Below are 55741 nucleotides of genomic sequence, written 5' to 3' on the forward strand. Positions count from 1 at the left end.
TATATCTGTCAACTGGCAAATGAAAACGGAATACTGAACATGTTCTCCGTATGCTTTCATAATTTTAAACACTTGTCTCCAGCGCTTTGGCTCCGTTATATCATAGCTCACCAATACGTACTGTCGCACAACATATCCCCCCCCCGCGGTTCGGCGTGCTTGGTTTGGCAGGCGGTCCTTAGCCCTTACCGATTGGCTCCGGCCAGGGATTCCCCTACCGGGTTGTCAGCGGTCGGTACTCCGGCAATTCTCCTTCCAAATGTCTGGCCAACAATCGCACTTCCAGATCCAATGTCCGACGGTAGCTGATTTGGTACCCAAAACTCGGGTGTGTGTGCAAATCGTGCATCCGTCTTTCATAAGCTGCAAAAAACGTATTCCGCGCGTATTTCTTCAACTGGCAACTGTCCTGACCCCAATAAAAATCGTCGATTGTGATCTCTCCCGTGTTCAATACTTTCAAAACGACGCTGTCTGCAATCAACGGACGAAACGGCTCCATCAGATCCAGAACCAGAGAAGGACGGCCAGGTACAATCGTGTGAAAGAAACCGAACAAAGGGTCGAGTCCCACTCCCACAGAAGCAGCCTGTACATCACGCTCCAGGAGCGTATAGCCGAGTGATAATAGAGCATTCACCGGATCTTTCGGTGGTCGCCGGTTCCGACCCCGCATCATTGTCTCCGCATCAATTTTGCAATTCTTCAATTTCAGCATAGATGGAAACGACTCGAAATAAAGGCGGCCCGCACGCCCTTCGATTCCCCGCAAACGATCCAGGTTGTCAGCTTCCAATGCTTTGTCCCTGAGATCTTTCAGTTCCTGCAACACCTGCTTGGATACAGCACCGTTTCTGCGAAGCAATGTGCGCTGGTTTGAAATTTTCGCATGGACAATCCACCGCGACAATCTCAGTGCCACATCCGGATGCTGAAACTTGACAAATTGTTTTTGTCGCAGCAGCACGTTTTTGGTGATTTGCGGGATTGTCATTCCAACCAGTTTGCCGTGAGAAGACAGGTAGCTAATACCAACACCACACATCAACAGGGTATGAATCAACTGGGTGGAGCATTGAACGTTTCCCATCAGAGTAAGATGCACCAAATCCTTGATCGGCAGTTCGTCTCTACGCCCGTCTGGATACAGAATGGTCAAGCTTTCATTGTTTCGCCCCAGTTTGGCTCCCGGCTCCGAAACATAAAGCACGCCTCCGTCCGCGCGACTGGGGACAATTCTTCGAATGTTTGTACTGATCCCAAGCAGAAAATTGGTTTCATCCGGCAAGCATACATAATTCAGCGAACATCTGAAACACTTATTGGAGTCTTTGAGGGGAGGGGGCATCTCCGAACTTTCCAACTCCTGCGCTCGCTTGACACACGCCAGAGTTGCATTGACCAAATCTTCCGTAAAATCAACCCGAACTCGTTTCTTATTGCCCCTGTAAAAAAGATACCCAAAGTCGGACGGATATCCGTTTGCCCGTAACAGCAACCCCTGTGCACAGAGTTGAATTTGGTCGTTGGGCCAAGCATCGCCCGCCAGCTCATGCTCCCCGAGCCGGAACGGTTGGGAACCGTCGGGCGCCGATGAGTGCTTGCCTTCGACCGGGGCCCATTTTCCTGCTTCCAGTACGACAGTGTCCATTTTTCCTACAAGATTTAAAGCGTCATCCCCAAGATGCAAACTCAGTGGGGCAGACTCCCACATTTCTTCCGGGGCGATCTCCCCTTTTCTCCGGCGTTGCTCCGCTTTCCGGTGTTGCATACTGCCTTCGATCGTATCTGCATTATCCTCAAACAGTTTTTGCACATGCATAATGTGGAACAACCGTTCACAATATTGGACTTCGTTGAGCATCCGAATCGGGATGGGTGGCATCGCGGGAAACCTCCAGATTTGCCTCCACCTGCCGTGACAAGATTTTCTTACGTAACTTGGACTCAATCACCTTGCTCACCTGTCCGAAGAATTCCTTCTGGGGAACCCACAAGTCTGGTTTAAAAAAGCAACCGCTGGGGTCCCGAAACAAGGTCTTGAAGTTACCTCGAATTTCCTCCGCTTCTTCGACCGTTTGTTCGAATTCCTCCAAATCTTCCAGATCGGACTCTTCGGTGGAGGCAGTTTTTATTTTCAGTTTGGTAGATTTTTCCCACCGATATTCATCCCGCTCACCAACTTTTACAAATCTTCCTTTTTCCAGGTATTTTTCCAGGTGCTTCGACTGGCTTTTCGGCACAAAACAGTCGCCGTCATCCGCGCGGACCAGTCGGCAAGGAACGCGAAACAGTTCCGAATTTTGTTGCCAAAACCGCTTTTGCAGATTTTGAGCCGCATTGATATCGGCGTGAATCGCAAGCAACTGGTCGCTATGAGGCGCCGCCAGTGTGACAAACAGTTCGCCGCCCCGGTCGGGTACAAGATCTCCCGGACACAGATAACGCACTTGATCCTCGGTTAAAAATTTTTTATCAATCAATGATTGAACGACGATCGACCCTGGCCTCAAATCGTCTTGTGTCAACGCATGACAACGGATCCCCGGCGCCCCTGTCTTTGCATGGAAACGGGAGGAATAGGCGGAGTATACATCCCCTACCTGCAGCCCATACAATTCGCCCTGCATATGGACCAGTTTGGGAATACTGCGATGCGCCCATTTCATTAACCTCGAATTCTCGCGACGGGGACGATCCAAATGAAACCGGTAGCGGCTGAGATCTTCAAACAAAATGACCTGGCATGCCGGATAAGCTTTTTCCCATCGCCCTTTGACTTCGTTATATTTGTATCCGAGCGCTGTCATCACAATCAGATTGGCCATCTGTTTGAGACGATCATCCTTCACGTTTTGTAGATGAGTTAATAGTTGAATCCCGAACCGCTCATCCTGATCAATTCGATTCGGTTCACCGGGCGTTCGTGAACGTTTGCTCCACGCCACCAAAATTTTACGGGTGTCTTCCAACTCTTCAATATTCCACATGGACAATCCTGCGATCCCTCGCCGCTTTTCACTTACCGATTTGCGCCACCGGCTGACCGTTTCTGCCACACAAGGTTCCAATCGGCGATGCACTGCAATGACAGCCTGCTTCCATTGCTCCTCATCCGCTTGCACATGGCATTTTAAGCTGACAAGCGATTCAATCCACTCGTGGGTTTCCGATTCGTTCCAGGCTTGAACCGTTTCCAGCAACTCATCCAATGCAGCTTGCCGTTCTTCGCCAGTTTGACGAGTGTGCAAGCGAAGGATTCTTGCAAGAGTTCTCACCTGGGCCCTGACAGCCGTCCGCACCGCCCTTCTTTCTTCCCGTGTCCTCTTGATCTCCCGATCCGTTTTTTCGCCTGGTAAATGCAACAAAAGGCTGCGGCGATGCACCGCATACAACCCGGTTTCACCAATTGAGTAACACAGTTTGTCTTCATCAGGTGCAGGCTGTTCACTAACCACTTCAAAAATGGAGACCGCGGCAGCCGTTCTCTGTCCCATATCCACGCTCATGATCCGCATGCCGGTTGTGATTGACTCAATTCCCAAGAATGCCGTTTCATCAGTCGAATTCATCCATTCGACCAGTTCTTGCGGCTTATAGTCGGTTACTTTCGGCCAATCAGAAGGTTTCACGGCGAGCTTCACTTTGAGCGCTCGGCCAATCGGGGTTTGCAACCGGCCATTTTTGATCTCTTGCAGCGGAACCAGATCAACAGACACATTCAGAAACACCGGTCCGATATCGCCTGCGCCAACGGTGTGTTTTCTCGCTTCCAAATGCCTGCGGTCAAACTGGATCTTGGCGCCTCCCAAAACTCCTTTGAGCGGGATGCCTGAACTGTAGTCACGGAAGGATACTTCCTGTTTGCCTTCTTCATTATCTTGGACTTCAACCTGACAATAAAATTGCTTGGACGGAGCCAACTCCACCTCTACACCTTTCCGTTCCGTCCACCCTTCATCCGTAGGCCAAAGCAGGCTGTCGAATGTGACAAACAGCCTTCTCCTTCCCTCTTGGCGCAGGATATAGGAATGCAGATTTCCGTCCCGCCCGTCATAACGAACCCATAATGGGTGCCTCACTGGATCGGGAAGCGTAAACCCTGCCTGTTTTTTTGCACGTAGCAACCGTTTCACCAATCCATTGTAGGCAGCAAACTGGATCAGCCGCTCAGGGTGGCCCCACCATATGTGATGATTTTCCGGTTCTGCCAAAAATTCAAACACCTTCGGGTCGCCAAATCCACCAGGCATCTCAGATTGCACTTTGGCCACCACCGCCCAGAATTGCTCTTTCGAGGAGTCGGCTGGAAGTTTGATCCACTTCTCGTACACTTGCTTCCAACCGCGAATCTGACGGGAAGTGATCCGATACCCCTCGTTGGAGGCGAACGCAGCTTCCGCCAGTTGCTTGTCCCGCAACGTTTCAAAAGTTCGCAAATCGTGATACCAGCCACTGGCGTCTGCAAGATGCGTCTGATAAAAACTGTCCGCCTTTTCCTGAAGTTTGTTTCTTTCATCGGCGATCCGCCGGTTCCACGATTCCCACGACAACAGACGCTCAATCGCCTGCTGGAACATGTCGCGATCCCATGTTCTTACAAACTGGTTTTTTTTCTTCGGTATCCACTCGATATCCCGCTGTTCATCGGTAAACAGAGGAAAAAGCGGCTTCAGCCCGTACGATTCAAGTTGCCCCAACAATGCGGCCGTCGGATCGGCTGCTTTTTTCTCTAGATCTTTTTTCATCTCCTCTTCCCACTTCGGATTTCCTTCCTCCCGCATTTTTATCCATCGCGGCTTCCGGCCTGTCTTTGCGGTACCTTTTCCCCCTTCACTGTTTGGATCGACCAGCGGGCTGAGAAACTTGCGGCTTAACATTTGAGCATCTCCCGAACCGCCGGCTGACGACGGGACGATCAATTCGTACAACTGGCGCAAAAGTGACAAAATTTCCAGATCGCTCCCAGGGTTCCCTGTCCATTGATTTCGTTTCTGCCGTTCCCGGATTTTGATCAGCAACTCTGCGGTCACTTCCGCTTGGCTTCGGTTGCCAATCGACTCTTGCCGCATCAAGACCAGCCAGTTCATGTAATACGCAATTCCGTGGTTGATTAATTGGTGCGTACGCCAAAGACCGCGCCGGAGTTTGTCGGAGTCCGGATATGAGTTAGTTTTCAGTTTTAGTTTGAAACTGCGGATTGGCATTTCCCCTACCCCTCCTGTATTTATATAGCGGAGTACACGAATTGCTTTTGCTACAAATGGGTATCCTACAGCCAACAAATTTAGAAAAGGCTGATTAAGCTGTTTCGAAAGGAGGAAAAATAATGAAGGACAATCTGGCAGTATTGCTGTTTCTCTTGATCGTGCTTGTTGTCGTGTTAAAACTTTTCTAATGCTTGCTATAGGCAAGCAATTGGCCCATTGCGTGTGTCGCGAATGAGAGTAAATCATTCAACCAATGGAGCTCGACAAGAGTTGGCACATATAGCGAGAAGTGCATTTTTTTAAAAAGCCGAAGACAGCAAGTCTCTCTTCCAATATTACCAAAAATGGAAGAAAAATCACACGCGATGCTCCTTGAAAGTCCCTTGTAAAAAATAGCCTAGCCTCCCGCCGAGGCCCACTAATGCATCAACTTAAATCAAGTTATAAGCAAGCTCAGTTACATCATGAAATGTTCCTTCATCCTCCTGCAAACCTTAGGGGCCGGCCCTTATTCCCGCCCGGAATCCGCTTCGCCGGTGCCCTGCCTGCCGAACCCTTCGCCGAATTTGTCGCTGTGCAGTTCGCCGCCGGTCGCCCAATTCTGCCTGTCGTATTCTTCAAACAAAACGGTGATCCATTCGCGCTTCACGTCCAATTTTTCCGCGACGGCGTCCGTCACCGCTTGCGCCAGTTCGCGTTTTTGTTCAATAGAGCGGCCTTTCGCCAGTTTTATCGAAATAATCGGCATCAACGATCCTCCTGCCAACGATATATGTGTGGTCTCGCCTTGTCACTCGTTTACCAACAGATTCACAAACGCGGTGATGGCCGGATTCTGTTGTTTGGAAGACAGGTAGGTCAGATAAAAGCCACGCTCCACCGGCAGTTCCGCCAAAACTTTGATGCGGCCGTACCTGGTGGCCGGCTTTGCAGCAAGATCGGACACAATTGAATACCCTAGACCCGCTTCCACCATGGAGATGATCGTTTCCGTATTGTCGACCTCAGCGACGCAGTTTAATTCGTCCACCGTTCCACCCCATTTCCGCAGGCCTTCCTTCGCGGCATGCCAGGTGCCCGACCCTTCTTCGCGGAAGATAAACGGCTTTCCCTTGATATCGCCGAACCCGTCAATCTCTTCACTATCGACGGGACCGATGATCAACATCCGGTCCCGGGCGATCACGTACCCGACAAACTGGCTGCCCCGCGGTTCCATGCCAATGATCCCGATGTCAAGCTTCCCGTCCCGCAAAAGACCCAGCACTTCCTCCGAATCGTGGACGGACAGGCGCACCTCCATGCGCGGATACCGGTTGCGGAACTCCCTGAGAATGGGAGGCACCAGATAGGACCCGGGAATGGTGCTTGTCCCGATTCGCAAGATACCCGTCAATTCTCCCTGCAGGGCGCGGCACTCGTCAACCAGTTCGTTCCAGGCCGCAAGCAGTTGTTTCCCCTTTTTGTAAACCAGCCTTCCGGCTTCGGTCGGCTCGACGGAATCCCGGCGCAGGAGAACGACTCCCAGATCTTCTTCCAGCGTCTTGATCTGCTTGCTGACCGCCGGCTGGCTGATATCCAGCAGATCCGCCACCATTGAGAAATTTTTATGCTCAACAACCAACATGTAAGTCCGAATCCGCTTTAAGTTCATTTTGCACTCTCATTTCTGCCGCAGAGGGTACGATATCCGCATCTCCCGCAAACGGCGCGTTGTTCTGTCATTGGATATGCCTCTATGGTACAGCCTTCCGACAGCTTCCTGCAAGTTTGCGCCAGATCGTCCGTCAGCCGGGTGAGCACGCTCTCGCCGACATCGACGACAACCGATTCGTCCGCGCCAAGGAAATAGAGGATGGCCCGTTTCACCGGCTTTTGAAAAACGGCCTGTGCCGCAACCGCGTACAATTGCAGCTGAATGCGGTATTTGTCCGCAAGTTCCGCCATCTGCCCGGAACTCTGGAACTCGTTTGTCTTGAAATCGACGATGGTCAGGGTTCCGTCCGCTTCCGGAATCACGACATCGATAAAGCCATGCACCAGCGCGGAACCGATTTTCAAATAAAAGGCTTGTTCACGCAGCGAATCGGGATGAAACCACGGGCTGTTCAAGTAGCGGTCCGCCATTTTTTTAAGATAGGAGGCAACGGCGGGTTTGTCTTCGGCGCGAATTCCTTTTGCCGCCTGAAGCTGATTGTGGATCAACTCCCCTTTGCTCGCCGGTTCCCGCAATCGCTCAAACAAGCCGTGCACCAAAGTACCGCGCAGATCCGCATGGATGCGGCGCCGCCGAACTTCCGGCCGGACAGCGGCGTACCCGTCGGTCGCTTCCGAACCGTACCCGCCCATACCGGCTCCCGCCGCAACGTCTTCTTCCTCCCGGTCAGGTAGACCCGCTGCAGACAAATCCGCCAATACCGGCTGTCCCTCCGGGGTCTGCGGCTCCGGAAGCCGGAACAAATAGCGCAAATAAAAACGGCGCTGGCACGTGCGATAGGCCATATAGGCGGAAGCGGAAAGAGTCGGCAGTTGCGGGGCGTCCGGATTACCTACCGGGAACATCAATCCGGGAGGACCGCCGTCTTGACCACTGGCATCCGCTTCCCCCGCGCCTCCTCCGTTTGCATAGAGCATTTCCCAGGTCCTTTTTCGAGCCCTGTCAAAACCGGCCAGCGGTTGCCCCACATTGTCGTGTACCGCAATCCGATATCCGCCGCCTTGGGCGGAATCTTCTTTTTCCAGCACACCGGGCGTGATATCGTCCCACTTGGCAAAGCCGGCATGCCGCAAAATCCATTTTTGCCAGGAACGAACCTCCCGCTTCGGCTTGGTTACAGCCAAAATCAGATAATCGCGGGCGCGGGTCATCGCCACATACAGTTTGCGCTGCTCTTCCAACAGTTCCCGTTCGTTCTCCTGCTCCTTCATCAACTGGTACAGTCCGTCGCCCCGGACTTCCAGTTCTCCTTCCTCCGCCTTCTCGCCGTAACGTTCCGCTTTCAGTCCCATGCCCATGCCGGGGCGGATCAGGCAGTAAGCGGAATCCCCCGTTTTCAGGGGGCGCTTCAGGTCGGGTAGGATCACCACGGGAAATTCCAGCCCTTTCGACGCATGCACCGTCATCAGGCGAACGGCCCCGCCGGCGGCAACAGACGAGCCGCCCAACTGCGCTTCCGTCTCCTGCACGTCGTCTTCCCGCATCCGTTTGAGATACTCGACAAACTCCGCGGCCCCGTATCCCTCTTTCCGCTGCAATTCTTCGGCGATCTCAACCAGTTTCAGCACGTTGGCGTACCTCTGCTCTCCGCCAAAACCGGCCAGCAGCACTTCCAGATAGCCGCTTTCCTGCAGAATCGACCAAAGAAAATCGGACAATGGATGCAATTGGAAACTTTCCCGCCATTTAGAAATCCGAATGGCCGCCCACACCGTTTTTTCGTACTCCTCTTCCCCCAGGCGTTCTTTCAACCGGGCGAGCTTTTCGGGTACCTGTTGCGGCTCTTTCGAACCGCTGTTCATGAAGCTCCCTGCAGGACTCCCCGCCGGACTTGCCGCGACTGCCGGACCGCCCTCCGGCACGGATACCGCGTCCGCAACCAACGCCAGCCCCGCCGCCAGCGATCCTTCCTGCGCGAGCCAGAACAGCGTCTCGTCCGATAAAGCGAACACGGGAGAACGCAAGAGCGCCGCCAGCGCCACTTCATCCTCCGGATCGACGAGCGCGGTCAACCAGCAAAGGATATCGGTGATTTCCCGTTTTTTATAGAACTGACGGCCTTTTTCCACCGCATAGGGAATGCCGTACCGCTGCAGCGCCCTTTCGTACACGGGCAGATGGGTAGTGGCCGAGAACAGGAGCGCAATATCGCCGTACTGAACCGGATGGGCGGACTCTTCCTGTTCCCCCGGCCGTTTTCGATACACCAAAGGCGCCCGGCCGTCAACCAACTCCCGGATCCGCCGGGCGATCCAATCGGCCTCGCCGTCCCGCGCGTCTTCGTCTTCTTCCGTCCGGCAGACCAAAATCTCCACACACGGATCAGCGTGTTCCGGGTTCCGCGCCGGCTGGAGCTTGGCGAAACGCACTTGCCGCGCGTGTTTCACTTCGGCGTTTTGCATCAGATCGGCAAAAAAATCATTGATGTAATGAATAATGCCCGCCTGTGTCCGGAAGTTGGTTCCCATATCGATCAACCGGTCCCCCGCTCCCGCCCTCCGGTGTCCTTCCTCCACTTCCTGAAAAATGTCGACATCCGCCCCGCGGAACTTGTAGATCGACTGTTTGCCGTCGCCGACCAGAAACTTTTTGACCTGTCCCCCATCCGTCAGCCGGTCAATGATCGATTTCTGCAGGCGGTTGGTGTCCTGGAATTCGTCGATCATCACAAACTTGAACCGCTTGCCGTACATCGCCGCCACTTCCGGGTGTTCCGCCAGCAATTTGGCGGTTAAGCACTCCAAATCGTGAAAATCCAGCGCGTGCCGCTGTTCTTTTTTGCTGTTGTAACGCGCTTCCAAGGATGCGAGCAAACCGCAAAACGCGCGGACGCGATCCGCCGCGTCCGGGCCCAGTTCCAACCGCGCCAACCGCGGCAACAAAACCTCCTTGATTTGCTCATGGGCTTCTCTTAGCGCCTCGGAACCGTTTTTTCGCCAGATCGTTTTCACCAGATCACGAATCGTCCGCCGCACGTCGGGATCCGCCACACCGTCCCATGTCCGCAGGAAAGGCGACCGCTCCCGCCACTGGCGTACCCATGCCTCCATTTGGCATGCGTACTGCGGCGGCTTTTTTTTGCCGTCCGCCAGCAGAGCGGCCAACTCGGGCCAAATAATGGCGTCAACCAGCTTGTCGATCTCATCCGCAATCGCCGGAATCCGGGAACGCATCCAGGCAAATGAGCGTTCCGTATCGGCCAAAATCTGCTCTACCGGATAATCGAAAGTCTGAATGGCTTCATGGGCGGCCAAAAGCGCCTCGACCATACCCCGGCGGCCACCCCATGCAAGATAAAGCGGCTTAATCTCCTCAAACCGCTCGCGTAAGGCCTCTTCCAGCAATTCGTCAACCGCTTCCGCCAACAGCCGTTCCGCATCCTCCGGCTCCAAAACTTCCGCCTGCGGGTCGATGCCCGCCTCCACCGGATGCTCTTTCAAAATCCGCATGCAAAATCCGTGAATCGTCGAGATGACCGCAGAATCAAGTTCGCTATGCATTCGGCGCCAGCGCTTTTTTTCGGCGGGATCTTCCGCCTGGTCAATCCATTTCTCAACCGCTCCGCGAATCCGCCGTTTCATCTCGGCTGCAGCCAATTCGGTGAAGGTGATCGCCACAATCTGGCCCGGATGCGCACCACGTGCCAGCATTTCCATATATCGTTCCGTCAAAACCCACGTTTTACCGGAACCGGCACCCGCCGCCACCAAAAGATCATCGTCCAGATTGACGATGGCTTTCAATTGCGCTTCATTGGGTTCCGGGTTGCGCACCCGTTGGATCGGTTGTTGCAACGTCATGTCGTACGCTCCTTTTTCGCCGGATCAAACCGGCATACGGACAGATACTGGCAATACGGATCGCATTCGGTGCGGGGCCGGGCGTCAAATACCCCCTCGCGCAACGCCTCCTGCTGCTCGGCAACCCGCTCCAGCGACTCGTCCAACAGCATTTGCAGATCCTCCGTCAAATCCGCTTTCTTCGTTTCCGTGATTCCCCACATGGCGGCGTCGTTTGTCCAGACGCCGACCATTTTCGCGGGCAGCGGGGACATTTGCAGAAAGCCGCCGCCCAACGGGATGATGTCCGTCCCGTTTCGTTTGGCCCATTCCATGTAAGCGGCTAAATACAGGGGCAACTGCCAGTTGGTTCCCTCCTGCAGATCCTTGATGCCCTTGTACTTCTTGGGATTCAGACTGGTCTTGTAATCGTAGACGACAAACCGGGTTCCGTCTTCCGCCACATCGATCCGGTCGATTCGCCCGCGCAACCGCATCGTCTCACCGCCAACCCGGAGGGCGATCAGTTCCTCCGTCGAGTCGGGGTCCGGGGATTGCCGGTCATCGGCCCGAAGCTCGCTGCCAAACGACCACTCCAAGCGAACAGGGCGCATGCGGGATTGCAGGAGGCACTCCATTTCCCGTTCCAGCCAGAGGCGCATTTCTTTTTGCAGACGAAGTTTTTCCGCCGACCAATAAGGGGAAGAGGTCAATCCGGTTCCTTCCCACTCCCGGCAGGTCTCCTCAAAAACCGCGTCGTAACCGTCAAGCACCCGCTGCGCCTGCTCCGGCCCGACCCGGGGTTCCTTTGTCAGCGGCAGCAACAGCCGCTGGGCGAGACGATGCAGAAAGCCGCCTTTTTCATCCACCGGAATCCCGTCCGTCTCCGGCGCTTTCGGCTGAATCTGCAACACCCTCGCCGCGAAAAATTTGAACGGACACACGGCATAATCGTTTAAAACCGACGCGCTCCAGGGGTAATCCGGCCCAAATCTCTCCTGCAGCATCGCCCGGATGGCAGGATTGTCCAACCGCCCGGCAAACCGTCCCGGCTGTCCGCCGTGACGCTGCCGTTCCACGTTCAGGCGGCCAACGATTTGCCGCAGCGGCACACCGTCAACGCCTTCAACCGAAGCGAACTCCCGTTTCAGCGACCGGAGCGCCGCCGCATCCGGTTCGGCGCCGACATGGAGCGACAGTTCCCCGCCCAACCAGACGGCTGCGCGTTCCCGCCATTCGCGGCGGCTTGACAACTCCTCCCAGCGGTCCGGAAGCGGCAGCATCGACATCGCGCTTTGAAAACGGGCCGGTGCTTTCCACTCCCCGTCCTCCAAACGGCGAACCACAGCCTCCAAATAGGGAGAAGGCAGATGGCGTTCGTCCGCGTCCGGGCTCTGGAATCCCAAATAAAGCTTTTCGGCCGCGGCCTGGATGCAGTTGCGAAACAACAGGTTTTGCAGTTCCGCCTGCTCCCGTCGCTGCAACACAAAGCCCCGCTTTTCCGCCTCCCGCTCGATCCGTTCGAGCAGCCAGTGTTCCCCCGTTTTCTTCGGGTAACGCCCTTCATTCAAGCCCAGGAGGAATACGGCCCGGTGCGACAACCCTCGCATTTCGGCGGGCCGGTAGACTTTCACGCCTTGTCCCGCGCCCTCGTCCACCTGGACTTTCCCTTGATACAACAGTTCCTTCCATTCTTTCCAAAATAAAGAAAACGAAACCTCCGGGTCGCCGTACAGCCGTTTCGCCCGAACCAGACTTTCAAGACTGTCCTGGCAAGCTTGCCACGCCCGGATGTCCCGCCGCAAATCCCGCATGCCGTAGACTCCGCCAAGCGCCGCCCGCGCAAAAAGACTCTCCGTCAACTGCTGGCGGGAAACCAGTTGCCGGACCGACTCAGCGTGCTGGGCATACGCCGCTTTTTCCGAAAAATCGGCCTGTGCCTCCGTGACAGCCTGCATCACCCTGCGCACCAGGGGAACCTCGACAAGATTCTTGATTTCCGCGAGACATACCGCGATCCGGTTCTCCCGAAACACGCGCCGGATCAACGGGCGGTAAACGGCGTCGTCCGCCGCCACGATCGCAATCTCTTCCACGTTCCAGCCGTCCCGCACAAGACGTTTGATCTCTTTTGCGACGGCGCGGACTTCCTGCAGCGGCGAAGCGCTGGGAATCAACTCCACCCCCGGATTGGGCAAGCGCTTTCCGTCCTCCTCAAAAACAGTCCGCGCCAGCAATGCCATTCCGGACAATTCGCTTCTCTCCGACGCCGGCAGAACGGCACCCCCCGCTTTTTCCGCAAGTATTTGCCGCCCGTCTTCCGATTCAAGGTCCACATGTTCCACACCCGACCGGCGCAGCGCGGTGATCAGACGATCCCGGCTTTTGCGGAGCAGTTCGGTCCCCTCCGCATGCAAAGGATAAGGCATAAAAATCTCGACATGCGGCACATGGCGGCAAACCGCTTCCACAATGGGAAACTGCAGGGGAGTCACGGTCAGAAAATCGATGTACACCTTTTCGATTCCGCAGAGCAGTTCGTCTCCGCGCTCCAGCAAATGTTTGGCCGCCACGCGATAGCCTTCCTGCCGGTCCAGCAAACGTCCTCCCGAATGCTCCCGCAAAAGCCGCTGATAGTTCCGGTAGATTTCGGCAAAAGCGGCAACAAAGACCGCGTTCCGCCCCCCGACGGCATCCGCGTTTTCGCCGGAGCCGTCTTGGCTTTCCGCCATCCACTCCGACAGGCTTTCTTCCGAGATGCCGGAACTCTTCATTTCCTCGATCGCTTCCATGAGCGACCGCAGAAAGCCGGGTTTTTCCGCAATCCGCTTGAAGGGAGCCGTTACCCCCCTGTCGGCAAGCGCAAGTGCTCTCATTAAAACGGCCAATTTTCCCTGCTCGTCGATCCGCACCACCCGTTCTTCCTTTGCCAGCGCCAGGTCGACCAGATCGTCAAAGGTCCCGATCTGGTCGGATACTCCCAACCCCAGTTCGGTTAAAGCTTCCCGCACTTCCCGGATCAAGTGGCGCGTCGGCAGCAGGAAGCGAAAATTGCGCCGTCCGGACCGCAAATCCCGGCGGCATTCTTCCGTCCACCAGAGCCGCAGGCGATCGGTATACCAACCCGTGTAAATCCGTTTCATAACTCCTCCGTGCAATCAAATTTTCGGCGGTGTCAATCCAAAATCATCTCTTTTTCCACTTCCGCTCTCCGGCGGTGGGCAATCCGGCTGGCGGCTGCAGAAGCGATGGCGCCTACCAAATCGTCCAAAAACGTATGGATCAGCCCGTTCGCTTTGTCGTTTAATCTGCCCAACACACCGTACTTGATTTTGTCAATGTATCCGTAATTGGTGTAGCCGATGCTTCCGTACAGATTGAGAATCGAAAGCGCCAGAATCTCGTCGACGCCGTACAAGCTTTCGTCCGACTCGATGATTTGCTGCAGCGGCGATGAAAGCAATCCTTTTTCCGCTAAAATGTCCAGCTCGATCCCCGTCAGCAGCGCGTTTTGCACTTCCCGTTTTTCCAACACCTGCCGCACGCTTTCGACACATGTTTCCATCGTCAAATCCGAAATATAATCTTTTTGCAGGAGAAACGTCAACTCCGCGATATCCTCGACGGTCACGCCCCGCTGTTTCAGCGCTTCCAGCGCCGCTTCCCTGACCTGTTTGCTGGGAATAAAGTTTGCCATAACGTGATTCCCCCATGTCCCTGCGATTCAAAGCACGCTTCTTCTATCTCAACATTTCGGTCACGCCTGCTGCAAAATGTCCATCGCAACATCCCCGGACCCCATGTATCCTTTACCAGTCTATGGAGGCGGCAAAACGGCGGTACGCCCTACTTCGTTTCACCCGTTCCTGCTGATCGCAAGCAATGTCGGCGGATCGTTTTGCTGATTGAGAAACCGGTACCACAGCGCTTGTCCCCGCCGCTGGTCCAAATCGCTTGCCCACCGCAACACCCGGTCGCGCTCTTCCTTGCCTCCCGGATGCCCGCTGTACAGCACCGCCGCAATGATTCCGCCGGGCGCCAGCCATGAAAAAGCGGCATCCAGCGCCTGAATCGTCGTGTCGGGCCGGGTGACAATCCGCTTGTCGCCGCCGGGCAAATACCCCAGATTGAACGTGACCGCCTGAATCCGCCCTTTGAGCGTTGGCGGCAGAACTTCGGACCACCGCTCATGCCCCGCGTGAAACAGAGTGACGCACGAAAGCACTCCCGCCTCCGACAAACGCGCCGTTGCTGAGGCAAGAGCCTCTTTTTGAATATCGAAACCGAACACCCGGCCTGTATCCCCCACGCATTCCGCGAGAAACAGCGTATCGTGCCCGTTGCCGACCGTTGCGTCCACCGCGATTCCGCCGGCTGTCAGACGGTCCCGCACCAACAGCTTCGCCTGCTGCAAAACGGATGGAAGCCGCCGGCCGCCCTCAGGTCCCGAAGCCCCTGTGCCACCGCCGGGAAAGATTGCCGTTTCGGGCCGAGCCTTGCCGTTCATGCCGCTCATAGAAACGTCTCCATAAACACCGGTAATTCGACAAAAGAAGCCTGGGGATTATGGAGGCGCCCTTTTTCCGATGCCCAGGCTTCCTGCGGCGTCCACAACCGTCCCTGCCAGGTGTTGCGGCGTTCGAGCTCGGCGTCGATTCCGTTCAGGACGCCCCACTTGTCCAGACTCCACATCGGCCCGATCAGAATGTCAGGTGGTCCGTCCCCGGTCAACCGGTGTACGACCATGTCCGGCGGCAGGATTTCCAAGATGTCCACCACGAGGCGGATATACTGGTCTTTTTCGAGAAACCGCAGCCCGCCCGCCTTGAACAACTTCACCAGCGGCGTGTACTTCAGGAGGTGCAGCAGGTGAATCTTGATTCCCTGCACGGGCAGATTCGCGATCGCCCGTCCCGTCTCCAGCATGTCCGCTTCCGATTCGCCGGGCAGCCCCAGAATCATGTGTGAACAGATGCGGATGTTGTGCTTTCGCAGCTTTTCGACGGCGTCCAGATAGCATTGGTAATCATGCCCGCGGTTGATCAACAGCGCCGTCCGTTCATGCACCGTCTGCAGCCCGAGTTCCACCCACAGATAGGTCTTCTCGTTCAATTCGGCAAGCAGTTCCACCACGTCGTCGGGCAGACAGTCCGGCCGAGTGGCGATGGAAAGTCCCACAACGCCTTCCTGCGCGAGAATCGTCTCATACATTTCCCTTAATCGGGGGGCCGGCGCATAGGTGTTGGTATACGCCTGAAAATATCCGATGTATTTGGCACGCGGCCATTTTCTGTGCATCCGGTCGCGGATCTTTGCAAATTGCTCTGTCAGCGAGTCTTTCCGGTCACCTGCAAAATCGCCCGACCCTTCAGCCGAGCAGAAGATACAACCGCCGATTCCTTTCGTTCCGTCGCGGTTGGGGCACGTAAAGCCCGCGTCAAGGGGAACCTTGAAGACTTTCTCGTTAAACGTTTGCCGCAGATGGTGGTTCCATGTATGATACCGTTTTTTATGATAGCCGTCCCCGCCCCAAAACATCGGGGTGCGGTTCCTCGTCGCGATGTCATTCATTGCCGGGTCCTCCTGTCAGCAGGATACGCTCTTTCAGCCTGACTTGCCTTCTGTTTAAACTTGGCATTTACCAAGTCCCAAAATCAACTATTTTCGTTTCGTAATCTTCCCGCTGCCGCCGACTTTCGTTTTGGGCGGCGAATTGTTGCGCGGCGGACTGAATGAGGAAGAACCGGATTTTGGCTGCGGTTCACCGGATACAGCGCCTGCACTTCCTTCCTTGGACCTTGTGATGGTTCCGGTGCTCCCCGACGTTGACGGCGGTGTGTTCCCGTCTTTTTTCAGCACATTGCCGCCGGAACCGACCGTTGCATCTGTCGCGTTTGATGGGGCAGGCCTGTCGCCCCTTTTTAGAATCGAACCGCTGCGCTCCACCGTGAGGGGCGGAACCGCTTTTTTCTCCTGGGCTGTCGGCGGCCGGTAATCCGTTTTCGGTTTGTAAATATCCCTGCTGGAGTAGCCGCGGTACGAGCCGCCGCGATATCCTTTGAACACGTCAAACAGTTCATCGACCAATTGACCAACGATAAATCCCTCGAGGAACGACGGATCGTAATTCTGCCGGACAAATTCTTTGCTGTCGACTTCAATTAACGTGTCACCGGGCTTCTGCGGGTCCCGCTGCAGATGATACCATTCATCCGGATAAACCAGGAACATGTGATCCGGATCTTCTTTGGACATCTCCTGCGGTTGTTTTTGCGCGGCAAGCTCCCGTGCCACCTGCGGTACCGTCTTGTCCGCCGCCCGGTAAACGCGGGAGGCTTGTGCCCCGTTTTGCGTAACAGATTCCAGCGGATAGAACTCGCTGACGGTTTGGCTGCCGCATCCGCTGACAAGTGAGGTTACCAGCGCGACTGCCAACAATGTCTTCAAATATTTATACAGCCGCTTTCCCATTCCTCCACCCCCTGACTGCCGAAAAAAACCGGCTAGCTCCCCCGCAGCACACGCACATCGGCAGGCAGCACCCATTCCCCTTCATACAGCATAAATCTCCCGTCCTGCCATTCGATCCGCAGCAATTTGCGATCATCCGACTGAAACTGCCAGACAAACTGTTCTCCGCCGCTTAAAAATGGGGTTTTCCCCGCTACCGTCACCTGTCCCGAATACTGTTCCTCCAGGTGGTAAGAGGTTCCGTCCATTTCAATTGTTGTCGGCACTTCATTGAAAGAGTCCAACCGCCCGTCAATGGGGCTGTACAGCGCGTAGGTCGTTTTTTCCCGCTCTTCGATCTGCAGGTAGCGAACCGTATTCCCGTCCTGCAGGGTCAAAAAAATCCCGTTGCGGTGCGTGTTCCGGGTGCGTCCGGCCACCTGATACGTAACGAGGGAAACTTCCACAATATCGCCGGGGCCGACGGTGAGAATGCTTTTTTCCGGTTTCGGCGGTTCCGGTTTTTTCAGCAGGTTTTTTACCCGATTCAACAGACTCATCAACCGTTCTCCTTTCCGTCATGCCGCATTACAAAGTTGCCCCCAGCATGAGGGCTCCGACAACATGCAGGGAGCCGGCAAACAGAGCGTAAGCCGTTTTTCCTTCCTGCGTTCCCCGGTCCAGATCCAGACCAATCCCTTTTTTCAGGAGTATGCGGGCAAGCCCCTCGATCAAAAACAAAATGAGAAAGGAAACGGCGGAAGCCAGCAGCACCCATCCCAAATCGTTAAATTTCACAATCGACTGGGCAAGAATATAGCCCTGCGCAAACAATTTCATGACAAAACGGGTGGTGACGGCCACGTTTCCGTTTTTGATCTCCGCAATATCCCTGTACTTTGTAAACAACGCATCCACAAACATCAAGACGGAAAGAAAAACGGCCCCAACACCTGTCCATACCAACATCGCCAGCACGTTCAACCATGTCAGTTCACCCATCCCTCTCATCCCTTCCTAACATAAAGAGGGAACCGCCAGCGCGGTTACCCCTCATACTTTTTCAGCAGCGCAGCCAGTTCCTCTTCAATTGCCTTGTCTTTGCTGAGCTTTTCCATTTCTTCGTCAAGGGATTTCTCCCTTTTGTAAATTTCGCCGCTGGCTTCCGCTTCCGCCTCCATCTGCAGCACTTTCTCTTCCATCCGCTTCAGTCCGGCCATGGCCGAATCGGCGCCAATGCCGGCCATCGCCTTGTTGATGTCCCGCTGCGCCTTCGCCGCGTTGGCGCGGGCGACCAGCGTTTCCCGCCTGTTTTTCAGTTCCGTGATCTGCTTGCGCATTTCCTCAAGCTTCACCCGCAGGTTATCGGCCGCCGCCTTGTTTTGTTCATAGCTTGCTTTGTATTCGTTCATCTTCTGCTCGGCCGCTTTCTTCTCTTCCAGCGCCCGCCTTGCCAGATCGACGTTTTTCGCCTGGGCAGCCAGATGCGCCTGTTCGTCGCGCTTCCTGACAAGCGCTTCTTGCTCTTCATACAGTTGCTTGAACTTCTTCTCCAGGGCAATCTGGGCCGCGACCGCCTTTTCCGCGTCCTCCAGGTCGTCTTGCATGTCACGCAGGTACTGGTCGGTCATTTTCACCGGGTCTTCCGCCTTCTCAATCAGCGCATACACGTTGGACAATGTCAGATCCCGCAAACGTTTGAACAGTGACATTGATGGTTCCTCCTCAACAGTTTTATGGTTCCCGCAAAATTGGGATTCGGTTTCCCTGATGATGTATTACGTACAAACCGGTTAAAGGTTTCGGCGTCGGATCTGATTTTGAAGCAATCGATCCAAGCCAAATAGACAATCATTTACTTATATTGTACAGCAACATATATTGTATAGCTATTGTATAGCCAAAAATATTTAACGTGTCTTCTTCATTTTTCCTTCAGGTTTCTGTGTTTATAATGACAATCAGATATGATTCCTGTTTGCGAGGTGGTCCGGATGAAAAAGACATTTCAGCATCTGCACTTAAAACTGCAGTTGCTCGGCATTGGTGCAGGAGCCTTTTTGCTTCCGTGGGCCGGGGTCCAGTATCTCGAAACGGAGCGGGCGGTTAGGAACCAGGAGAAAAAAGCGGCAATGGAACGGGAACTTCAACTTCAGCAGGAAATCGAAAAGTTGAACCAACAGATGGCGGCGGTTCAACAACCGGTGCTCAATGTTCCGACACACCCCCAGCCAAGGCCTGTCCAACCGGAAGCACAAATCAGGAACGTTCAATCGCCGGCGCCAAAAACCGCCCAGGCCGTCCAACCGGCGCCGCAAAATCCAAATCAGGCAGTTCAAAAAACAGGGCTTAATAAAATAAATACGCGAACACGAGCCTCATGAAGGAGTGATGAAAAATGGCCCGTAAGTTAGGGGTAAAAATCGCCGCATGGGTTTTGGGAGTCGGGTCGTTGTACGGCATATGGGAAGCCGGCATTTATAATCAGGAAAAAAGATCCAACATTGAGAAAAAAACACAACAACCGGTTACACAAAACACTACCCAAACCCAACCTCCCGGGCAGCAAACGCCGGTAGTGATTCCCGTTCCCGACACACTCCAACCCGCCCGGCCAACAACAGAGGCTGTCAAATTGCCTGAGGCAACTCAACCGGTTCAGCAACAGGCACCCATGGATACCCGGCAGCCTGCTGCGGAACCCCCCCAGACACAAATTCCGCAAGCAACTGAGACGGAAAAACCGAAACAACCGTCACAATGGAAATCGGAGAAAGAAATAAAAGAGAAAAAGGAGCAGGAGTACAAAGACTTCTTGGAACGTGAAGAGGAAGACGAGGATGAGGATGACAAGTATGAAAAATACGAGAAACATGAGAAACAAAACCGTCGCAGCGACACAAGGACTACTGCCTCCTGATTGCAAGCCGTTCTCTTTTCCAAGAACCGATTCTGAATGTGACAAGAGGAGAGGATCCCGGTGTCGCTCTGGATTTTAATTCGCAGTACGGGATTTACCGCCTATCTGCTCTTGAGCCTGTCGGTCTTCATTGGTTCTCTGTATTCCCTGCGGGAACAAATCAAACCCGTTTCGACAGTCCTTGATCTGAGAATCGCTCATATTTATCTTTCGATGATGGCAGTGGGAGCCTCTGTTCTTCACGCAAGTCTGCTCCTCTTCGCCCGGAAGCAGGAACGGTTGCAGTTGTCCGAAATTCTGGTTCCTTTCTCCGCCCGGTACGATACCACTTGGTTGGCTATTGCCAGTATTGCGGTCTATTTGTTGTTGATTCTTGCGGCTGCCGGGTTTTTGCAGCGCCATTTCCCGCTGCGCGTCTGGCGGGGAATTCACGTTGTGTCTTACGTGGCGTATGTTCTGGCGCTGATGCATTCAATTGCAGTCGGAACCGATACGGAAAATGTTTGGATTGCCGTATTGTATGCCTCTACAGGTCTGGTGATCGGCTTGGTCTTCTTATATCGGGTTGTGATGGCAGGCAAACCCAAAAAAGCCAACTCCGATCAAGGATCCACATAGTTTACATCCGACACGTTCGAAAACAAGCCAGTTACCGCCCTATATCACCATGTTGGCGTCCGTGTTCACTGTGATTTCCGTCACCCTCCGCCGGGCCGGAATCGGGTATGCTGAATCCAAACGGCAACCGTCTTGGAGGTGTCACAATTGAGCAAAGCAACGAAGCTATTCATTATTATGAGCATTGTCTATCTGACCGTCGGAAGCACGATGGGGGTCTTGTTCATGGCCGTTCCTTCCCTTACGATGTATCTTCCCGCTCATGTCCACCTGAATGTGATCGGTTGGGTGAGCATGATGATCTTCGGGGTTCTTTACCACGTGCTGCCGCGGTTCCTTGGAAAGCCGCTGTACCGCCCGAATCTCGCGATGGTCCATTTTTGGCTGTCCAATATCGGTCTGATCGGAATGCTCACCGGGTGGATCGGGTACAAAACCGCAGGTTCGGGATACTGGCTTGCAACTCTCGGCATCTTCGGCGGGATTGAACTGCTTTCCGTTTACGTTTTTGCCTTCAACATCCTGATGACGTTTTTTGCCAAACCGCAATTCGAACCGATTCAAATCCGGATCCATCACCATCATCACTGACCGTCGCAAAAGAAGAACTAAAAGAAGGGCTGTTGCCGCCTTCCGGCGGTAAGCCCTTGATCACCCCGCAATAACCTCCTCATTTTTTCCGGATCCGGACTTTGGCCGAACCGTCTTCCAGTTGCTCCACCTCGTACGGGTACCCCAGTTCTTCCAGTTTGGGGAACAGAAACACGGGTACCCGGTCGTTGTGGATCTCCAAAACTTCGCCCGGTTGCATCCCGTTCAGCTTGCCAAGGGTGCGCAACTGGGGTTCCGGCGGGAACAATCCCCTGTTGTCCAGCGTAAAAGTGACCGATTCCTTTGGAACGGCTTCCATCCGCGCCAACTCCTTTTCATCCGGCTGTCCTTTATACGCAAATGTTACGATGTACCCCAACAAACCTTTCCGCTCCACATGCGCCTCGTACCCTTTTTTCCGCATATGGGAGATCAGCGGGGCGGGCTTGAACGGGGCTTTGACAATCATTCCCTGGCCGGGCGCCAGGTTGTTCACCGTTTCCATCATTGTACCGTACAAATTGGGACCTTTTTTTAACAACTGTTTAACATCGACGATTACCGGCTCCATACTCGCCCTCCCCTAACGGCGGAGCGCAGCTTTTGCCGCATCGGACATCATCGAAGGATTCCAGGGCGGACTCCATACCACCCGCACCTGAACGTCCTTGACCCCGGGCACCCGGGCGGCCGCGTGACGCACCGCTTTTGCCATCTGGTCGTGCAGCGGGCACCCCATTGTGGTCAGCGTCATTTCAATGTCAACCCGGTCCCCGTCTACGTCGACCTTATAAATCAAGCCCAAATCGACCACATTGACCCCCAGTTCGGGATCGACCACATCCCGCAATTGCTCATACACTTGCTGTTGAATCGCCATTTTGCCTTCCTCCCCCTTGCGTTTCGCGCTGCGGAAGCATCACCTTAAACATCTGAACGACAAAAATCAGCACGGCAGCCGCCAGCAGGGCAACACCTCCGTATGCCGCGCCGGCCAATCCTTTTGCGACACCCAAGCCGGCAACGGCAAGTCCGGTGTTGTAAAGCGCCAGCACCCATTTTGCAACACGCTCGTTTACCATATCTTTCAGAAGAGGGACCGGTTCGCGGCCCACCTTGTCGGAATAGCGCTCGTTCCAAACCAGAAACGGCACGATTTTGTACAGATAGCCGACGATCGTCTGCGACAGCCACCCCAGGAAGAACGCCATGCCGAGCGCCGTGACCAGCCCGCCGTCCATTTGCAGGCCAAACACGCTGTAGACAAGGACCACGGCGATCAGAACCGCGAGCCAGGCAATCGCCGTTACGGCCATCACCATCGGCAGTTCCAGTTTCCCCCGCATGCGATGCTCGTAAATGGCCGCCACATCCGCCGCAAACAAAAGGATTCCCGTCAGCAAAGCCACCTGTCCCAGGATTTCGAAAACGGTCGAACCGCCGGCCGCCCCCACCGCCGTCAGCCCGATTGCCGAATGCAGCAGCAGCAGGATCGGCCACTGCCGTTTTTCGCTAAATCCGTGCGACAATGTGAACATCGGGAACAGCTTGTAGGTGAAACCGATGATCAGCATCGTGAACCAACCGATCAACCCCAGCCATACGTGAATCTTGAACACGGTAGTCAGCAACGTTGTCCCTGCGCCCGTGCCAATCATTGTGACAAGCCCCAAGCCTAGGGTCACCGTTGCGGCAAGATAGACCACCGAAGAAACCGCGAAACCGAACATCGCTCCCCGTTCCCGCACCTGCAGCAGAGAACGGAAGATATTGAACGCGAACAGCAGAACCGCCAGTGCGGTTAAACTCCCGAAGATCCGCAAGCCAGCGGTTTGCTGCACGAGAAACGACGCCACAAGTCCCGCTGTCCCGGCCGTATACAACCAGAAATTGACGGCAGCCAGTCCGGCGTGCCGGATGGCAACTTGAAAAGCGACCGGAACCAACTGGTAGATCACTCCCTGCGCCAGCATCGTCGCCCATCCGAGCACCACCAAATGGACAAGCGCCAGCAAAGTCGGCGAGTAATAACGGCCGGCAACAAGCTCGGGAATCGCGCCGGGAAAAGCGGCAGCAGCCGTCATCCACCCGAGCAAACCGGTCCCGATATAGCGCAATATCGTTCGAAACGGCAGCAAAGGAACGGTTCCCACTCCGGATATGTTCATGCCACACATCCCCTTTCACACTTTCAAAATACTACAGGTTTCCCCGGGGGACTGTGATTTTTGTCATTTTACCTGTGAATACTAAGTGTCAGCGGGCGACGGAAAGGGGTGACGAATCCATGGCCGAAGCATCCCCGATGCTGCAGGAGTTCTGGGAACAATCTTTGAAACACATGCCCCGTAAGGAAGTGCAGGATTTTTTGAAACAAATCGGCGTCCACTTACCGACTGCCGGCTTGTCGGAAGAGCAAATCCGGAAATTGCTGTACGGATTTTTGGCGCAGCTCGACCGGCCGCTTCAGGAAAGTGCCATTCAAATGCTGAATGCGAAATCAAAAAATTAAAACAAAGCCTCCCATCCTCTCCTCAAGGACGGAGGCTTTTATCCGCGCTCCATTTGACCCAATCGCCTTCCGGCACCAGGATCGCATGCCGTTCCAACCAATCCAGCTTGTCTCCGGCAAACACATAAACAATGCTTGAAAAGGCGGTTCCGTGTTCCGTCATCGCGGAAACCGTCACCCGTTCGTACAGGTTTCGCGGGTCGTGCGCCCCGTAATAATCCTCCAACCGATCCAGGATCGGAAGCACCGCTTCCAAGGTTTCAAATTCCAGCAGTTCTCCCGCCACTTTGACGCTGTTCCGCCCGGGGCCGATGTCGCGTTCTAACACCAGGGCCGGGTATCCCTGCGGCAGGTGATAGAGTCTGCCCGTCACAAAAGCCGGCCTCGCGCTTGTGACAAATCTCTCGATCAGCTTGTGGTACCTCTGCCCCGGGCGAAGGGTTCCATACACAAAAACGCGGTTCATGACGGCTCCTCCGTTTCGACAGGATTTAATTGACTTTTCTTTGCCGCCCTTGCCAATACTGATCCCGCAATGTGCGCTTCAGGATTTTTCCGGCGCCCGACTTCGGCAGCGCCTCCACAAACTCGACCGCTTTCGGCACTTTGTAATTCGCAAGCCGGGCCCGGCAATGGGCAATCATCTCTTCCTCCGTCACTTCCCGACCCGGTTTTCGGACAATGACCGCCCTTACGGCTTCGCCCCATGTTTCATCGGGAACGCCGATCACGGCCGCTTCCAACACCGCCGGGTGTTGATAAATCACATTTTCCACTTCCACGGAATAGACGTTCTCGCCGCCGGTGATAATCATGTCTTTCTTGCGATCCACGATATAGACGAACCTTTCTTCATCCATCACGGCCATGTCGCCGCTCCAGTACCACCCGTCACGAAGCACGGCAGCCGTTTCTTCCGGCCGTTTCCAATACCCTTTCATGATGTTGGGCCCGCGGGCGATCACTTCGCCGACCCTGCCATAGGGCACCTCGTTTCCCTCCGGGTCCACGAGCTTCAATTCGACGTTGAAAATCGGCTGCCCGCAGGATGCAAGCCGCCTGGCAGCTTTCTCGTCGCCGTCGGTAACATGGTATTGCGGCTCCATGATCGTAAGAACGGGTGCCGCTTCGGTCATGCCGTAAGCTTGGTAGAACTGGCAGCCGAGAACCGCCATCGCTTTTTTCAGAACCTCGGCCGGAATCGGCGAAGCGCCGTACAAAAGCCGTCTGAGCGAAGAAAGATCGTAATTCGCCGTTTCCGGGTGGTTCACAACCAGATTGATCATTGTCGGGACCAACAGCAGCGACGTTACTTTGTGGCGCTGGATCGCCTCGGCCACAAGTTTGGGATCGAATGCCCGGATATGCGCGTGCGTGCCGCCCGTCATCGTGACGGCGAAGGTGCTGGCTCCGTCCGCAAGATGAAACATGGGAGCCGCGTGCAGATACACGTCGTCATGGCGGTACCCGAGCGCCAGAGCCACTTGGCAGGCGTTGACCGTCAGATTTTTATGGGTCAGCATAACCCCTTTCGGCAGCCCCGTCGTCCCCCCCGTATAAAAAATCCCGGCCACATCGTCCTCATTCAACTCGACCGACCGCAAATCCGTCGGTTCCTTGAGCAAATCTTCGTAAGCGGCGATACCCGTCTGCCCAAACGGCTCATCCTCCGCCGAGATGTATCCCTGAATCGAAGGAACCTCTTGGCGCAACCGGGGAATCACCGGTAAAAATTCGCGGTGGAAAAACAGCACTTTTGCTTCCGAGTCGTTCAGGATAAAGGAAATCTCCGGTTCCACCAACCGGATGTTAAGGGGAACGGCGATCGCTCCAATCAGGAAACTCGCGTAAAAAATCTCCAGATAGCGGAAACTGTTGAACATCAGGATGCCGACACGGTCCCCTTTTTCGACGCCCATCTCCTGAAGTTTCCCGGCCAACCGCTTGACCCGTTCGCCGAACTCGCCGTAAGTGAACCTCGTGTCACCGTCGATGACGGCCAGTTTGTCCGCGCGATTTTGAACCGTGTTCCAAAACGATGTCGTTAACAGCACTGTCCACTTCCTCCTACCTCATAAACCCATCTGAAATTTGCGGGTTTATTCATAACACACCGGGCTCCCGGGAAAAACTCTGTTGAAAAATTCGCCTGGCTGCCATGACCCATCCGGTGCGGTTCAACGCCGCTCCCACCGGGTTGCGGAACAAACCGGCTCATACTACAGAATATACTGTTTTTTCTGCCGAATTCCTCCTTTACGTTCGTTCACACTTTGGTCATAATTTTGATTAGTATGTACCAATTGATGAATATGCCACATTATATTACAATCAAATCTGAGAATCTGAGAAAACGGTTTTTTCGATATCGGTTGGAAAGGATCTGAGGAAACGAATGAAGGCAGACGCTTATACCGTTGAACTGCAGGATGTTTTGCGTTCGGAACGGGTGCATTTCAACTTGTCCGTCCCCGAACTGGTGGAGAAAGCCCTGTCCCGCAACGAAGGAATCCTGGCATCGTCCGGCGCTTTCCGCGCCACGACCGGCAAGTACACCGGCCGTTCCCCGAAAGACAAGTTCATTGTCGACGAACCGTCCGTTCATGATCAAATCGCCTGGGGCCCCGTCAACCGGCCCATCTCTCCCGAGCGGTTTGAACGCCTTTACGCACGGGTTCTCGAATATCTGAAAGATCGCGAACTGTTTGTGTTTGACGGCTTTGCGGGTGCGGACGAAACCTACCGCCTGCCGATCCGGGTCATCAACGAATACGCATGGCACAATCTGTTCGTTCACCAATTGTTTATCCGCCCGACCCGAGAAGAATTGGACGCGCACCAGCCGAAATTTACCGTCATCGGGGTCCCGGGGCTGAAGGCGGATCCGAAAACGGACGGCACCAACTCCGAAACGTTCATCGTGCTCTCTTTCGAAAAGAAGGTTGTCCTGATCGGCGGCACCGAATACGCCGGAGAAATGAAAAAGTCGATTTTCAGCGTTTTGAACTGCCTGCTGCCGCAGCAAGGCGTTTTTCCCATGCACTGTTCCGCAAACGTCGGCAAGGACGGCGACGTGGCCCTCTTCTTCGGACTGTCGGGCACGGGCAAAACGACCCTTTCGGCAGACCCCAACCGCCGTCTGATCGGCGACGACGAGCATGGCTGGTCGGACCGCGGCGTGTTTAACTTCGAAGGCGGATGTTACGCCAAGTGCATCGGCCTGTCGGAGGAAAAAGAGCCGCAGATCTGGAACGCCATCAAATTCGGTTCCGTTTTGGAGAACGTCGTGCTCGACCCGGAGACCCGGGAAGCGGACTACGAGGACAGTTCGCTGACGGAAAACACCCGGGCCGCCTATCCGGTCGATTACATTCCGGGCGCAGTCATCCCCGGCGCGGCGGGACATCCGAGCGTTGTGATTTTCCTGACGGCAGACGCGTTCGGCGTGTTGCCTCCGATCTCCAAACTGACAAAGGAGCAGGCGATGTATCACTTCCTGTCCGGCTACACTTCGAAACTCGCCGGAACCGAACGGGGCGTGACCGAGCCGGAAGCCACTTTTTCCACCTGCTTCGGAGCCCCGTTTCTGCCGCTCAGTCCGGGCGTATATGCCGAAATGCTCGGCAAGAAAATCACCGAACACAATACCCGCGTCTATCTGGTCAACACCGGTTGGTCCGGCGGTCCTTACGGCGTGGGCAAACGGATGAATCTCGCCTATACGCGGGCGATGGTCACCGCGGCGATCAACGGCGGCATCGAACAGGCTTCGTTTACGCCCGATCCGATTTTTGGCGTACTGGTGCCTGACCGGGTGGAAGGCGTCCCGGACGAAGTGTTGAATCCCCGCAACACCTGGAGCGACAAAGACGCGTATGATGCAAAAGCCCGCGATCTGGCGTCCCGCTTTGTCAAGAACTTCGAAAAATTTGCCGATGTGTCGGATGAAATCCGGCAGGCCGGACCGAAAGCGTAGTCAAACGCGGCATCGGCCGCGCAAAAAGACCCGGAAACGGACAAACACCTCCGAATCTCATCGAGCCGATTCGGAGGTGTTTCTTTACTCTTTAAATTTTTCCTTCCACTCACTCATCCATTCCTGAAAGCTTTTGGAGTGCACATCCTCAAGTGTTTTCCCGTCCAGGGAGTAATACCCGGTTATTGCAGCATTACCGTGAGGATTTGACGTGCCGCCAAATGGCTCGTTATCAACAACAAAGACAAACACATCGACTTTGTCACTGGATAAAGGATGATTGCTAACAACGAATTTCTCGACGTCTATTTTTTTGTTTAGATAATCTTTCGGATTCACATTCTGGAGTCCCCAGTAGATCATATACGGCATTTCAACCAATTTCTTTTTAGTCAAAACATAACTATCCACTTTTCCTTCATAGGATACGACCTGATACCCTTTATTTTGAAGATATTCAAACGCTTTGGAATGGCTGTTGTGGCTTCCGCAAGCAGCCAAAATGGCGAGTAAAAGCAACAAATGGATACGTTTCATCACGAACCAGACCTCCCACATCCGATTCTACGTACATAATGGGATGCTTACGAAAATCAAACAAACCCGGTCGAAAGAGCTACCATCCCCTTCTCGTGTTTGAAGGGCAATCCCGTTTTTGCTTAAATGGGGTGCTTCGTCCAGGTCATACGCATTCCTCTACCAATGCGATTGAGTTTGCGAAAACCACACTCGGGTTACTTCCTTCTGGTTCCAATGTCAAATTTGCTCGATTTGTCAAAGGGTTTGGAGGAGAAGAGTTTTACCGGTTTTGGGAACAGAAACGAATCGGCTATGTAGGAAAACTGAAATGGACAAGACGCCTTCAAGATGCGATTTCTTCTCAACCAACTTATACTCTGTTACAATGACCATAGTTAAAGAGTGGGGATGCTTCCGGTGAGTCTGCACCCAACAGACACACGAACCATGGAAGCATCCTTTTCCTTTTCTGAGATACGGTCATTATAATCGTCATCTCTCGGACAGGCAATTCCGTCAGCTTATGGACATTATGCTACAGCGGCAACATCAACGCTTTAAGAAAGACTGTTGTGATCCCCTCCACCAAGGGTTTACGATACAACGGTTCCGTCAGGACTTTCTACGAGTGGCAGGGATATTGGTGAGTCACAGCAGGACCGTGATCCTCAAGATCGCTGACTCTTTCAGCAATCGTTGGATCTTGGAGCAGATGATGGTAAGGGTAGCCCAATTGGAGTGAATTGGGAAAAAACTGAATGGAAACTACGAGAGCCCGTATTGGTGGGGAGGGGGAAAGTGTGCCCAAAAACGAGAAATAATTACCATATCATGTAAAAATGCTTCCAGTTTGCAGACCAACCCACAAATTCCCATTCGAATCGAGGCTCTCTATAATTAATTTGGGATAATATCGATTTATCAACTGCCGGGTCTTCCCATTTTGCGGCAGGGATCTATACGGGTGATTCCCTGTTGATTTTGATTCCCGACAGGGATATGTTAGAAATAGAAAACCGACTGTTCGGAAGACACCCCATCCAACCGGTAACAAACCGGTAACAATCAGTCAAACATTATTGAGTCGAAAATTGTACGGAAGGACGGAGTTTCATGTTCAAACGGAAAATGACCGTTCGGTTCAGCGACACCGACGGGCTTGGCCATGTGAATAACAGCAATTTTTTTACTTATATGGAAGAAGGGCGCACCGAAATCTTCCGCCTTTTTAATCCGGGTTTGGAACTGCGCACCTGGAACCTGATTGTCGCATCCGCCGGTTGCAACTTCCTGCGGCAAGTGCACCTGACCGACACACTGACCGTTTACACCTGGATCGGAAAGATTGGGAATTCGAGTTTTGTTTTGGAGCAAGCGATTCAAAACGATGCGGGAGAGTGGGTGGCAAGAGGGCGGACAACCCTGATCCACTTCGATTACAAGAATCAACAGCCGGTGCCGATTCCCGCCGAAATCCGCAGTCAATTGGAAAAGCATACCGAACAACCGGAAGGGGTACCGGAATTTAGAGCTCTATAAGGGAATCCGTATAGAATCGTGCCGCACAGGAGGTGAAAGCCATGTCGGACGAACGAATTGTCACAATTCCGGCAGGAAACAAACGGGAAGCTGGACCGTTTGGACCAGCGTTTGGATTTGCAACGGAAGCAAATCGTCACCCGAGCCACCAGAGAATCCCCGCAGCCACTGTTGTAACTCCAAAGGAAATCGTATCCGTACGGGTCCACTCCAGCCGGTGCCAAGGCGTTCGCTCAACCTGCTTGTTGTAACCCCGCGATTCGATTGCCGTTGCCAGATCGTCGCCCATTTGCAGGATCGCAATCAACAGCGGCACCATCAAAACCGAAATCTGTCGGGGCGTCCATTTCCGAATGCCGACGACATCCCTTCCCCTCGCGCGCAACGCTTTTTGCAACCGGGCGATTCTTTCCAAAATCCAGGGGACAAACTGCAGCGCGATGGAGACCGCCAGCGACAGGTCCCGGGTGGGAACGCCCGCTTTCCGCAAGGGACGGATGGCCCATTCGAACCCTTCCCGCAGCGGCGCGCCTGTGGTTGTTTCGGCAAACAGCAGGCCCAGGAGTATCACCGCCAAAAATCTGGCGACGCTCAATCCTCCCGCCAGCGCTCCTTGCCGGGAGATTCCGACCGGCCCCAGCGACCAGTCCGGATTGGTAAACGTAACGGACGACACGACAAACAAAAATCCGAACATCGGCAAGATCATGTTCAACATTTGCCGCAGCTTGCGGCGGGGAATCCGCGCGTGCCAAAACAGGGCAGCCAACAAACCGAATAGAGCAGCCAACCCCCATCCGGTCGTTACGCTTAAACTGGCCAGCGACAAACAAACCATTCCCCACCATTTCATTCTGGGGTCCAGCCGGTACAAAAGCGGTTCGTCGGCCGATTGGCTCCGATTTCGCAAGTCTGACGGCCGTTCCACATCCTCATTCCCGCCGGCAGCCGTTTGGCGGCAGGGACCCGGCATAGGACCGGACGGCATTTGGATCTTATCGCTTCGCAAATGCTTCTCCAGAGAGGCGATCAATTCTTCCACACAAAGCGGGATCGGCAGATCGAATCCTTTTTCCCGCAGGCGGCAGGCGATGCGGGCGGCGGAAGGCAATGCCAGACCCGCTTGCGACAAAACCCCTGGCCGCGACACGAGTTCCGCCGCTTCCCCCGCAAACTCGACTTGCCCCCGTTCCATCACCACCACTTGATCAGCGATGGGAAAAAACGAATCCAGATCGTGTGTTGCCGCGATCACTGTAATCCCTTTCGCCCGCAAGCCCACAAGAATGTCCAGCAGCCCCCGCTGCGCCGCCGGATCGAGCCCGGCTGTCGGTTCGTCGAGTATCAAAACTTCCGGCCGCGAAACCAACGCGCCGGCAATGGCCACCCGCCTTTTTTCGCCGCCGCTGAGAAGAAACGGCGACCTGTCAAGAAAAGCGGCTGGCTCCAGCCCCACATCCCGGAGCGCATCCTCAACCAACGGCAGCCGCTCTTGTGGCGAAACTCTCCGCAATTCCAGCCCGTATTCCATATCTTCGCGAACGGTTCCCGCAAACAATTGCGCTTCCGGCAACTGAAACACAATGGCGATCCGTTCCCGAGCCGCTTTTTTACTCCCGGCTTCGTCTTGATTTTCCGGACAGACAAACCGGATCGTGCCTGCAGTCGGCGATTCGAGCCCGGCAAGCAGTTGCAGCAGCGTGGACTTGCCGCTGCCGGTCTCACCGCATATCACCGTCAGGGTTCCCGGCTCAATCCGCAAATTCACACCACGCAAAACCGGCTCCGCCTCATACCGAAACTCTACGTTCGACAGCTCAATTCGCATACCCGTTCCGCCACCTCCTCTTCCGACAAGGGAAGCGATCGGAGCGGAACGCCCCGCTCTTTCAGCCACAGTCCGATTTTGATGACAGGCGGCACTTCCCAATCGCTTTGCGCCGGCAGATCGGAATCGTAGAAAAGCGCGCGGGCGTCGCCGTCAAAAACGATCCGGCCGGCTTCCATCACGAGAATGCGTTCCGCTTCCAACAACTCCTGCAGCCGCTGCGTGACCCAGAGCACGGTCATGCCTTCCCGCCACTGCTTCCGGGCGATCGCATAAATGCCGCTTCTGCCCGCCGGATCCAGCATCGAAGTCGCTTCGTCAAAGATCAAACAATCCGGTTCCAGCGCCAGACAGCCGGCCACCGCCAGCCGCTGCTTCTGGCCGCCCGACAAGGCCGACACGTCCGCAAACAGCTTGTGCCCAAGCCCGACTTGGCGCAATGAGCGTTCGATCCGAAGCAGCATTTCATCCCGGTCGACACCGCGGCTTTCCAGCCCGAACGCCACATCTTCCACAGGCGTCGAACCGATTGTCTGCGCATCCGGATTTTGAAACACCATCTGCACCTTTTGTTTGACCAGATCCCTGTTCAAAGGGTCGCTCAAATCCAAACCCGCTACCGTGACCGTCCCTTCGGGAGGGACGAGCAATCCGTTGCACATGCGGATCAAAGTCGATTTTCCCGAACCGTTTGCTCCGGTTACGGCAACCCATTCGCCCCGGCGGACGGTCAGATCGATCCCCTGCAGGGCGGGCACAAGCCTCTGCCCGTCACGGTGGGAATAGGACAAGTTTCGTATTTCAATCATAAAAAATCCTCTCTTCACAACCGACAGGCTGCATGCTATGATTCCACTGAAATCGTTAACTACATAGAATAGTATAAGTTAACAATCAAGGAGGCAAGCAAAAATGAGCAAATGGACCATCCGCGGACTGGTGTTCAGCGCCTTGTTCGCCGCTGTCATGTCGGCATTGAGCTATTTGAAAATCCAACTCCCTTTTACGCCCGTTCCCATCACTCTGTCGACGCTGGGCATCATGCTTGCGGGATCGATTCTCGGGGCGCGTTACGGTTTCCTCGCCGTTTTTCTGGTCGTCGCGCTTCTGGCGGCCAACATCCCAACGCTGGCGGGCACGCCGGGAATCGCCAGACTGCTCGGGCCCACGGGCGGTTATATTTGGGCCTATCCGTTTGCCGCGTTCCTGATTGGATACTTCGCTGAGCGTATGAAACAGGACAAATTCACGTTTGCCAAACTGCTGGCGGTCAACTTCATTTTCGGCTCCCTGTTTTTGTATCCGACGGGGGTCTGGTGGCTTCTCCACAACAACAAGTCGCTGACACTGGCCAAGGCTTTGACCAACGGCGTTTGGCCTTTCCTTCCCGGCGATTTCTTGAAAGCTCTTGTTTGCACGGCCGTAACAGTCGCGGTTTGGCGGGTGTATCCGATCGAACGCATCACCGGCCATTCCCTCACCCGGTAGTACTTTTTAACACCCGGTCGCCCGCAACATGGCCGTAGTCATCATTGACTTGGTTTCGGCTACATGCTATGTTTCGGCTACATGCTATTGCTTTTTTAGCGTTGACGCAATATAATTGATAATTGTTGTATAGTGTCCCCTTACTCTCATCTTCAGGTGAGGGTCATATGCCCAAAAGGAGGAAAGCCAAACATGCGTGCCTACGAAACGATGTACATTCTGAAGCCGGACTTGGAAGAAGAGGCTCGTAAATCCCTCGTGGAAAAGTTCAACAACATCATCACCGACAACGGCGGTGAACTCGAAAAAGTCACCGAACTCGGTCAACGGCGTCTTGCTTACGAAATTCAGGGTTTCAGGCAAGGCTATTATGTACAGTTGAACTACAAGGCAGAACCGGCGGTTCCGCAAGAACTGGAACGCGTTCTTCGCATCAGCGACGAAGTGATCCGGATTCTGACGACTGTGGCAAACCGCTAATTCACACGAGGAAGGAGATCAAGCACGATGAACGATTTCAAGAAAAAGCGCGGCAAGCGTCGTAAAGTTTGCAAACTTTGCGTCGATAAAGTGCAGCACGTCGATTACAAAGACGTCAACCGTTTGAGCCGGTACATCACCGAACGCGGGAAGATCCTTCCGCGCCGCATTTCGGGTAACTGCGCTCATCACCAGCGCCAAGTGACCACGGCTATCAAGAATGCCCGCGTCATCGCTCTGCTGCCGTACACGGTTGAAAGCTAAAATTCTTGACAGCCGCACCGATCCTTTGTATTCTTTATCTTGTGGAAAATGAACAGCCTTGCACACATCCAAAGCAGAAGCGCTCGCTTCTCACCTTCTCGCCGGTTGCGATCAGGTTACTTGTGCGATACGGTATTTCGTATTTCATTGCGGGCGCATGTTGCGCCCGTTTTCTATTTTATCTGGAGGTGACTCACTATTAGTCGCGATCACGAAGTTCAGATCAATGAAGAGATTCGTGCACGGGAAGTGCGGTTGATCGACGAGAAAGGGGAACAGCTTGGCATCATGCCTTTGAACAAGGCGTTGAGTCTTGCCGAAGAGCGCAACCTGGATCTGGTCAACGTCGCGCCTGCCGCAAAGCCCCCCGTATGCAAGATCATGGACTACGGGAAATACAAGTTTGAACAGCAAAAGAAAGAAAAAGAGGCTCGCAAGAATCAGCAAGTGATCAACATCAAGGAGATCCGACTGTCACCTACCATCGACGAGCACGATTTCCAAACCAAGCTCCGCAATGCAGTCAAGTTTCTCCAGAATGGCGACAAAGTGAAGGTCACCGTCCGGTTCCGCGGGCGCCAGATTACCCACGCGGAAATCGGAAAAAAAGTACTGGATCGCATGATCGAGCAAACGAGCGAGTTGGCAACCGTGGAACGTACTCCGAACATGGATGGGCGTCAGATGATTATGATTCTTGCTCCAAGAAAGGGTTGAAAATAAAATGCCAAAAATGAAAACGAAACGTGCAGCCGCCAAGCGTTTTAAGCGTACAGGTTCCGGAAAGCTGAAGCGTTCCCACGCTTACACCAGCCACCTGTTCTCGAACAAATCCGAAAAACAAAAGCGTCACCTGAACAAACCCGCTTTGGTTTCCAAAGGCGACCAGAAGCGGATTGCGCAACTTGTTACCTATATCTGAGCGTTAATCTAATTTCTTTAGTCTGAACGTTAAAGCGGTTTATATCCAAGTCCTGAAGGAGTTGAAGTGATATGCCACGCGTTAAAGGTGGTACGGTGACACGCCGTCGTCATAAAAAAATCCTGAAGCTTGCACGAGGTTACCGCGGTTCCAAGCATCGCCTGTTTAAGACCGCGAACGCGCAAGTGATGAAATCTCTGCTGTATGCGTTCCGTGACCGCCGTCAGCGCAAACGCGACTTCCGGAAACTCTGGATCATCCGGATTAACGCGCAAGCGCGTGCCAACGGTTTGTCCTACAGCAAACTGATCAACGGTTTGAAGAAAGCGGGCATCGAAGTGAACCGCAAGATGCTTGCCGACTTGGCCGTGAACGACAAGGCCGCATTCGCATCCATCTGCGAAAAGGCAAAATCCGTATAATCAGCAGACAACCCGCCTGATCAGGCGGGTTGCAAGCTGTCTACGCCTCAAAACCGGGAAACTTCTCGTCAATTTCCCAGGATTCAACGATTTGCCGCGCTTGCGCAAAGGGAAATCCCCTGCCCATCAAATAGGCAATCGCCGCAATTTCCCGAATGGTATGCCCCAGAGTGGCTTTTTCCACCTGCTGTTCGTACACCGCATACCGTACGGCAGGCTCGACGCGGCAAAGAACTTCCTGTGCTGACGGCAGCATAAACGGCATGACTGCCGGCATCGCATACCCCATTCCCGCAGGGTATCCGTAGGCGCCACTGTACATATGTGGCATAGGTCCGTAATACGGTCGCCAGTCCAGATCGTAATACACGCTGACTCCTCCTCTTGATTTTTTCCACGATCACAGAATATGTCACAGGCGCCTGTCCCGTGCTATGCCGCTTCCCGTTCCACGCTGATCTGCCTGGCGGTGTACCGGATGTAAAACAGGAGCTTTTGGGTGCAACGGATTTCAGGTTTTGGAAGACGTATAGGGCCGCTCATTGTCGCTTGCCGCATCCCGCTGCCGCACCGATTCAAAATACAAATAATAGAACTGGTTGTTCATCTGATCGCGCAGCCTTCCGAGTTCGACGCAAACCTCCAGCTTAAACCTTTGTAGTTCCCGCCGGATTTCCCGAATTTCTTCCCGCAAATCGCCGACATCTTGTTTAAAAGTCCGCAGTTCCCCCAAAATCTGTTGCAAAACTGTTTCCATCGTACCGCTCCCTTAAATTGGACTCTAAGCCTGCCTTTGTTGTTGATACATATTATATCAAACAGAACATTAGTTCTCAATACGTAACGTATCAAAACCAGCCTTTGGACAGCGTATCCTTCATGATCCCAATGAACGCCTCTGCCGCTCTCGACAAATATCTTCCCTGCCGGTAAGCGACCACCAAGGTTCTTTTGGGGGCGGGTTCCGCAATTGCCAAATAAGCGGGCTTCACGGAAGTCCAACCGGATCTGGCCACCATCTCCGGCACGAACGAAACTCCCATCCCCGCCGCCACAAGCGATTGAACCGTTTCAATATTGCTGCTTTCAAACGCAACGTGCGGTTCAAATCCCGCCTTTCGGCACAATTCCACCGCAATATGCCGGAATCCTTGTCCGCGTTTCAACAGGATAAACGGTTCTTCCCTCAGTTCGGACAACTCGACCCGCGGCAAATTTTGCGGCGGAGCCCCGTTTTTTGCCGCCGCCTTGACCAACCGGTGTGTCGCCGGCACCGCCAGCAGAATCTCTTCCGTCAAAATCGGTTCGTATCCCAACCCCGGATCCTGCAGTGGCAAAGTCAACAGCGTAACATCCGTTTTTCCCTTGGCCGTCAGCTCTTCCAGTTCCGCCGTTGTACCTTCGACAAGCACCACTTCGATCCCGCGGAACCGCTTTTGAAAAGCCGGCAGCACCCTAGGCCAAACGTGGGCGCCTGTAATCGGGAGACTGCCGATTGTGAGGCGGCCTTTTTTCAAATCGACGACATCCTCCATCTCGCGGCGCAATTGTTCCATAAGATCGAGAATCCGGCTGGCCGTTTCCACAAACCGTTCCCCCGCGTACGTCAGCTCCAGCGGGGCGGCTGTGCGGTCGAACAGCTTGACCCCCAGTTCCCGCTCCAGCTTCATCACCTGCTGGCTGAGGGATGGCTGGGCGATGTGCAATTTTTCCGCGGCTCGCGAAAAACTCCGTTCTTCCGCAACTTTCACCGCATATTGAAGTTGGCGAAGTTCCATTTTTTCCTCCCTCATTCCGGACCGGTAAAATTACCGCCGCGCTTCTCCATCCGCCTCCGTTCCAACAATCCGGTTGTCAAGGATACCCCGGCAAACACCAGCAGTCCTCCCCATACTTGGGCGGACGTGATCCTCTCGCCCAGACTGGCGCTGATGACGGCAGTAAAGACCGGTATCAAATTTAAAAACACGCCCGCTTGGCTCGCCCCGACGGCACGCACCGACATGTTCCAAAAAACGAACGAACCAGCGGACGGAAAGATCGCCATGTAAAGGATGCCCGTTATCGCCAGCGGGCCGATTTTGCCGATGTCGATCCCCTGCTGGGCGGCAAAGGGGGCCAGCAGCAACGTCCCAAACAAAGTGGAGACCGCCGTCGCGGTGATCGGCGGGATGCCCGCCAGCCGTTTGCCGATGATCGAATACACCGTCCAGACAAGGACCGAGGCGATCATCAACAAATCTCCCCGATTGTACTCAATATAAAAAATTTGCCCCAAATGCCCTTTGGTTAAAATGACGAACACTCCCACCAGCGAGAGGACAAATCCGGCGCTCTGCAGCCGGGAGATTCTCTCCCTTAACAAAAAGACGGAAAACAGCACCATGACGCCGGGATTCAGTGAGCTGACCAAAGCGGCGTTGGTCGCCGACGTGTATTCGAGTGCCGAATACAAAAGCAGGTTAAACCCGATCGCGCCAAGCAGCCCCATTATCAGAAGCGGAACCCATGCGCTGAAGGCGTTTTTCCAATCGGGTTTTTCGAGAAAATGAGCGATCGGGAACAGGAGAAACAGCGCCAGCACCCACCGCGAAAACGTGATCCAATGCGGGGTCATCTCCGCAATCACGTATTTTCCGAACACATAATTCCCCGCCCAGAACAAATTGCACAACACCAACAACACCCAAGCCCGGTATTTGCTCAAACGCGTACCCCTCCCGGAAAATCCCGATTTTCATAGGAAATATCTATATTTTTTATAAAAACTATATATTAGACCTATTGATAGATTCATGGTACAACATTAGTAGGACTTAAACAAGCGAAAGAAGACTCCGCATAAGAGCGTCCGCGCGGCGTCGAATCCAACCGCCGCATCCATGCGACGTATTCGACACCGGGCCATCCGTGACCGTCGCAACAGCGGAGTAAAACATCCAACAGGGGAGGAAGGAGAATGACGGCTCCACGCACGCTTTTTGAAAAGATATGGGATCAGCATGTGATTCATGCGGAACCCGGCAAACCCAGTCTGCTCTATATCGATTTGCATCTTGTACATGAGGTGACTTCGCCGCAGGCGTTTGAGGGACTGCGCATGGCGGGGCGGAAGGTTCGCCGGCCGGACCGGACCTATGCGGTGATGGACCATAACGTTCCGACCACCGACCGCAGTTTGCCGGTTGAAGACCCGATTTCCAAACAGCAGATGGAGACCCTTGCGCGCAACTGCGAAGAATTCGGCATCCGTCTGGCCGACCTGCACAGCCCGGATCAGGGGATTGTGCACGTCATCGGTCCGGAACTGGGCCTTACCCATCCGGGCATGACGATCGTCTGCGGGGACAGCCACACATCGACCCACGGAGCCTTCGGGGCGCTCGCTTTCGGCATCGGTACCAGCGAAGTGGAACACGTGCTGGCGACCCAATGCCTGTGGCAGTCCAAGCCGAAGACGATGGAGGTGCGCGTCAACGGCAAGCTCCCGCTTGGCGTTACGGCGAAAGACCTGATTCTCGGGATTATCGCCAAATACGGCACTGATTTTGGCACAGGATACGTGATCGAATACACGGGAGAAGCGATTCGTTCCCTTTCGATGGAAGAGCGGATGACGGTCTGCAACATGTCGATTGAAGCGGGGGCGCGGGCCGGCCTGATCGCGCCGGACGAAACCACTTACTCCTATCTCCGCGGACGCCGCTACGCGCCGCAGGGGGAGGCGTTTAACCAGGCTGTCGCCAGATGGGACGAACTGAAAACCGATGAAGGCGCCGTTTACGACAAGGTTGTGGAGTTTGACGCATCCAGCCTTGTTCCGCAAGTGACCTGGGGCACCAGCCCCGGCATGGGAACGGACATCACGGGACGCGTTCCCGATCCGGCGGATTTCGCTTCCCCAACCGAGCGAAAAGCGGCTGAGGCGGCACTGGCTTACATGGGCCTGACTCCGGGCACCCCGATGACCGGGATCAAGATCGACCGGGTGTTCATCGGTTCTTGCACGAACAGCCGGATCGAGGACCTGCGGGCCGCCGCCAAGGTCGTGCAAGGCAAAAAAGTGGCCCCTCATGTGAGCGCCATGGTTGTGCCAGGTTCTTACCGGGTGAAAGAACAGGCGGAACGGGAAGGGTTGGATAAAATTTTCAAAGAGGCGGGATTTGAGTGGAGAGAACCCGGTTGCAGCATGTGCCTGGCGATGAACCCGGACGTGTTGCAACCCGGCGAGCGCTGCGCCTCCACATCGAACCGGAACTTTGAAGGCCGCCAGGGACGCGGGGGACGCACGCACCTCGTATCCCCCGCGATGGCTGCGGCGGCTGCCATCGCCGGACACTTCGTCGACGTACGAAATTGGAAGTAGGAGGGATACACATGCAACCTTTTGTGAAACACACAGGCATCGTTGCGCCGTTGGACCGGGTGAATGTCGACACGGATGCGATCATCCCGAAACAATTTTTGAAGCGGATCGAACGGACGGGATTCGGCCAGTTCCTCTTCTATGACTGGCGGTTTGACGAAAACGGGAACCCGCGGGAAGACTTCGAACTGAACAAACCGCGGTACAAAGGTGCTTCCATCCTGTTGGCCCGGCATAACTTCGGATGCGGGTCTTCCCGGGAACATGCGCCCTGGTCACTGCTCGACTACGGATTCCGGGCAATCATCGCCCCGTCATTTGCCGATATTTTCTACAACAACTGTTTCAAAAACGGGATTCTCCCGATCCGCCTGCCGGAAAGCGACGTCGACAGCCTGTTCGCCCGCACGGCATCGATCAACGGTTACCAACTGACCATCGACTTGGAGAATCTTACGATTTCCGATAACGAAGGATTCCGTACGTCTTTCGAAGTCGATCCGTACCGGCGCGAACTGCTGCTGAAAGGACTGGACGACATCGGCCTCACCCTGCAGTATGAGGACAAGATCCGCACTTATGAAGAGCGGCTGGCGTAAAAGCGGAAAACGGCCTGGCAGTTTGCCAGGCCGTTTTCCAGTTTGTAAAGCGAGTAACCGGCTTGCAAGATAACCGTTGCCCGGCCCCGACGTTCCCGGTATGCGGCTTACTTCGCACGGACATAAAAACGGTCGATAACACGCCCACTCCATTCCGCCCTGTTTTTCATATCGTGGTAACAGGAGGTGCGGCCCATGGCAATCCGTAAACAAATTCCTTCGTGGATGAAGGACCTGTGGAAGGAACTGACGACACCGCCAAAATTTCTGAACGTCCCGAGGCCCGACAAACCGAAATCGCCGAAGGACAACCGCCACAAATCTTCTACACAAAACAAAAAGTTAAACCGGGAGGATCGGCACCGTCAGGACAGAGTGGACCCGGACGAAGAAGAGGAAGACCTGTCGGCCCGAAATCTCGAGATGATCTTCCGGTCAAACGGCTATCCGCCCCAAATCCTGGAATCCTATCCGTTTCAGGTCCGGCGGGCGGTGCCGTTCGGCCCGGTTATGCGGCTGGAAACCTCAAACGGCACCATCGCGCTGAAACGTTCCCGCCTGAACTCCAAGCGCCTGCTGTTCATGTGGAGAGCCTTGCAGCACATTGAAAAAAACGGGTTCACCCGAATTGCCCGCATCGTCCCCAACAAAGAAAATCTCCCGTTTACGGTGCAAGGGGACGAATACTACTATGCATCCGAATGGATCGCGGGGCAACCGGTCGATTTTTCATCGACGGTGCACATCGGGGAAACCGCCCTTGCGATTGCCGAATTCCATCAGGCTTCCCGCGGTTTTGAAACTACATTCTACCATCCGCAAGGGGCGTTCGGAATCGACAAGCTGTTGCAAACGCGTGCGAAACAATTTGATTTGTTTTTGTCAAAGGCGCATGCCAAACGAAAGCCGGATGCGGTGGACCGGTTTGTCATCCGCCATATCCCCGACTATAGGAAACAAGCGCAACAAGCGGCCAAACTGTTGGAAGATCCGCGCTGCCAAGATTTTCTCATCCGGAGCCAGGCGAATCCCGGCCTCTGCCATCTCGACATCACTCCGCAAAATTTGATCTACACACCGCATTACCGCGTGTACCTGATCGATTTCGACATGATGTCGTACGGGCCGCGGATGCTTGATATCGGCCACATGATCCGCCGCAGCCTGCAAGCGAACGAATGGAAACGGGAACCGGCCCTCATCTCGCTGGTTCAGGTGAACCGGGTGGAGCCGCTTCGCCATGCGGAATATCGGATTCTCCAAGCGATTTTGACGTTCCCGCACTCGGTTTGGAAAAGCTGCCACACCCATTATATGAACCGGCCCACCCCGTACACGTTGGCGCGTTTGGAGTTGCTGCAGGAGCAAGAGCAGGCCCGGCAATCTTTCCTGCAAGACTTCGCGGCCCACGTGGAGCGGCACAAAGGAAGCTAAAAGGCCGCGCATAAGCGCGACCCCATCTTTAAACCCGGCCGTCTCCTTCGAACGTCTCTTTCCAGGTCTCTTCCGAACAAACCCGAATCCCGTTCGCTGCAAACAGGGCGGCCGTCACCCCGCGCCCCGCTTTTTTGCCGCCGGTAAAAGTCCCGTCGTAAATCAGCGAGGAACCACAGGAAGGGCTGCGTTCTTTCAAAATCGCACGCGTGGCACCGGCCAGCCGGGCTATCCGCAGCGCCTCTTCCGCCCCTTTCAGAAAAGCGTCCGTAACATCGGCGCCATCATCCGTGACAACACGCGCCCGTCCTTCCAGCACGTCTGTCCCTTCACCGCCTACGATCTGGGCGGGCGGCCGCGGGGTGGACAATCCTCCCATCTGCTCCGGGCAGACGGGAATCGCCTCCCCCCGTCCCACCAGTGCCCGCAATTCCTCGACCGGATTGGCGTCTCCGTCATACCGGCAATGACAGCCAACCAAACAAGCGGAAATCACGATCATCGCGGTTTCTCCCCCTGCTCCAACCGCAAAAGGACGTTCTTGATGTCGGTTCTGTCACCGGCATATCCGACCAAATCCCCGTTCTTTCCGATCACCCGGTGGCAGGGAATCAAAATCGGCAGCGGATTCACACGGTTCGCCTGTCCGATCGCCCGCAGCGCTTTCGGTTTGCCGACGGCCGCCGCGATATCCGCATAGCTTCGGACTTCGCCATAGGGAATCGCTAGCAGCTCCCGCCAGACCCGCTTTCGGAATTCCGTCCCTTCGATCGACAAGGGAAGGTCAAACCGGCGCCGTTCACCGTTAAAATACTCCCGCAATTGCCGAACGGCAGCCCGGCACAGTTCTTGATCCCGCGGCAGTTCTCCAAGTTCCTCCCGGTATTCCCGCCACTCTTCCTCCGTCATCGCCACCTTGCGGACGCCTCGCTCATCCACCACCACGTAAATCGGGCCGATCGGCGATTGCAAGACATCATACCCGGTTTTCGTTTCTGAACATGCATTCATCGTCTGCCCCTCTTCCTTATCCAGTTCATTTCCCGCCGGACCTCCGGATCGGTTTCTTTCGCCAGCGCCGCTTCAACAGCCCGCCTGGCCTCCTCGCCGCCGATCCGCCCCAGCGACCAGGCGGCGGTTCCCCGTATTTCCGGCCGTTCGTCTTCCAGGAGTTCAATCAGCTTGGGGATGGCCCGCGGGTCGCGGATATTTCCAAGCGCAATGATCGCGTTTCGTTTCACCACAGTCAACCCGCGCCAGGCGGCGGCCGTTTTGCCGAAAATCCGCTTGAACTCGCGGTTGCTCATCGCAAGCAGTTCCAACAGATCCGGGTAGGACAGATTTTCATCCGGCAAAAATCCTTCATGCGTGGCCGCCACCTTCTCCTTGTTCGCCGGACAGACGGCCTGACAGGTGTCGCAGCCCCAGATCCGGGAGCCGAACTTTGTGCGGAATTCTTCCGGCACAAACCCTTTCATCTGTGTGATATACGACAAACATTTGCCGGAATCGGTGGTGTACGGATTGACAAGCGCCCCCGTCGGGCAGGCCCGGATGCAGAGATCGCAATCGCCGCAAAGCGTCGCCGGACCGGGTGGACTCGGCTCAATTGCGACATCGGTCACCAGTTGTCCGAGGAATACCCAGGAGCCGTACTTTTCCGTGATGATCGAACAGTGTTTGCCGAACCATCCGATGCCGGCCCTTTGCGCGACGGAACGATCGACCAGCGGACCGGTGTCGACGGACGAATGATGGGCGATCGGGCGTCCGACGCGTTTCTCGATCTCGGCTGCCAGCGCGTTCAACTTTTCCCGCAGCACGTGATGGTAGTCGAGTCCCCAGGCGTATTTGGACAACACCCCGCGGATTCCCCGCGGTCGCTTTAACGTACCGTGCCGTTCCGTATGATAAGCCATCGCGATTGCGACAATCGATTTGGCTCCCGGGACAAGCGCTCCGGGATCAATCCGTTCTGCAATGACCGGGTGTTCCAAACCGGACTCGTACCCTTTTTCCCGGTACATCTTCAGGGTTTCCGCCACATCGTGAAACGGTTCCGCCGTTGTGGTACAAAGTAGGTCGATTCCAAGCCCCCGGCGGATGTCTTCCATGTCCCGGCAGGTCAGTTCCCAGTGACCCGGACCGTTCGACGGTGCCTGCATCCCCACACCTCCTTCAAAACAGCTCCGCTAAGCCAAGTTTACCACAAAGCTCCAGATTCCAAGCGGCATGTTGAGCCAAACCTCCGGCTTCAACAATAAAATCAAGAGGGGCGAAGGCCCCTCTTTCATTGCGCGGTTGACGGTTATTCGATTTCAATGCGATTCCTTTTGGGCAGTTGAGGATGTTTTTTCTTCAGTACCACTGTCAGCAAACCGTCTTCGAATTTGGCTTTCGCCTCTTCTTCCTTCACGTCGGACGGCAGAGAAATTGTTCTTTGCAGATTGCCGTAATTTCTTTCCCTGCGGTAATAGCGTTTGGTGTCGTCCTTTTCTTCCACTTCTTCCTGTTTCTCCGCCGTCACGGTGATACTGCGCTCGCCCAGTTCAATGGCGATCTGGTCTTTCTTGAATCCCGGGAGTTCGACTTCCACGATGACTTCGTCTGCCGTTTCTTTTACGTCGACTTGCATCTGTTCGCGGAAAAGCAGGAACGGTTCCCTGAAGAAGTCGAGCATGTCTCTGTCGGGGTTTTGCCCCCAAGGTTTCGGAAAAAATCCTTTCATTCTGCTCATCTTCAATCCCTCCCAATTTTGAATGGACAAACATCCTCATCAATTATTATACAACTTGCGGAAAGGATTGGAACGACGCAGAACAAGGTTTTAACATGAAATCGTTTGCAATTTAGCGAAAAAAATTCAAGACTTCGGGGTAGCAGCACGGGCCAGCTCGTCACAGCGTTCGTTCCAATAATCTCCGGCATGTCCCTTGACTTTCAACCATTCCACATCATGTGTCCGGTAGAGCCGCAAGAGTTCCTGCCAAAGCTCCTTGTTGGCTACAGGCTCTTTTTTTGCGTTGACCCAGCCGTTTTTTTCCCAACCGACATACCACTTTTCCTTAAAACAGTTGATCAGGTAGGCGGAATCGCTGTAAAGCTTGACCTTGCAGGGTTCCTTTAACAATTTCAAAGCTTCGATCGCGGCGGTCAGTTCCATCTTGTTGTTGGTCGTTTCTTTCTCGCCGCCCGAAATCTCCTTTGCCACATCTCCGTAAATCAAGACGGCTCCCCACCCCCCCGGCCCCGGATTGCCGGAGCAGGCGCCGTCGGTGTAAATCGTCACTTCTTTCATGCCCTGCCTCTCCTCTTCTGCGCTTTGTCCCGAACATTTTACCATAATTTGTTGCCATCCGTTTACACGTTGTTTCGCAAAAGGGACCAGACAGACAGCCCGAAAGCGATCGCAGCCACCACATAGGCCCCCCAGGCGCCGGACTTGATGCCCCTCGCCGCCATCCAACGCCCGAAATTAACGGTATAAATGGTGACGCCGGCCGGAATGATCATCTGCAAAATCAAATTGAGCCACTTCATGCGAACCTCCTATTTTGCTTCCACCGGAGCGAGTTGGGTTCCAACCCGGCGGATCTGGAAATCGATCGCCACTTCAATCTGTGCGTCCTTCAGCTTGCTGCGGAAATCAAACTGCGCCAGTTCCCCGTCTGTTGCAAATTGATCGCGGGCCCACCGGACGATGTTGAACGGTTCGACTTGATACTCGTGATACATCCGGGCAAGCAGCGATTTTTGCCGCTCCTCCAAACGCTGCCGGATGTGCCGTTCCAGCAGGTTCATCGTGCCGAGAGCCGTCAGATCCGTTTTTCCCTGCGTTTCGATGAGATCTCCTTCCAGCTTCTCGCGGATGAACACCCGCATGGGAACGGATTTCGCGTCGACACGGATCTCGGATGACCGGGCATGTTTCAGTTCCATCGCCAAATGTTCCCCTTTCGCGAACGGGCTTTCAAAATCCATCAGCGTCCGTTGCAGTTCTCCCCGCAAAGCGAGCAGCATCCGGGTGTCAATGCCGTCCAGAATCGCAACCAGCCGGTCCCTGCTGAAGACTGCCGTGCCGACAATCTCAACCGGATTGCCGCCTTTGCGAACCACTTGGCCGGGTTGAAACGACAAGTCGGCCCCCCGTTGTACCCCCGAATTCACCGCGATCACCGCCGTAACCGGATCCTCGGTGGGGGATTCGGCTGCGATTATGAATTTATGCAGTTTTTGCACGGGTGCCAATCCCGTATGGCGGGCCACAAGCATAAGATCTTCGTGCCATCTGGAAACCGACTGTTCCAAAACCGGCTTGTTCGACTCAAACATTTTTCTGACCGTGCCTTTCACCAAAAAGATGTTTGTGGTCCGCCGAACCTCCCGTAAACGAGTCAACGGCCGTATGAGTTTGCCAACCCCTTCGCGTGCCAGTTCTTCCCCGATGTAAACCGATGTCAAATGAAGCAGGGAAACGCGCCGTTCCACCGTGGTGTTTAACAGAGTAATCGCTTCTCCAATCGTATGGGCTCTGACTGTAACGGGTTTTGTCCCACCCAGTTTGTCGGCGCCGGCAGCCGCCCCACCGCCGCCCCCACCGGACGATGTTGCGGGAATCGCGATCCGGGCCGTCACGTCCATTGTGTCGTCCGGCCCTTTATCGATTCCCAAAGCAACAACAAAAGCCATGCCTTCCAGCTCGATCCTGTCATAGCACCCGGCCAGAGGGACCGTCAGGATTGCGGTCAAAATCAGTTTACACAACTTGTGACAACTCATCTCCGCTCTCCTCCTTCCGCCGCTTCATGTATGCCCGCAACAGCACACCCAGAGGCAGAATGTCCACTACAACCCAACCCCATTTGAAAATGTACCGGTGGTTCATCTCCACCGTTTCGGTAAAGCTGGCCGTCAAAAACGCGAGGCTGTAAACAATGATCGCCAGCGGGAAGACAAGCGGCCGGTTAACCGGCATTTTGCAGGCGGCAGCGATCAAATACGAGCCGATCCACAAGGCGACCGCCACTTTGATCAGGGTCATCGAGACCCAGATGAATACAAATGCCGCCTCCAAACGCTGTATAAAATGCCCGATGTAAATCAGCCGCCCAAGCTGGTACAGCGGGAAGGGAGACTGTACGCCTCCCTCCTTGGAAAACGTTAAAGTAAACACCAGAGTTACGGTTGCATAGGTCAGTCCCACCGCCAAAATGCTCCAATACCCGATCTTAACCGCATCTTGCCGGTGCCTGAGCCGTGCCGCGAGCACAGCCAGAAAAAGAACGTTCACAAACACGCTTGTGAACAATCCGCCGCTGTGCAAAATTTCCCGTACACCCGTTCCCCAGAGCGGAAACAAATACTGCAAATCAACCCAGTTGCTGTCCATGACCAGCAGCAGGATTAATCCGAGAAACATCCAGGGCGCGAGAAACCATGCCACACGGGTCAGTCCTTCGATCCCCGTATAAGCGAAATAAACGGCAACCGCCAGAAACGGGATTGTCAAAAAAGAGATCGGGGATCTGGGCAAAACAGTCGTGATCAATGCTTCGGCAAACGTCCGCATCAGCGCGGAAATGTCCACCAGCAGGTACACGGCGATGACGACCGCCAACATGCCGGATATCCGGTTTCCGAAGTAACGTTCGGATAACGACTGCAAGTCCTCGCCATATTGCCTGACCAACGCCGGTTGCATCAGTCTCCACAGTACCAGCCAAATGACGGTTGACACCAGAGGAATCATCCACCCGGCGGAACCGCCAAAGCGGACCAGCGATTGGGGATAGTACAGCGCGACATCCGCCGTCGAAGAAATTACAAGCAGCGCGAACAGTTCCTTTGTTCCAAGATGTCCCGTTTTAATCATGCCGGTCACCTCTTTCGCCTGAACCGGAGCCGTGCGGTTCGTATCTCGTTCCCGCCTGTTTCGGGTCCGGCAACCGATTTTGCGCTTCTTGCGAATCATGTACGGTCGGATCCCAAGGCCGCGTGAAACGCGCCTGTCGTCGGATCGACTGCGGCCGCAAAATTACAGGGCGCTTTTCATGGGTGAACACCGGTCCGTATAGGATCACGTCCGGAGAGACCCCGTGAAACGGAGCTATCGGGGAAACCATCGGTACACCAAAGGACTTTAAGGTCAACACGTGCATCACGAGTACGAGAATCCCCAGTGTGACGCCATAGAATCCCCAGATTCCGGCCGCAAAAATGAACAAGAAACGCAACGCCCGGAATGCAAACGAAAGGTTGTAATTCGGCAAGGTGAAGGAAGCCAACGCCGTTACCGCCACAACGATGACCAGCAGCGGGGAGACAATGCCTGCCTGCACGGCAGCCTGTCCGAGAATCAAAGCTCCCACAATGCCGATCGTCGGTCCGATGACGTTGGGAATCCGGATGCCGGCTTCCCTGATCAGTTCGATGGCAAACTCCATCGTGAGCACTTCAAACACGGTGGGAAACGGCACTTTTTCCCTGGCCGCCGCGATTGCCAACATCAGGTCTGGCGGAAACATCTCCGGATGGTAATTGGTAACGGAAATATAAAAGGCCGGCAACAGCAGAGCGATCAACATCCCCAAAAAACGGATGATCCGGATTAAAGAACCAAACGGGTACCGGATGTACGCGTCTTCCGCCGTATGCATCAGCGACCAGATCAACGCGGGCATGACGAGAACGTATGGACTCTGGCCGACAAAAACGGCGACATAGCCTTCCATCAAGGACGCCGCCACCCGGTCCGGCCGTTCCGTTGCCAACATTTTCGGAAACAAGCCCTTCGGCGGATCTTCGATAAATTGCTCCAACGTGCCGCTGTCCTGCAAAAAATCGATTTTGACCGCCTCAATCCGCCGCTTTATTTCCTGTACGAGCCGCGGGTTGGTTATTCCTTTGACATACATGATCGCCACGTCGGTCGGGGCGACTTCCCCCACTTTCAACATTTCCGTGATCAGCCGTTCGGAACGGAGGCGGGAACGGACCAGCCCCGTGTTGAAACGGAGGTTTTCCGTGAAAGCGTCATGCGGCCCCCGCACCACCGATTCGGTGGTTGTCTCCCCCACCCCGCGCTGTTCCCAGCCTTTTGTCTCGACGACGAGCGCTTTGTCAACACCCTCGACAAATACCGCCGTGGAGCCGCCCAGGACGTTTTTCAGCACCTCTTCCCACTTGCCGTACTCCATGACCTGATTGCCGGGAAGCAGTTTTCCCTTGATGGCGGTAAGCCGGTCCTGCTCTTTCTGTTCGGGAGGGAGCGGGGAAAATATCATCAGCGGTTCCAGCACGGACGAGTTGATCGTCTTTTTGTCCGAAATTCCTTCGATGAACAGGGCAAACGCTTGCACCGGCTGCCGGTCGGAAATGGTAAAATCCCGAATGATGACGTCCGCGTTTTCAGGTAAATGAAAAATCCGGTTGACCACATCCTTGTTGTCCTGCAGACGGTTGGACAGACACTCTGGAACCGGGTCGTCCGGTTTGCCCTCTTTCACAACCGGATGCGATCGGTCTTTCCGCTTGCCGTCCGCCGGCTTCTGCCGTTTGTCTGGTTCCTGCTCTCTCTCCCCCGTTTTCGCCTGGGGATCCAAACGTTTTACCAACCGTTTCAGCTTGATCGGTTTTACCTTCTCCTTTTCCCCGCGGTTTCGGCTTGTATCGAACCGGTCCTCTTCATCGGTCCCCTCATCCGGCAGCAAGGAAAAATCCTCGTCCAAGATCGTATCGTCAACGGTGAGCAAACGACCGATTTTCGACCAGACTGACATTGCAGTACCTCCCCGGAACTCGTTTGTCCCTATGTTTCCCCGGCTTTACCGAAGCATACATATTTTTCCGGGCTTTGGTCACGCTAGGGATAACCTGCGAACGGCGCAACTGCGCCTCACGGGCATGGAAGCAACGGCCCCAGAAACAAACGAATGGCGAAAGGAGTTCATTTATGCGTTCCCGTACTTTCATACCGGCACTGATCGTACCCCTGTCGCTTGCCGTAACGATGACAGCTTGCACGGCGGGGCGAAACGCGGCACCGGATCGCGGCGAAATCAAACAGGCTCATCCGCCGGAGATGACCTCCGAGGGAATCAAGGCAGACTACCGGATAGCGGAGGAACTGAATAAAATCCCCGGTCTGCAGGGGGCAGCGGTCCTCATTCGCAACGGCGAGGCCTATGTCGGGGCTCACGTCATCGGCGGCGAAAAAGCGCCGGACGCCTACATGAAAAAACCGTACGGCACCTATTATCCGGACGGACAACAGCCCTGGGCCAAGCACGATCCACGGTCTCCGAATTCGGGCAAAGGAATTCCCAACTCCAACGCGTCCGGGTCCCCCGAAACCGACCAAAACGGGGTCACCCAGTCCGGCCGAAACATCAACGACATAAACAATTCGCCGGGGAGTACCGTTCCGCCTGGCCATTCCAGTACCGCCACCGATCGGCCGGACCCCAGCCAGGCAGGCTCCGCCACCGGAAACGTCGCCCCGGAGTTGGTAAAGAAAATTGAATCCACGGTCAAATCGATGGCTCCAAATGTGACAAAAGTTTATTTCACCGGAGAACTTGAAAGCGTCAACCGTTTGCAAGGATACGCCCGCTACATTCAAGACGGCGGATCCATGGAACGGCTGGTCAACGATTTTAACCGGACGGTCAAACAGATCTTCCCTGCCGCAAAACCTTAGCTTTGCGGCAGTAAAAAAACCGCCGCTCCCAGGAGCGGCGGCTGATCGGTTAAACTAAAAGTCGGGAATATTTTCCATTTTTTGCTTATGGAGGCCGGTCATTGCTGGAACGGTTATTGCGCGGCAGACGCCGCCCGTGGACCCTCCATCCGCATTCCCAAAGCCTGCGTCAACGCCTTGATTTCTTTCATCAAAGCCGCAAACTGCGGAATCGTCAGCGACTGGGCGCCGTCCGACAGCGCTTTTGGCGGATTCGGGTGCATCTCGATCATCAGACCGTCCGATCCGACGGCGATTCCCGCCTTGCTCATCGCCGGAACGTAGGATGCGACTCCCGTACCGTGGCTCGGGTCGACGATTACCGGCAAATGGGACAGCCTGCGGACGACAGGGATCGCATTCAAATCCAGCGTGTTGCGGGTAGCCGTCTCGAAAGTGCGGATTCCCCGCTCACACAAAATCACATCTGGATTTCCGCCGCTCAGAACATATTCCGCTGCCATCAGCCACTCTTCGATCGTTGCGGACAGACCCCTTTTCAGCATGACCGGCTTGTTGATCCTGCCCAGTTCGCGAAGCAAAGGGAAATTTTGCATATTGCGGGCCCCGATTTGAATGATGTCGGCATATTCCGCCACCAGTTCCAAATTTTCCAGATCCATCAACTCGGTTACAATTTTGAGACCGGTTTTTTCACGGGCTTCCGCCAGGAGTTTCAACCCTTCCTCGCCAAGCCCGTTGAACGCGTAGGGAGACGTGCGCGGTTTAAACGCTCCGCCGCGCAAAATCTGCGCACCCGCTTCTTTTACCGCATAGGCGCACTCCATTAACTGCTCGCGGCTTTCCACCGAACAGGGTCCAGCCATGATGACGACATTGCCGCCGCCAATTTGCACTCCGCCGACATCGACAACCGTCGGCTCCGGATGAAAATCCCGGCTTGCCAGTTTAAACGGATGCGTGACATGAACCACCGACTCCACACCGTTAAAGCTGGTAAACGGAAATCCTTCCACGTTGCGCTTGTTGCCGATCAATCCGACAATCGTGCGCTCTTCCCCCCTCGATATGTGAACCTGCATCCCCAACTCCTCGATTGCCGACTTTAACGCCTGCAGATCTTGTTCGGTCGCTTCTTTGTGCATCACGATTACCATTGTACCCATTCCTCCTCATTCAAGTCTGTAAAAGACAAGAGAACTTTCCCGCAAAAGCGACGGGCGCCTGGGCGGGAACCCCGCAAAAGTTCCGGATGGCTTTTCCGCTTTGCCGGGACCCGCATAAAATAAAAACGCCCCTTCCCACATGCGAAGGGACGAACATTGCAGTCCGCGGTACCACCCTGCTTGACCGCCTCACAAACCCTGCGGCATGCCGCCTGTGGGTTAGTGAAAACAATCCGCTTGGCTCTTGATAAGGGATCGAGTCTCCCTGCCCGTTCCCGAAGTGTAATTCGGCCTTGCAGTTCCCCCGGTTCGCACCGGCCACCGGGTCTCTGAAGCTGGCAAACCGCAAGCCTACTGGGCTTCGTTCCTCACGGACATGCACTTTCGCGCTTAGACGCTTTTACGCGCTAAACTAAACTTGAATTTAGATGAATTGTACCACCGGGATCGTGAAGCCGTCAATACGAATTTTATACGGCGAGTCAACACTTGAGACGAATCATTTTGCAGGGTTGATCAATCGTCCGTTTTCGTCAAGGCGGAGCGGCGTCCGGCAAAACATGCAGAAATCTTCACGCCCCAACACTTTCGTATGCTTTCCACAGTTCGGGCATTGAACCTGCGGAATCCGCACGGAAACCGCACCCATGCGGAAATAAATGCCGATACTGACCGTGATCAGCAGCAGTCCGACGACAAAGAACACCGCCAGCAGGGAGCGAAAAAACACGCCGATGTACATAAGAATAAATGCGGCAAAAATCAACCCTAGCGCCAGATTGCGCAGACGAACCAGTTTGTTCATACGTGCCACCCTTTTATTATTGTATATTGCGTTACCTGTTCCATTATATCAAAACAAAAGAGGCCCTCAACAACGGCCTCATACGGCTTTCCTAAGCCAGCGGCGGATTTTCGCCCGTTCGATGTTCGCCGGTTCCAGCAACGCCCGTTCAACAATCTCCCGCAGCAAGAAAGGTTCGATCCGGATCTTGGTGCCGCGGGCCATTTCTTCGTAGACGCCGGAGAACACCAGATAATCCGCAGTGACCACGCGGTAAATCCGATTGTCGTCAAACGGTTGGCGCTCCGTCCGGATTCGCAAAATCCGGCCTTCCTCGCCGTATTCCACCTGCAGCCCGGACAGCGCAAGCGACCCGATCTCCTTGCCGCGAAATCCGAATCCCATCCCCTTGCTGTGCGTATAGGACGGATCCAGCGCTTTCCGCAGCACATCCCGAATCTGCCAGCCATACAGCTCGATCAGCACCGGATTGATCGGGGAAGGGCAGCAAGCAAGCAGCATTCTTCGCGTCAACGGTCCCGCTGCCAAACCGGACAGAAACACGCCCGTATTGACAACCGCCAGGTCCGCGCCCGCCAACTCCCGCATCTCATCCGCCACCAGATTGCCAAGTTCCGACTCCTCGTGAAAATGATGGTACAACGCCGCCGGCACCTGCGCGATGACCCGGTCCAACACCTGATCCGCCCGTCTGCGCCACGTTTCCAGAATGGCCTGCAAATCGTCATCGACGCCAACCGAATCGTCGCGCGGAATCACACGCCCCGCCACGTTCCGGATCCGCCGTTTCGCTTCATCAAAGTCGATTGTCAGATGCCCGAAATACTGTGCGAATTTTCCCGCTTGGGCAATCCAGACATTTTGGATCCGCTCCGGTTCTTCCAATAAATTGTGCGTATGGGATCCCAATATAATATCCACTCCGCAGATCCTGCTGGCCAAGTTGCGATCGACCGAAAGGCCGAGATGTGACAGCAAAATCACAATCTCCGCGCCCTGTCGCCGCAGTTCCACCGTCAGTTCCCGGACGGTTTCAATCGGGTCAAGGGCATGGACTCCCTCCATACCGTAATATTCGTTGTAAGGCGCCGTCAACCCGAATATCCCGATTTTGACGCCACTTTGTTCCACCACCAGCGTATCCCGAAAAAAAGGAAACTTGCCGCCCGTCGCCAAATCCCGCAAGTTGGAAGTCAGCACCGGGGCGGCCGACTCCCGGCACAGCGGCTCCCAATGCTCACGCGGGATAATCAACCCCTCGTTGTTGCCGAACACCCAAGCGTCATAATCCAGCGCCTTCAGCAAAGCCGCGTTGACAAGCCCCATGGTGCCGTCCGTTTCGGGACACATGCGATCCGCATGATCTCCAACGTCGAACAACAACACCGCTTCGCTTTGTGCAGCCAATTGTTCACGCAACCGGCGGATTTGCGTCGCCACTTTGAGATATTGGTCCAAGTGGCTGTGCACATCGTTGGTATGCAGAAGATGCAACTTCATCCTTTCCCTTCTCCCCGCACAATGTGGTACTGCTATTATACAGAAAAAAACCCGATTCAATATCGGGGTTTCCGGCGATGTCGCAAATCATTTTTTAATCCCGGCTCGGGTCAACTTCGTCATAGCTCAATCTGGTGACTCTGGTGGCATCTCCCCGTGCAACTTCGCGGGGAGTCGCCTTTTTTTCAAGATCGTCAGACCCGGGAGCGATCGTCGGTTCCTGTCTCTTGTCCATCTGATAGCCCTCCTTTTCCTATATTCTGTCCGGAAACGAATGCGCTTATCGCCACCTGTTTACCATTTTCAAGATGTTCCAATATTTTGCGGATCCGCTGCTTGCAACCCTCCGCTTCCACCGATTTGCCGACAATCAAAAACAGATGAGCCAGCATATGCAACATTTCCAGTTCCAACCGCACCAGCCGCTGCTCGTGGCAGACCGGCAGTACCTGTTTAAGCCGAAAAATCGCTCCGTGCCAATCCTGCAGCCCCGTCAGCACCAACGACAAAACCAGCGTCGTTTTCACCTGTTTCGCGGGAAAGCCTTGTTTTTTATATATCTCTTGCGCCATCAGCAGCGCTGCCACGGTTTCCTCGACTCGCCCCTGTTTCCGCAAAATTCGTGCGTACACCTGCCAGATTTGAGCCGCATCAAGCGGATTTTCCGCGAGCAGCGTCTCATTCATGGCCAAAACGCACCAGTCAGCCGCTTGCTCATACTGCTCCAGTTCCAAACAACAGATCGCCAGCAACAGATCGGCAAAACCCGCTTGCTGTTCCATCCCCCGCCTGATGTATTCATGGCGGGCAATTTGCGCCATATGCATCGCTTGCAACAGGTTTCCCGCCCGATAATACGCCATGCACAACAGCATAAACAGCAAACTGCGCCCTTCGTCGGCGCTATGGTCGGCATGAAACAACCTGTTTTCCAGCTTTTTTAAATCGGGGATATAGGGATAAAGATGCGATAATGGTTGCTGCACACCGGTTGACCTCTCCTCGGCCAATTCCAATACCTGCTGTTTCATCGATTCAAACAACACCAGAAGCTCCAAGTTGGAATCGCTTTCCCGGTTCAGGCATTCCAACACCTGCACAAGCAGGGAATCGAAAGACTTTTCGGTCTCCTGCGTAGCTGAAAAAGAATTCACCTGCATCTGCACGCTCATTCGCACACCCTCCCCTCCCCCGTACTCTCTTTCACGGACTTTCAAGAGCTTTTACGCTATCTTTACAATAACGTTACTACAGGCAAGCATTAAAGTCCTTTTATAAAATTAAAAATGCGCCAGAAGTCCCAAAGTTCCGACGCATTTCTTACTCAATCCGACATGGGGAAAAAGCGCGGCGAAGGACTATTCTCCTACGCCGTCCCTTCAACAGCCCCGCACAATCCCAATTCGTCGGCGCCTTTATACACATCTTCCCGCGAAACCCCTTTTGCAAACGCCTTGTCTTTCAGCTTCTTCCTGACCGCCTTGACGTCCACCTCAAAAATGCTTTTGCCCGGCCGGACCAATGCGACCGCCGTGACAAAACCGGACGGTCTTTTCTTCAACACGCGTACTTTCCTTCACCCGGACGAAAACAGTCTATAGAGGGGAGCCAACTCGAACAGGGTCCGGCGCGCTTTGTCGAGAAACTCTTGTCCCGCCAGCTTGACCGCTTCCGCCCGCGGGATCTCGATCCCGGCCAGCAGCTCCCCGTTCTTGTTCCGGATCAGTTTCTGTGTGAACGCGTCAATCTTGTCGTCCATCTCCGTATGCGGCACCGGCTTCGGTTTGACATGGTCGTCGTACCACAGGATGTGGTCGGGAATTTCCGCCCGGATCCGCGGCCAGTTGCGGGCCAATTTTTCCCCGAATTCTTGCTTGTTGACGCATTCGTAAATAACGGCGAACTGGACAAAGGCGTGGGTCGCCCACAATCCGACCT

General features: G+C 54.7%; 59 protein-coding genes, 1 pseudogene and 1 other annotated feature (2 of these 61 running past the window's edge). Of the genes and pseudogenes, 18 read left to right on the forward strand and 42 right to left on the reverse strand.

The window, feature by feature from the left end:
* The 14 genes from cas2 to AC4ED1_RS03185 form a co-directional block, all read right to left on the reverse strand.
* On the reverse strand, positions 1 to 129 hold the 5' end (the start) of the coding sequence (cas2, locus tag AC4ED1_RS03120) for a CRISPR-associated endonuclease Cas2 (RefSeq protein WP_490935943.1). Its footprint begins 165 nt before the window's first position; only the first 129 of its 294 coding nucleotides appear in the window; the start codon lies at positions 127 to 129; its stop codon lies off the left edge, out of view.
* A gap of 85 nt (positions 130 to 214) precedes the next feature.
* Positions 215 to 1885, reverse strand: coding sequence for a CRISPR-associated endonuclease Cas4g/Cas1g (gene cas4g/cas1g / locus AC4ED1_RS03125; protein WP_490935944.1), 1671 nt, complete (start codon positions 1883 to 1885; stop codon positions 215 to 217).
* The gene (gene cas12b / locus AC4ED1_RS03130; RefSeq protein ID WP_490935945.1) at positions 1839 to 5207 is read right to left on the reverse strand and encodes a type V CRISPR-associated protein Cas12b; all 3369 of its coding nucleotides are present in this window, start codon (positions 5205 to 5207) and stop codon (positions 1839 to 1841) included. The genes cas4g/cas1g and cas12b overlap by 47 nt, the downstream gene beginning before the upstream one ends.
* A 511-nt stretch (positions 5208 to 5718) precedes the next feature.
* A complete protein-coding gene (gene thmT / locus AC4ED1_RS03135) occupies positions 5719 to 5958 on the reverse strand; it encodes a 2-hydroxymuconate tautomerase (protein ID WP_490935946.1) in 240 nt (79 codons plus the stop codon).
* Positions 5959 to 6000: 42 nt separating this feature from the next.
* Positions 6001 to 6864 carry a selenium metabolism-associated LysR family transcriptional regulator gene (locus tag AC4ED1_RS03140; RefSeq protein WP_490935947.1) on the reverse strand — a complete coding sequence of 288 codons (864 nt, stop codon included), beginning with the start codon at positions 6862 to 6864 and terminating at the stop codon, positions 6001 to 6003.
* Positions 6861 to 10727 (reverse strand): UvrD-helicase domain-containing protein, encoded by a 3867-nt coding sequence (locus tag AC4ED1_RS03145; RefSeq protein WP_490935948.1) that lies wholly within the window; start codon positions 10725 to 10727, stop codon positions 6861 to 6863. Before AC4ED1_RS03145 ends, AC4ED1_RS03140 begins: the two co-directional genes overlap by 4 nt.
* Positions 10724 to 13849: a PD-(D/E)XK nuclease family protein gene (locus AC4ED1_RS03150; protein ID WP_490935949.1), complete on the reverse strand. Its 3126-nt coding sequence runs from the start codon at positions 13847 to 13849 to the stop codon at positions 10724 to 10726. The genes AC4ED1_RS03145 and AC4ED1_RS03150 overlap by 4 nt, the downstream gene beginning before the upstream one ends.
* 32 nt (positions 13850 to 13881) lie before the next feature.
* Positions 13882 to 14403 (reverse strand): phosphatidylglycerophosphatase A family protein, encoded by a 522-nt coding sequence (locus AC4ED1_RS03155; protein WP_490935950.1) that lies wholly within the window; start codon positions 14401 to 14403, stop codon positions 13882 to 13884.
* 159 nt (positions 14404 to 14562) lie between these two features.
* Positions 14563 to 15222 (reverse strand): tRNA 5-(aminomethyl)-2-thiouridylate-methyltransferase MnmM, encoded by a 660-nt coding sequence (gene mnmM, locus AC4ED1_RS03160; RefSeq protein WP_490935951.1) that lies wholly within the window; start codon positions 15220 to 15222, stop codon positions 14563 to 14565.
* Positions 15219 to 16277: a tRNA modification radical SAM protein MnmL/YtqA gene (gene mnmL, locus AC4ED1_RS03165; RefSeq protein ID WP_490935952.1), complete on the reverse strand. Its 1059-nt coding sequence runs from the start codon at positions 16275 to 16277 to the stop codon at positions 15219 to 15221. Before mnmL ends, mnmM begins: the two co-directional genes overlap by 4 nt.
* A gap of 87 nt (positions 16278 to 16364) precedes the next feature.
* On the reverse strand, positions 16365 to 17177 hold the full coding sequence (locus AC4ED1_RS03170; protein ID WP_490935953.1) for a DUF4247 domain-containing protein: 813 nt from the start codon (positions 17175 to 17177) through the stop codon (positions 16365 to 16367).
* Between the two features lie 32 nt (positions 17178 to 17209).
* On the reverse strand, positions 17210 to 17716 hold the full coding sequence (locus tag AC4ED1_RS03175; protein WP_490935954.1) for a DUF4178 domain-containing protein: 507 nt from the start codon (positions 17714 to 17716) through the stop codon (positions 17210 to 17212).
* Positions 17717 to 17744: 28 nt separating this feature from the next.
* Entirely contained in the window at positions 17745 to 18149 is a 405-nt protein-coding gene (locus AC4ED1_RS03180) for a DUF350 domain-containing protein (RefSeq protein ID WP_490936089.1), read from the reverse strand.
* 53 nt (positions 18150 to 18202) lie between these two features.
* Positions 18203 to 18868 carry a PspA/IM30 family protein gene (locus tag AC4ED1_RS03185; RefSeq protein ID WP_490935955.1) on the reverse strand — a complete coding sequence of 222 codons (666 nt, stop codon included), beginning with the start codon at positions 18866 to 18868 and terminating at the stop codon, positions 18203 to 18205.
* 282 nt (positions 18869 to 19150) lie between these two features.
* On the opposite strand from AC4ED1_RS03185, the gene AC4ED1_RS03190 reads away from it, so the two are divergent.
* The 4 genes from AC4ED1_RS03190 (at position 19151) to AC4ED1_RS03205 (ending at position 21285) form a co-directional block, all read left to right on the forward strand.
* The gene (locus tag AC4ED1_RS03190) at positions 19151 to 19540 is read left to right on the forward strand and encodes a hypothetical protein (protein WP_490935956.1); all 390 of its coding nucleotides are present in this window, start codon (positions 19151 to 19153) and stop codon (positions 19538 to 19540) included.
* A 14-nt stretch (positions 19541 to 19554) separates the two neighbouring features.
* On the forward strand, positions 19555 to 20076 hold the full coding sequence (locus AC4ED1_RS03195) for a hypothetical protein (RefSeq protein WP_490935957.1): 522 nt from the start codon (positions 19555 to 19557) through the stop codon (positions 20074 to 20076).
* Positions 20077 to 20136: 60 nt separating this feature from the next.
* The gene (locus tag AC4ED1_RS03200; protein WP_490935958.1) at positions 20137 to 20694 is read left to right on the forward strand and encodes a ferric reductase-like transmembrane domain-containing protein; all 558 of its coding nucleotides are present in this window, start codon (positions 20137 to 20139) and stop codon (positions 20692 to 20694) included.
* Between the two features lie 147 nt (positions 20695 to 20841).
* Positions 20842 to 21285, forward strand: a complete 444-nt coding sequence (locus tag AC4ED1_RS03205) for a cbb3-type cytochrome c oxidase subunit I (RefSeq protein ID WP_490935959.1) — start codon at positions 20842 to 20844, stop codon at positions 21283 to 21285.
* A 79-nt stretch (positions 21286 to 21364) separates the two neighbouring features.
* Here AC4ED1_RS03205 and AC4ED1_RS03210 read toward each other — a convergent pair whose 3' ends face one another.
* From AC4ED1_RS03210 to AC4ED1_RS03220, 3 genes are read right to left on the reverse strand one after another with little or no spacing between them, the layout of a single operon-like run.
* Complete coding sequence (locus AC4ED1_RS03210) at positions 21365 to 21856, reverse strand: DUF2249 domain-containing protein (protein ID WP_490935960.1); 492 nt, start codon at positions 21854 to 21856, stop codon at positions 21365 to 21367.
* Between the two features lie 12 nt (positions 21857 to 21868).
* The gene (locus tag AC4ED1_RS03215; RefSeq protein ID WP_490935961.1) at positions 21869 to 22165 is read right to left on the reverse strand and encodes a metal-sulfur cluster assembly factor; all 297 of its coding nucleotides are present in this window, start codon (positions 22163 to 22165) and stop codon (positions 21869 to 21871) included.
* Positions 22140 to 23453 carry a hypothetical protein gene (locus tag AC4ED1_RS03220; RefSeq protein ID WP_490935962.1) on the reverse strand — a complete coding sequence of 438 codons (1314 nt, stop codon included), beginning with the start codon at positions 23451 to 23453 and terminating at the stop codon, positions 22140 to 22142. Before AC4ED1_RS03220 ends, AC4ED1_RS03215 begins: the two co-directional genes overlap by 26 nt.
* Positions 23454 to 23572: 119 nt before the next feature.
* Here AC4ED1_RS03220 and AC4ED1_RS03225 point away from each other — a divergent pair, with 119 nt between their 5' ends.
* On the forward strand, positions 23573 to 23797 hold the full coding sequence (locus AC4ED1_RS03225) for a hypothetical protein (protein WP_490935963.1): 225 nt from the start codon (positions 23573 to 23575) through the stop codon (positions 23795 to 23797).
* Between the two features lie 22 nt (positions 23798 to 23819).
* On the opposite strand, the gene AC4ED1_RS03230 is transcribed toward AC4ED1_RS03225, so the two are convergent.
* Together AC4ED1_RS03230 and AC4ED1_RS03235 are read right to left on the reverse strand one after the other, a co-directional pair.
* Positions 23820 to 24263: a gamma-glutamylcyclotransferase family protein gene (locus AC4ED1_RS03230; RefSeq protein ID WP_490935964.1), complete on the reverse strand. Its 444-nt coding sequence runs from the start codon at positions 24261 to 24263 to the stop codon at positions 23820 to 23822.
* A 25-nt stretch (positions 24264 to 24288) separates the two neighbouring features.
* Positions 24289 to 25851, reverse strand: coding sequence for a fatty acid--CoA ligase (locus tag AC4ED1_RS03235; protein WP_490935965.1), 1563 nt, complete (start codon positions 25849 to 25851; stop codon positions 24289 to 24291).
* 341 nt (positions 25852 to 26192) lie between these two features.
* Between AC4ED1_RS03235 and pckA the strand changes: the two genes are divergently transcribed.
* A complete protein-coding gene (pckA, locus tag AC4ED1_RS03240; protein WP_490935966.1) occupies positions 26193 to 27773 on the forward strand; it encodes a phosphoenolpyruvate carboxykinase (ATP) in 1581 nt (526 codons plus the stop codon).
* An 84-nt stretch (positions 27774 to 27857) separates the two neighbouring features.
* Here the strand turns inward: pckA and AC4ED1_RS03245 are convergent, their stop codons facing one another.
* The gene (locus tag AC4ED1_RS03245; RefSeq protein WP_490936090.1) at positions 27858 to 28310 is read right to left on the reverse strand and encodes a hypothetical protein; all 453 of its coding nucleotides are present in this window, start codon (positions 28308 to 28310) and stop codon (positions 27858 to 27860) included.
* Between the two features lie 59 nt (positions 28311 to 28369).
* Between AC4ED1_RS03245 and AC4ED1_RS03250 the strand changes: the two are divergent.
* Positions 28370 to 28654, forward strand: a pseudogene (locus AC4ED1_RS03250) (transposase); the annotation flags it as partial.
* Between the two features lie 751 nt (positions 28655 to 29405).
* Complete coding sequence (locus tag AC4ED1_RS03255; protein ID WP_490935967.1) at positions 29406 to 29831, forward strand: acyl-CoA thioesterase; 426 nt, start codon at positions 29406 to 29408, stop codon at positions 29829 to 29831.
* 136 nt (positions 29832 to 29967) lie between these two features.
* Here the strand turns inward: AC4ED1_RS03255 and AC4ED1_RS03260 are convergent, their stop codons facing one another.
* Positions 29968 to 31659, reverse strand: a complete 1692-nt coding sequence (locus AC4ED1_RS03260; RefSeq protein ID WP_490935968.1) for an ATP-binding cassette domain-containing protein — start codon at positions 31657 to 31659, stop codon at positions 29968 to 29970.
* A complete protein-coding gene (locus AC4ED1_RS03265; RefSeq protein ID WP_490935969.1) occupies positions 31635 to 32468 on the reverse strand; it encodes an ATP-binding cassette domain-containing protein in 834 nt (277 codons plus the stop codon). The genes AC4ED1_RS03260 and AC4ED1_RS03265 overlap by 25 nt, the downstream gene beginning before the upstream one ends.
* A gap of 103 nt (positions 32469 to 32571) precedes the next feature.
* On the opposite strand from AC4ED1_RS03265, the gene AC4ED1_RS03270 reads away from it, so the two are divergent.
* The 6 genes from AC4ED1_RS03270 to rplT all read left to right on the forward strand — a co-directional run bounded on the left by AC4ED1_RS03270 (position 32572) and on the right by rplT (position 35235).
* Positions 32572 to 33147 (forward strand): biotin transporter BioY, encoded by a 576-nt coding sequence (locus AC4ED1_RS03270; RefSeq protein ID WP_490935970.1) that lies wholly within the window; start codon positions 32572 to 32574, stop codon positions 33145 to 33147.
* 192 nt (positions 33148 to 33339) lie between these two features.
* Positions 33340 to 33627 carry a 30S ribosomal protein S6 gene (rpsF, locus tag AC4ED1_RS03275; protein ID WP_490935971.1) on the forward strand — a complete coding sequence of 96 codons (288 nt, stop codon included), beginning with the start codon at positions 33340 to 33342 and terminating at the stop codon, positions 33625 to 33627.
* 27 nt (positions 33628 to 33654) lie between these two features.
* Positions 33655 to 33891: a 30S ribosomal protein S18 gene (rpsR, locus tag AC4ED1_RS03280; RefSeq protein WP_490935972.1), complete on the forward strand. Its 237-nt coding sequence runs from the start codon at positions 33655 to 33657 to the stop codon at positions 33889 to 33891.
* Between the two features lie 65 nt (positions 33892 to 33956).
* Positions 33957 to 34075: a sequence feature (ribosomal protein L20 leader region), on the forward strand.
* A gap of 38 nt (positions 34076 to 34113) precedes the next feature.
* The gene (gene infC / locus AC4ED1_RS03285; protein ID WP_490936091.1) at positions 34114 to 34608 is read left to right on the forward strand and encodes a translation initiation factor IF-3; all 495 of its coding nucleotides are present in this window, start codon (positions 34114 to 34116) and stop codon (positions 34606 to 34608) included.
* Positions 34609 to 34615: 7 nt separating this feature from the next.
* Positions 34616 to 34813 (forward strand): 50S ribosomal protein L35, encoded by a 198-nt coding sequence (rpmI, locus tag AC4ED1_RS03290; protein WP_490935973.1) that lies wholly within the window; start codon positions 34616 to 34618, stop codon positions 34811 to 34813.
* A gap of 71 nt (positions 34814 to 34884) precedes the next feature.
* The gene (gene rplT, locus AC4ED1_RS03295; RefSeq protein ID WP_490935974.1) at positions 34885 to 35235 is read left to right on the forward strand and encodes a 50S ribosomal protein L20; all 351 of its coding nucleotides are present in this window, start codon (positions 34885 to 34887) and stop codon (positions 35233 to 35235) included.
* 40 nt (positions 35236 to 35275) lie between these two features.
* Here the strand turns inward: rplT and AC4ED1_RS03300 are convergent, their stop codons facing one another.
* The 4 genes from AC4ED1_RS03300 to AC4ED1_RS03315 all read right to left on the reverse strand — a co-directional run bounded on the left by AC4ED1_RS03300 (position 35276) and on the right by AC4ED1_RS03315 (position 37942).
* On the reverse strand, positions 35276 to 35605 hold the full coding sequence (locus AC4ED1_RS03300) for a hypothetical protein (RefSeq protein WP_490935975.1): 330 nt from the start codon (positions 35603 to 35605) through the stop codon (positions 35276 to 35278).
* 141 nt (positions 35606 to 35746) lie between these two features.
* Positions 35747 to 35992 carry a hypothetical protein gene (locus AC4ED1_RS03305; RefSeq protein WP_490935976.1) on the reverse strand — a complete coding sequence of 82 codons (246 nt, stop codon included), beginning with the start codon at positions 35990 to 35992 and terminating at the stop codon, positions 35747 to 35749.
* 91 nt (positions 35993 to 36083) lie between these two features.
* A complete protein-coding gene (locus AC4ED1_RS03310; RefSeq protein WP_490935977.1) occupies positions 36084 to 37013 on the reverse strand; it encodes a LysR family transcriptional regulator in 930 nt (309 codons plus the stop codon).
* Positions 37014 to 37024: 11 nt separating this feature from the next.
* A complete protein-coding gene (locus AC4ED1_RS03315) occupies positions 37025 to 37942 on the reverse strand; it encodes a DMT family transporter (RefSeq protein ID WP_490935978.1) in 918 nt (305 codons plus the stop codon).
* A gap of 252 nt (positions 37943 to 38194) precedes the next feature.
* Here AC4ED1_RS03315 and leuC point away from each other — a divergent pair, with 252 nt between their 5' ends.
* The 3 genes from leuC to AC4ED1_RS03330 all read left to right on the forward strand — a co-directional run bounded on the left by leuC (position 38195) and on the right by AC4ED1_RS03330 (position 41634).
* Entirely contained in the window at positions 38195 to 39601 is a 1407-nt protein-coding gene (gene leuC / locus AC4ED1_RS03320) for a 3-isopropylmalate dehydratase large subunit (RefSeq protein ID WP_490935979.1), read from the forward strand.
* 11 nt (positions 39602 to 39612) lie between these two features.
* On the forward strand, positions 39613 to 40200 hold the full coding sequence (leuD, locus tag AC4ED1_RS03325; protein ID WP_490935980.1) for a 3-isopropylmalate dehydratase small subunit: 588 nt from the start codon (positions 39613 to 39615) through the stop codon (positions 40198 to 40200).
* 195 nt (positions 40201 to 40395) lie between these two features.
* Complete coding sequence (locus AC4ED1_RS03330) at positions 40396 to 41634, forward strand: CotS family spore coat protein (protein ID WP_490935981.1); 1239 nt, start codon at positions 40396 to 40398, stop codon at positions 41632 to 41634.
* Between the two features lie 28 nt (positions 41635 to 41662).
* Here AC4ED1_RS03330 and AC4ED1_RS03335 read toward each other — a convergent pair whose 3' ends face one another.
* From AC4ED1_RS03335 to AC4ED1_RS03375, 9 genes are all read right to left on the reverse strand, one after another.
* A complete protein-coding gene (locus AC4ED1_RS03335) occupies positions 41663 to 42136 on the reverse strand; it encodes a 2-thiouracil desulfurase family protein (RefSeq protein WP_490935982.1) in 474 nt (157 codons plus the stop codon).
* Positions 42133 to 42645, reverse strand: coding sequence for a methylated-DNA--[protein]-cysteine S-methyltransferase (locus AC4ED1_RS03340; protein ID WP_490935983.1), 513 nt, complete (start codon positions 42643 to 42645; stop codon positions 42133 to 42135). The genes AC4ED1_RS03335 and AC4ED1_RS03340 overlap by 4 nt, the downstream gene beginning before the upstream one ends.
* A complete protein-coding gene (queG, locus tag AC4ED1_RS03345) occupies positions 42642 to 43799 on the reverse strand; it encodes a tRNA epoxyqueuosine(34) reductase QueG (protein WP_490935984.1) in 1158 nt (385 codons plus the stop codon). Before queG ends, AC4ED1_RS03340 begins: the two co-directional genes overlap by 4 nt.
* 143 nt (positions 43800 to 43942) lie before the next feature.
* A complete protein-coding gene (locus tag AC4ED1_RS03350) occupies positions 43943 to 44371 on the reverse strand; it encodes an Hsp20/alpha crystallin family protein (RefSeq protein WP_490935985.1) in 429 nt (142 codons plus the stop codon).
* Between the two features lie 126 nt (positions 44372 to 44497).
* Entirely contained in the window at positions 44498 to 44932 is a 435-nt protein-coding gene (gene rnhA, locus AC4ED1_RS03355; protein ID WP_490935986.1) for a ribonuclease HI, read from the reverse strand.
* 62 nt (positions 44933 to 44994) lie between these two features.
* Positions 44995 to 45174 carry a hypothetical protein gene (locus AC4ED1_RS03360; RefSeq protein ID WP_490935987.1) on the reverse strand — a complete coding sequence of 60 codons (180 nt, stop codon included), beginning with the start codon at positions 45172 to 45174 and terminating at the stop codon, positions 44995 to 44997.
* Positions 45175 to 45183: 9 nt separating this feature from the next.
* Positions 45184 to 46413 carry a Ger(x)C family spore germination protein gene (locus AC4ED1_RS03365; RefSeq protein WP_490935988.1) on the reverse strand — a complete coding sequence of 410 codons (1230 nt, stop codon included), beginning with the start codon at positions 46411 to 46413 and terminating at the stop codon, positions 45184 to 45186.
* Positions 46391 to 47506, reverse strand: coding sequence for a GerAB/ArcD/ProY family transporter (locus tag AC4ED1_RS03370; RefSeq protein ID WP_490935989.1), 1116 nt, complete (start codon positions 47504 to 47506; stop codon positions 46391 to 46393). The genes AC4ED1_RS03365 and AC4ED1_RS03370 overlap by 23 nt, the downstream gene beginning before the upstream one ends.
* Entirely contained in the window at positions 47499 to 49412 is a 1914-nt protein-coding gene (locus AC4ED1_RS03375) for a spore germination protein (protein WP_490935990.1), read from the reverse strand. The genes AC4ED1_RS03370 and AC4ED1_RS03375 overlap by 8 nt, the downstream gene beginning before the upstream one ends.
* A 173-nt stretch (positions 49413 to 49585) precedes the next feature.
* Here AC4ED1_RS03375 and AC4ED1_RS03380 point away from each other — a divergent pair, with 173 nt between their 5' ends.
* Complete coding sequence (locus tag AC4ED1_RS03380; protein WP_490935991.1) at positions 49586 to 50332, forward strand: YhcN/YlaJ family sporulation lipoprotein; 747 nt, start codon at positions 49586 to 49588, stop codon at positions 50330 to 50332.
* Positions 50333 to 50445: 113 nt separating this feature from the next.
* Here AC4ED1_RS03380 and aroF read toward each other — a convergent pair whose 3' ends face one another.
* The 7 genes from aroF to AC4ED1_RS03415 all read right to left on the reverse strand — a co-directional run.
* On the reverse strand, positions 50446 to 51489 hold the full coding sequence (aroF, locus tag AC4ED1_RS03385; protein WP_490935992.1) for a 3-deoxy-7-phosphoheptulonate synthase: 1044 nt from the start codon (positions 51487 to 51489) through the stop codon (positions 50446 to 50448).
* A gap of 508 nt (positions 51490 to 51997) precedes the next feature.
* Positions 51998 to 52303 carry a DUF2614 family zinc ribbon-containing protein gene (locus AC4ED1_RS03390; RefSeq protein ID WP_490935993.1) on the reverse strand — a complete coding sequence of 102 codons (306 nt, stop codon included), beginning with the start codon at positions 52301 to 52303 and terminating at the stop codon, positions 51998 to 52000.
* A 78-nt stretch (positions 52304 to 52381) separates the two neighbouring features.
* A complete protein-coding gene (locus tag AC4ED1_RS03395; protein WP_490935994.1) occupies positions 52382 to 53803 on the reverse strand; it encodes a bifunctional metallophosphatase/5'-nucleotidase in 1422 nt (473 codons plus the stop codon).
* A 94-nt stretch (positions 53804 to 53897) separates the two neighbouring features.
* Entirely contained in the window at positions 53898 to 54038 is a 141-nt protein-coding gene (locus AC4ED1_RS03400; protein ID WP_490935995.1) for a hypothetical protein, read from the reverse strand.
* Complete coding sequence (locus AC4ED1_RS03405) at positions 53998 to 54975, reverse strand: tetratricopeptide repeat protein (RefSeq protein ID WP_490935996.1); 978 nt, start codon at positions 54973 to 54975, stop codon at positions 53998 to 54000. Before AC4ED1_RS03405 ends, AC4ED1_RS03400 begins: the two co-directional genes overlap by 41 nt.
* A gap of 194 nt (positions 54976 to 55169) precedes the next feature.
* On the reverse strand, positions 55170 to 55367 hold the full coding sequence (locus AC4ED1_RS03410; protein ID WP_490935997.1) for a hypothetical protein: 198 nt from the start codon (positions 55365 to 55367) through the stop codon (positions 55170 to 55172).
* 12 nt (positions 55368 to 55379) lie between these two features.
* Positions 55380 to 55741 carry the 3' portion of a YktB family protein gene (locus tag AC4ED1_RS03415; protein WP_490935998.1) on the reverse strand. 262 nt of this gene lie beyond the right edge of the window, so 362 of the gene's 624 nt are visible here — the last part of the coding sequence; the start codon falls outside the window, past its right edge — the gene reads right to left on this strand; its stop codon occupies positions 55380 to 55382.

This window comes from Effusibacillus sp. SKA8 (genome assembly GCF_058273125.1).

Excerpts from the sequence above, each read along its gene's own strand:
- rpmI (WP_490935973.1), top strand. The coding sequence starts at position 34,616 with ATGCCAAAAATGAAAACGAAACGTGCAGCCGCCAAGCGTTTTAAGCGT.
- AC4ED1_RS03220 (WP_490935962.1), bottom strand. The coding sequence starts at position 23,453 with ATGAACATATCCGGAGTGGGAACCGTTCCTTTGCTGCCGTTTCGAACG.
- AC4ED1_RS03270 (WP_490935970.1), top strand. The coding sequence starts at position 32,572 with ATGAGCAAATGGACCATCCGCGGACTGGTGTTCAGCGCCTTGTTCGCC.
- pckA (WP_490935966.1), top strand. The coding sequence starts at position 26,193 with ATGAAGGCAGACGCTTATACCGTTGAACTGCAGGATGTTTTGCGTTCG.
- leuC (WP_490935979.1), top strand. The coding sequence starts at position 38,195 with ATGACGGCTCCACGCACGCTTTTTGAAAAGATATGGGATCAGCATGTG.
- AC4ED1_RS03190 (WP_490935956.1), top strand. The coding sequence starts at position 19,151 with ATGAAAAAGACATTTCAGCATCTGCACTTAAAACTGCAGTTGCTCGGC.
- AC4ED1_RS03150 (WP_490935949.1), bottom strand. The coding sequence starts at position 13,849 with ATGAAACGGATTTACACGGGTTGGTATACCGATCGCCTGCGGCTCTGG.
- AC4ED1_RS03305 (WP_490935976.1), bottom strand. The coding sequence starts at position 35,992 with ATGGAAACAGTTTTGCAACAGATTTTGGGGGAACTGCGGACTTTTAAA.
- cas4g/cas1g (WP_490935944.1), bottom strand. The coding sequence starts at position 1,885 with ATGCCACCCATCCCGATTCGGATGCTCAACGAAGTCCAATATTGTGAA.
- AC4ED1_RS03375 (WP_490935990.1), bottom strand. The coding sequence starts at position 49,412 with ATGTCAGTCTGGTCGAAAATCGGTCGTTTGCTCACCGTTGACGATACG.
- AC4ED1_RS03245 (WP_490936090.1), bottom strand. The coding sequence starts at position 28,310 with ATGAAACGTATCCATTTGTTGCTTTTACTCGCCATTTTGGCTGCTTGC.
- AC4ED1_RS03360 (WP_490935987.1), bottom strand. The coding sequence starts at position 45,174 with ATGAAGTGGCTCAATTTGATTTTGCAGATGATCATTCCGGCCGGCGTC.
- AC4ED1_RS03330 (WP_490935981.1), top strand. The coding sequence starts at position 40,396 with ATGGCAATCCGTAAACAAATTCCTTCGTGGATGAAGGACCTGTGGAAG.
- AC4ED1_RS03340 (WP_490935983.1), bottom strand. The coding sequence starts at position 42,645 with ATGAATGCATGTTCAGAAACGAAAACCGGGTATGATGTCTTGCAATCG.
- AC4ED1_RS03370 (WP_490935989.1), bottom strand. The coding sequence starts at position 47,506 with ATGATTAAAACGGGACATCTTGGAACAAAGGAACTGTTCGCGCTGCTT.
- AC4ED1_RS03215 (WP_490935961.1), bottom strand. The coding sequence starts at position 22,165 with ATGGCGATTCAACAGCAAGTGTATGAGCAATTGCGGGATGTGGTCGAT.
- thmT (WP_490935946.1), bottom strand. The coding sequence starts at position 5,958 with ATGCCGATTATTTCGATAAAACTGGCGAAAGGCCGCTCTATTGAACAA.
- AC4ED1_RS03225 (WP_490935963.1), top strand. The coding sequence starts at position 23,573 with ATGGCCGAAGCATCCCCGATGCTGCAGGAGTTCTGGGAACAATCTTTG.
- queG (WP_490935984.1), bottom strand. The coding sequence starts at position 43,799 with ATGCAGGCACCGTCGAACGGTCCGGGTCACTGGGAACTGACCTGCCGG.
- aroF (WP_490935992.1), bottom strand. The coding sequence starts at position 51,489 with ATGGTAATCGTGATGCACAAAGAAGCGACCGAACAAGATCTGCAGGCG.
- AC4ED1_RS03400 (WP_490935995.1), bottom strand. The coding sequence starts at position 54,038 with ATGGACAAGAGACAGGAACCGACGATCGCTCCCGGGTCTGACGATCTT.
- rpsR (WP_490935972.1), top strand. The coding sequence starts at position 33,655 with ATGAACGATTTCAAGAAAAAGCGCGGCAAGCGTCGTAAAGTTTGCAAA.
- AC4ED1_RS03350 (WP_490935985.1), bottom strand. The coding sequence starts at position 44,371 with ATGAGCAGAATGAAAGGATTTTTTCCGAAACCTTGGGGGCAAAACCCC.
- leuD (WP_490935980.1), top strand. The coding sequence starts at position 39,613 with ATGCAACCTTTTGTGAAACACACAGGCATCGTTGCGCCGTTGGACCGG.
- AC4ED1_RS03265 (WP_490935969.1), bottom strand. The coding sequence starts at position 32,468 with ATGATTGAAATACGAAACTTGTCCTATTCCCACCGTGACGGGCAGAGG.
- AC4ED1_RS03145 (WP_490935948.1), bottom strand. The coding sequence starts at position 10,727 with ATGACGTTGCAACAACCGATCCAACGGGTGCGCAACCCGGAACCCAAT.
- AC4ED1_RS03170 (WP_490935953.1), bottom strand. The coding sequence starts at position 17,177 with ATGGGAAAGCGGCTGTATAAATATTTGAAGACATTGTTGGCAGTCGCG.
- AC4ED1_RS03310 (WP_490935977.1), bottom strand. The coding sequence starts at position 37,013 with ATGGAACTTCGCCAACTTCAATATGCGGTGAAAGTTGCGGAAGAACGG.
- AC4ED1_RS03210 (WP_490935960.1), bottom strand. The coding sequence starts at position 21,856 with ATGGAGCCGGTAATCGTCGATGTTAAACAGTTGTTAAAAAAAGGTCCC.
- AC4ED1_RS03335 (WP_490935982.1), bottom strand. The coding sequence starts at position 42,136 with ATGATCGTGATTTCCGCTTGTTTGGTTGGCTGTCATTGCCGGTATGAC.
- AC4ED1_RS03395 (WP_490935994.1), bottom strand. The coding sequence starts at position 53,803 with ATGAAGTTGCATCTTCTGCATACCAACGATGTGCACAGCCACTTGGAC.
- AC4ED1_RS03195 (WP_490935957.1), top strand. The coding sequence starts at position 19,555 with ATGGCCCGTAAGTTAGGGGTAAAAATCGCCGCATGGGTTTTGGGAGTC.
- AC4ED1_RS03405 (WP_490935996.1), bottom strand. The coding sequence starts at position 54,975 with ATGAGCGTGCAGATGCAGGTGAATTCTTTTTCAGCTACGCAGGAGACC.
- AC4ED1_RS03185 (WP_490935955.1), bottom strand. The coding sequence starts at position 18,868 with ATGTCACTGTTCAAACGTTTGCGGGATCTGACATTGTCCAACGTGTAT.
- AC4ED1_RS03175 (WP_490935954.1), bottom strand. The coding sequence starts at position 17,716 with ATGAGTCTGTTGAATCGGGTAAAAAACCTGCTGAAAAAACCGGAACCG.
- AC4ED1_RS03390 (WP_490935993.1), bottom strand. The coding sequence starts at position 52,303 with ATGAACAAACTGGTTCGTCTGCGCAATCTGGCGCTAGGGTTGATTTTT.
- AC4ED1_RS03140 (WP_490935947.1), bottom strand. The coding sequence starts at position 6,864 with ATGAACTTAAAGCGGATTCGGACTTACATGTTGGTTGTTGAGCATAAA.
- rnhA (WP_490935986.1), bottom strand. The coding sequence starts at position 44,932 with ATGAAAGAAGTGACGATTTACACCGACGGCGCCTGCTCCGGCAATCCG.
- AC4ED1_RS03155 (WP_490935950.1), bottom strand. The coding sequence starts at position 14,403 with ATGGCAAACTTTATTCCCAGCAAACAGGTCAGGGAAGCGGCGCTGGAA.
- AC4ED1_RS03230 (WP_490935964.1), bottom strand. The coding sequence starts at position 24,263 with ATGAACCGCGTTTTTGTGTATGGAACCCTTCGCCCGGGGCAGAGGTAC.
- rplT (WP_490935974.1), top strand. The coding sequence starts at position 34,885 with ATGCCACGCGTTAAAGGTGGTACGGTGACACGCCGTCGTCATAAAAAA.
- AC4ED1_RS03255 (WP_490935967.1), top strand. The coding sequence starts at position 29,406 with ATGTTCAAACGGAAAATGACCGTTCGGTTCAGCGACACCGACGGGCTT.
- cas12b (WP_490935945.1), bottom strand. The coding sequence starts at position 5,207 with ATGCCAATCCGCAGTTTCAAACTAAAACTGAAAACTAACTCATATCCG.
- AC4ED1_RS03380 (WP_490935991.1), top strand. The coding sequence starts at position 49,586 with ATGCGTTCCCGTACTTTCATACCGGCACTGATCGTACCCCTGTCGCTT.
- AC4ED1_RS03260 (WP_490935968.1), bottom strand. The coding sequence starts at position 31,659 with ATGCGAATTGAGCTGTCGAACGTAGAGTTTCGGTATGAGGCGGAGCCG.
- mnmM (WP_490935951.1), bottom strand. The coding sequence starts at position 15,222 with ATGAGCGGCATGAACGGCAAGGCTCGGCCCGAAACGGCAATCTTTCCC.
- rpsF (WP_490935971.1), top strand. The coding sequence starts at position 33,340 with ATGCGTGCCTACGAAACGATGTACATTCTGAAGCCGGACTTGGAAGAA.
- mnmL (WP_490935952.1), bottom strand. The coding sequence starts at position 16,277 with ATGAATGACATCGCGACGAGGAACCGCACCCCGATGTTTTGGGGCGGG.
- AC4ED1_RS03365 (WP_490935988.1), bottom strand. The coding sequence starts at position 46,413 with ATGAGTTGTCACAAGTTGTGTAAACTGATTTTGACCGCAATCCTGACG.